The organism is Microbacterium sp. RURRCA19A (assembly GCF_900156455.1).
In the GTDB taxonomy this organism is placed as follows: domain Bacteria; phylum Actinomycetota; class Actinomycetes; order Actinomycetales; family Microbacteriaceae; genus Microbacterium.
The window spans coordinates 55872-111707 of the sequence record NZ_FTNQ01000006.1; the positions used below are offsets into that span (position 1 = coordinate 55872).

The window sequence follows — 55836 nt, forward strand, 5'->3', positions numbered from 1 at the left end:
CCGGACCGCGCGTCAGAGCTCGACGCCGTTGTCCGGGTCGTCGACGCCCACGTTGCGACCGCGGTTCGACTCGAACGCGATGAGCCATCCGAGCGAGATCACCGCGGCCAGCAGCAGACCCAGCCACACGTTCTGCCAGACCAGCCCGAACAGGATGCCGGCGCCCAGCAGCACCACAGTCCCGAGGAGCCAGTACGTGCGTCCGCGGGGCCAGCCGGTGCCGGAGTTCGTCATCCGGCCAGCCTAGGCGGTCCGCGATCGGGGCCCGGGATCAGCGGTCGCGGTGGTCTTCGGGCGCGAGCCGCGGGCCGCGCCGCGGTTCGAGCCCGGCCCCGGCGTAGATGAGACGGATGACGCGCTGGCGGTGCCCGGCGAAGGGCTCGAGCAGCTCGAGCATGCCGTCGTCGTCGGTGCGGTGCCCGGTCAGGGCGTAGCCGACCTGGTGGGCCAGGTGGTAGTCACCGATGCTCACGGCATCCGGATCGCCGAATGCGCGGATACGCGTCTCGGCGCTCGTCCAGACGCCGACTCCGCGGAGGCTGATGAAGACCCGGTCGCGGGACTCGCCGTCGGCGGCGTCGGCCGTGGCCCGTGCGATCGACGCGCCTCGGCGAGCGGCCTCGACGATCGTGCGGGACTGCGGCGGCTCGAGCCCCGCGCGGTGCCAGGCCCACGACGGGACGTGCCGCCAGCCTTCGATGTCGGGCGGGGCGAACATCGGGCGCGGTGTCGGACCGGGGGCGCGTTCGCCGTACCAGGTGACGATGCTGCGCCAGGCCGAGAACGCCTGGAGGCCCGTGACCTTCTGCTCCATGATCGCGCTCACGAGCGCGTCGAACACCAGGTCGGTGCGCCCGATGCGGAGGTCGGGGAACCGTCGATGCCACTCCGCGACCGAGGGGTGCCGCGTCGCGTCGAAATCGTCCGGCTCGTCACGCGCGCCGCACAGGGCGGGTAACTGATTCAGCGCCCACCCGGCGCCCGGGCCCCACGCCGCGGCGTGGACCGCGCCGTCGGCGGTGCGGCGGAGCGCGAGCGTCGCGACGCCCGAGGGGGTGCGACTCGCCCGCCAGATCACGCCCCCCGAGCGGAGCGGGCCGGTAGCCGTGAAGGTCGGGTCGTGGCGTCCGTGGCGTTGCGCGCCGACCGCGCGATCCACGTCGACGGGGGACGGCGGGCGGTACTCGGTGCGGAGGGGCCCGACGTCCGGCGGGCGCGGGTCGCGCGAGGACGGACGCGCGGGCACCCGGGTCGACCTCATGCCGACACCCTACGTCGGCCCGCCGACATGACGCTCAGCGGGGCCGTCCGCTCAGAAGCGGTCGGGCGAGGGGGTGCCGTGGCCGTAGCGGATGGACACGTCGGCGTGCCGATCGAACCGGTAGCCGACGCCGCGCACGGTGCGGACGATGTCCTCGTAGACCCCGAGCTTCGCGCGCAGGCGACGAACGTGCACGTCGATCGTGCGCTCTCCGGGCGCCTCGTCGTCGGTCGCCCCCTCCCACAGCGACGAGACGAGCTCGGTGCGCTCGATCGTGCGACCCTCGCGGAGCACGAGGTACTGCAGCAGCTCGAACTCCTTGAAGGTGAAGGCGGCGGACTCGCCGTCGATGAGGACGCGCTTGCGCGAGATGTCGACCACGACGCCGCGGGGGGCGCGGTCCTCCTCGGCCGGCTCCTCCTTCGTTCGTGCGACGGCCGAGGGTTCGTGCAGCGCGAGCCGCACCACGTCGACGTCGCGGCCGCCGGCACCGGCCGGAGCGAGGGCGACCGTCGCGTAGGTCTCGGCGGCGGGGGCCAGTTCCCCGAGGGTGCGGCGCAGCGCCTCGACGAGCGTGCCGAGGCTGACGCCGGCTTCGGCGGCCTTGGCCTCGTCGATGCCGACGTAGAGGGCGAAGCCGCGGGGAGCGGTTCCGGCGGGCAGCGCCGGACGCGCGGCGGGGGCGGCGGGTGTCGCGGGGGCGGTCGGTCGCACGGCGGCGGCGCGGTGCGCGGGCCGGGGGCCGGTGGCAGTGGTCGAGGCGGTGGTGGCGGGGCGGTCGAGAACGGCGGAGATCGACATGAGGGAGGTGTCCTTCAGTGGTGAACCCGGGCGTCCGAGAGAGCGGGGTTCAGCGGGAGGTGTGTGGCCGAGGGGCCGGAGCACGGTGTCCGGGTGCGCGTGATCGACGCGGAAGGCGGACGACCGGGCGACGATGCCGGCGTTCAGAAGCGCGGGATCGTCGGAGCGAGGGTCGCTGTTAGCGGCACATTCGACAACACAGGACAACGCGGCCGGGCATCATGATGCCGGCAGTTCCGTTCGCCTCCCGGGCGGACAGAGCAAGCGCGTTGACAGTCATGGGGCCGATTATGACGCACTGCGGCGGATCGCGTCAAATCGCGACCGCCGGGGATGTGGCATCCTGCTCTGTTTTCGAGGGATCACCGCCCTTCGACCGAGCACTTTGCGTTCTCGGAGCCCGATCCCGGGAAGCGGCGTACCGTGAACGGCATGACCGACCTGCGTTTCGCCGACGATCGCGCCGCCTCGCGGTACACCCTGCACGACGGCGATGATCTGGTGTCCGTCCTCGACTATCGCGACGATGGGAAGACGATCGCGCTCACGCGCGCGTTCACCATCCCCACGTTTCGCGGGCGAGGGTACGCCGCCGTGGTCGTGGAGCGGGCGGTCGACGCCATCGCGCAGGCGGGCGATCGCGAGATCCTCCCGGTCTGCTGGTACGTCGGGGAGTGGTTCGAAGCCCACCCCGAGCGTGCGGACCTGTTGCACGCCCGCCGCTGAGCGTCCGATAACCACGCCCCCCGCGCCCGTCAACCCCCGGAGGTCGAGGGGGACCGGCGACCAAGCTGGGTGCGTCGAAAGGGGATGCCATGACCGACGACCGCGACCTTCCCGAGGGCGTCATCGATGCCAACCCTCCCGGTGGCTGGGTGAGCGGCGATGTCGCCGACGGCGAGACCGCCGAGCAGAACGACCGGGCGAAGGGCTCGCCGCGTCTGAACGACGCCGAGCCGTCGGACCCGATCGAGGGCGACGCGGCCGGTCAGGGCATCGATCCCGACCTGAGCACGGAGGACTGACATGACCGACCACTCCCATACCCCGGAGCCCGCGGACGCCCCGCAGACCGGTGCGGACCCGGCCGATTCCGTCGGTGGTTCGCTGCACCCCGAGGGTAAGGTCCCGCGTCCGGACGAGCAGTCCACCCCCGCGATGGACACTCACCCCACGGACGACGCGGCGCGCATCGCGGGTGTCGTGGCGCAGACGCGCGCCGACGTGGGGGATGCCTCGTTGGAGCGCATCGCCGACGTGCTGCGCCAGCGCTTCTCCGATGTCGGCCTCGACCTCGGCGACGACCGCATCCGTGCCCTCGCCGCGGAGGTGGCCGCCGGCTGACCCGCCGGGATGTGCCGGCGCGGGCGACCCGCGCGCGGGCTGAACGCCGATGTCGGAGGCCCCACGTACCGTGTGAACATGCGGATCCTGCACACCTCCGACTGGCACATCGGGCGCTCGTTCCACGGTCACTCGACGCTCGGCGCCCTGGCCGACGTGCTCGCCGCGCTCGTCGATCAGGTGCGCACGCACGAGGTCGATGTCGTCGTCGTCGCGGGTGACGTGTTCGACTCGGCGGCTCCCGCCGCAGCCTGCTATCCGATCCTGAGCGACACGTTGGCCGCGCTCGCCGACACGGGGGCACGGGTGATCGTGACCTCCGGCAATCACGACTCCGCGGCGCGCCTGGGCTTCCAGTCGGCGCTCCTTCGCGAAGACATCACCATCGTCACCGACCCGCTGACCGTCGGTACGCCCGTGACCGTCACGGACGCGCACGGACCCGTCCACTTCTACGGCATCCCGTACCTCGAGCCCACGATCGTGCGTCACCTGTGGGAGGGGGCCGAACTGCGCAGCCAGGCGCAGACCATCGGCCACGCCATGAACCTGGTGCGTCGCGATCTCTCGGCGCGCGGCGGCCGCTCGGTCGCGATCGCGCATTGCTTCGCCGCCGGCGTCGAGGCCACGCCCGGTGTGGAGCGCGAGATCCGGCAGGGCGGCCTCGACAACGTGCCCCTCCCGGTCTTCGACGGTCCCGACTACGTCGCGCTCGGGCACATCCACGGGCGCCAGCAGCTCTCCGACCGCGTGCGCTACGCGGGGGCGCCGCTGCACTACAGCTTCGGCGAGGCCGGCAAGCCGCGCGGATCGTGGCTCGTCGAGCTGGATGCCATGGGCCTGGCCTCCGTCGAGTGGCTCGCGCTGCCGGTGCCCCGCCCGCTGGTCACGCTCCGGGCCTCCTTCGACGACCTGCTCGGCGATCCCGCGTACGACGCCCACGTCGACCAGTGGGTGCGGGCCGAGTACACCGACGCCACGCCCCAGATCGACCCGATGCGCCGTTTGCAGGCCCGGTTCCCGTGGTGCGCGACGGTCGCGCACACGCCTGCCGAGTCGCGCATCGACGACGGTCTCGGCTACGCCCGACGCGTGCGCGCCGCGCGTGACGAGACCGAGATCATCGACGCGTTCCTCACGCACGTCCGCGAGGGCGAAGGCGCCTCCGACGCCGAGCGCGCCCTGATCCGCGAGGTGCTCGACGCCCGCGCGGTGGCGGAGGCGCACTCGTGAAGCTCCATCGCCTGGAACTGGAGGGCTTCGGGCCCTTCCTCGAGCGGCAGATCGTCGATTTCGACGCCTTCGCCGACGACGGCATCTTCCTCATCACCGGCCGCACGGGCGCGGGGAAGTCGAGCGTGCTCGACGGAGTCTGCTACGCGCTCTACGGCGGAGTCCCCCGGTACGACGGGGCCGAGCGGCGTCTGCGCAGCGATCACTGCGGACTCGACGACCCCACGACCGTGACGGTCGAGTTCAGCGCCGAGGGGCGTCGGTGGCGGGTCACCCGATCGCCCGAGTACGAGCGCCCCAAGCGCTCCGGCACGGGGACGACGAAAGAGCCCCACCGCGCCGCTCTCGAGGTGCTCGAAGCCGAAGGCTGGACGGGGGTCGCGGCACGACCGGTCGACGTGGCCGCCCACCTGGACGAGATCCTCGGACTCACCCAGCAGCAGTTCCTCCAGGTGATCCTGCTGGCCCAGAATCGGTTCGCGCGGTTCCTCCTCGCCAAGAACGACGAGCGACAGGCGCTCCTGCGCACGCTCTTCGGCACCCGCTCGTTCGAGCAGTACGCGGCGGCGCTCGACGATCGCCGCAAGCGCGCGGCCGAACGTCTCGCTGCCGAGGGCACCGAGGTGTCGACGCTGGTGGACGAGGCCGAGCGCATGGTCGCGGCGTTCGACGCGGCGCGGGCGGCCGACGACGCCGGCGACGACACGCCACCGCCCGCCGTCGCCGCGGGCGCGCCCTCCCACGGACCCGCCCCGACGATTCACGATCGACTCGCGCACGTCGTGCGCGGCGTCGAGCGCATGGAGTACCGGGTCGAGGCAGCCGCCCACGAACGCGAGACGGCGAAGCGCGGACTGGATGCCGCACTCGCGGCCGAACGTGAGGCGACGGCGCTCCACGGCCGTCAGGTCGAGCGTCGCGCCACCCGCGAGCGACTCGCGGTCCTCGAGTCCGACACCGAACGGATCGACGCCGCGCGTGCCGAGCTCGGGACGGCGACCGCGGCGGAAGCGCTGCGCGCGCCGCTCGAGGCGGTCGCGCGGGCGGAGCGGTCGCTCCCTCCCGCGGAGGCGGCGCGCGACGACGCGGTGGCCGCGGCCGAGCGACTCGGCGAGACGGGTCTCGATTCGACGCTCACTCTCTCCGCACGCGATGACGCTCTCACGACCCTGCTCGCCCACGTCGACGAAGCGCTCGCGCTCGAGGACGACCTCGCGGCGATCGACGCGGACATCCGCGCGCGCCAGGTGCAGCTCGACGATGCGGTTCGTCGGGCGGACGACGTCGCCGCCCGGCTCGCCGACGTTCCCGCAGCGCGCGTCGCCCTCGACGAACGACTCGCCGAGCTGGCCGACGCGACGGCGCGGCGCGACCTCGCCACCGCCGAACGGGCGGAGGTCGATCGACGCCTCGAGGCGGCGCTCGAGGCGGAGCGTCTTGCCGAGGAGCGCGACACGGCCGATCTGGCGGCCGTCGTCCGGGCCGATGAGCTGCAGCGTGCGGTCGAGGCGTGGAGCGGACTGCTCCGACGCCGGTTGGCCGGAGCCGCGGGCGAACTCGCGCACGCGCTCGTCGAGGGCGAACCGTGCGCGGTGTGCGGATCGACGGAACACCCCGCCCCGGCCGTCGGCGCGGACGACCCCGTCACCGACGCCGAGATCGCGGCGGCGGAGGACCGCAAGAACGCCGCGACCGAGCAGGACCGCCTCGCGTCCGATGCCGCGCGCATCACGCGGGACGCGCACGCGCTGGCTGCGGCGCGCGCCGGGGGCGAGACCGTCGTCGAGCTGCGCCGGCGCCGCGATCGGATCGACGCCGATCTCGCCCGAGCGCAGGCCGATGCGGCCGAACGCGACCGCCGCGCCGCAGAACGGGTCGCCCTCCTCGAGCGAGAGGCGACGGATGCCGCGGAGAGCGAGCGTCTCGGCCGCGAACTCGCCGATGCCCGCCAAGAACTCGCCCTGCGTCGGCAGAGCGCCGAGACAGCGCGGGCCGCGGTGACCGAGGCCCGCGCGGAGTTCCCGACGGTCCGCGATCGTCGCCGCGACCTGCGCGCGCGGCGCGACGGCGTGCGGGCGGTCATCGTCGCGCGCTCCGAGCACGAGACGCGCGTGCGTGCCGTCGTCGAGGCGCGCGCCGCGCTCGACGAGGTGCTGGCCGACAGCACCTTCGCGGACGCATCCGAGGTCCGCGCGGCCCTGCGCGAACCCGGGGAACGGCGACGGCTGGAAGCCGCGGTCGCCGATCACGACGCCACCCTGGCCGCCACCCGCCGTCGTCTGCTGGAGCTCGAACTCCACCTCGTCGACGCCCCCGACGAGCCGATCGATCTCGCCCCCGTGGCGACCGCGGTCCTCGAAGCGCGGGGCGCCGTCGAGTCCGCGGCGGCCACGCACGCTGCGGCAGCCGCGGCCGCGACACACGTGCGCGCCCTCGCCGAGCGCGCCGACGCGGGCAGCGCGGCGGTCGCGGAGCTGGCCGACGCGCACGCCGTCGTCGCGCGTCTGGCCGACACGATGGCCGGGCGCGCCCCGAACACCCGTCGCATGACGCTCGAGACCTTCGTCCTCGCGGCCGAGCTGGAGGAGATCGTGGATGCCGCGAACCTCCGTCTCGACCACATGTCCGCCGGGCGCTACCGCCTGCAGCACACCGACGCCCTGGCGGCCCGCGGAGCGGCCAGCGGACTCGGTCTCGAGATCATGGACGCCTTCACCGGCCAGTGCCGGCCGCCGCAGTCGCTGTCGGGCGGCGAGACGTTCCTCGCCTCGCTGGCCCTGGCGCTCGGGCTCGCCGAGGTCGTGACGGCGCGAGCGGGTGGCATCCGGCTCGACACCCTGTTCATCGACGAGGGGTTCGGTTCCCTCGACGACGAGACCCTCGACCTGGCGATGCGCACCCTCGACGAGCTGCGTCAGGGCGGCCGCACCGTCGGTGTCATCAGTCACGTCGCGTCGATGAAGGATCAGCTGCCGGCCCAGGTACGGGTGACGGCGACCCCGCGCGGGCCGAGCGTGATCCGTCAGGACTCCGCGGCCGTGGGCGCCCTCGCCTAGGCTGGAGCCATGCGTACGAGCACCCTGTGGACCGTTCTCGGCGTGATCGCGGCCGTGATCATCGCCTGGCTGCTGGTCAACGTGCTCCTGTGGTTCATCGGGTTCGTCTTCCGGCTGCTTCTCATCGCCGTGGTGGCGGTCGTCGTGTTCTTCGTGCTCCGTGCAGTCTTCGCCCGGCGCGACGCGGACTGAGCGGCAGACGCCGCGCCGCGGATCGGTCCGCCGGCGCAAGCCCGCCCGCGGTGTCCGCGTCCGCGAGTAGCGTGAGCCGCGATGCCTGACGAACGCACGTCCCCCCACCCGCCCACGCGCGACATCCAGCTGTCCCCGCGCCATCGCTGGCGCGCCTACTGGATCGCCGTCTCGGTCGCAGCCCTCACCATCCTCGACCTCACCAAGGTCAATGTCGCGTTGCCCTCCATCGAGGCCGCGCTGAACGCCGGACCCACCGAGCTGCAGCTGGTGGTGTCGGGGTACATCCTGACGTTCGGTCTGGTTCTGGTCCCGGCGGGCCGTCTGGGCGATCTGCGGTCGCGGCGGGTGCTCTTCCTCGTCGGGCTCTCGCTGTTCCTCGTCACCAGTCTGGCGTGTGCGCTCGCGCCCAACACCGCCGTGCTCCTGACCGCCCGCCTCCTGCAGGGCGTGGCAGCCGGCATCCAGATGCCCCAGGTCCTCGGTCTCGTGCAGCAGTTGTTCCAGGGCAAGGAGCGCGGCCGCGCGTTCGGTCTGTTCGGTGCGACCATCGGCATCGCGACGGCGTTCGGACCGACGCTCGGCGGACTGCTCATCGCGCTCGGCGGTCAGACCGACGGGTGGCGGCTCATCTTCTGGATCAACATCCCGCTGGTCGCGATCGTGATCGTGCTGGCCGCGTGGCTCCTCCCGAGCACGCGGACGAAGTCGCATCGTGCCCTCGACCTCGATCCGATCGGTGTGCTGCTCTTCGGACTCACGATCGTCGCGCTGATGTGGCCGTTCCTCTTCACGACCGGTTCGCCCGACGACGACCCGCGGCGCTGGTGGCTCCTCGTGGCATCGGTGGTCTTCGCCGCCGGCTTCGTCTTCTGGGAACGTCGCTACGCCGATCGCGGGCGGATGCCGCTCATGCCGTTCGCGATCTTCGCCCTCGGTTCGTACCGCAACGGTGTGCTGATCTCGACCGCCTACTTCGCGGCGGTTCCGGCCATGTTCCTCCTCGGAACGCTCTACCTGCAGGGCGGCCTCGGCCTTCCGCCGGTGTTCGCGGGCATGGTGACGATCGGCTTCGCGGTGGCCTCGGCCTGCAGTGCGTGGATCGGTGGCAACCTGGTCACCCGGCTCGGACGCCCGCTCGTCGTGGGCGGGATCCTCGGAATGGTCGCCGCTGCGGGAGCCCTGGCGCTGGTCGCCGTCGTGACGCCGCCCGAATGGACGCCGTGGGCGATGGCCGCGGTCATGGCCGTGGGAGGATTCGCCGGGGGACTGGTCGTCTCTCCGAACCAGACGCTCACCCTCGCCGACATCCCCGTCTCGCGCGGCGGCGTCGCGGGATCGATCGGTCAGCTGGGGCAGCGCATCGGAACGGCGGTGGGGACCGCGATCGCGCTCGCGCTCTTCTATGCCACCGTCTACCGCGAGCAGGGCGACCGCGAGCAACTCGCGGTGTTCCACGACGCCTACGCCAGCGGGATGATCGCCGTGGGCGTCTTCCTCGGGCTCGCCCTCATCGTGGGCGTCGCCGATCTCGCCGGACGCGCACGTCACGGGTCGCAGACCCCCTGACGCCCGCGGCCGGGCGGGCCGACGCGGCGGTGGTCAGACGCCGTAGAGTTCGCGGATCTTCGCGCGCAGTTCGTGGCTGCAGCGCTCGACGACGTCGTCCCAGAGCTCGGTCGCACCGTCCTGGGCGCGGTCGGAGACGGCCCGCAGGATGCGGATCGGCACGTCGAACTGCTGCGCGACCCACGCCAGCGCATACGACTCCATGTCGACCATGCGCGCGTCGAGACCACGGATGAGGGCGACCGCGTCGGCGTCGTCCACGAAGTGGTCGCCGGTGGCGATGACCACCCCCTCGGTGGCGATGTCGACCCGCGCGGGCAGCCACACGTGCTGGCCGAACGCGCCGTCCAGGCCCTTCACGTCGTGCTGGATCGTCGCGGAGATGTCGTAGATGCCGCCCTCGAGGTCGGGATCGATGGCGCCGGCGGTCCCCACGACGACGATCTCGTCGTAGGTGCCCTCGCAGAGGGCGCGCGTCAGCGCGTAGGCCGCGGGGATCTTGCCGACGCCCGTCAGCAGCCGGTCGAAACCGGGGATGTCGGGCTCGAAGGCGACGAATTCGGACGCGTGGGCGGCGACGAGGAGCTTCACCTCCCCATTCTGACCGACCGAGGGGCCGCGCGACGACGCGCGACCCCGGGTCGGGTGGAGCGATCAGTCCTGCGCGGCCGCGGAGACCTCGTCGAGTCGTGCACGCTCGTCGGCCGACAGCTCCAACGACATGCTGGCGATCAGGTCGGGGACCTGCTCCAGACGCGACGCGCTCGCCAACGGAGCGACCACGGTCGGCTGCGTGCGCAGCCACGCGAGGGCGGTGCTGGCGATCGACGCGTCGTGGGCGCGGCCGATGTCCTCCAGCGCGTCGATGACCGCGAGACCCGCGGGGGTCGCGAGCTTCGCGGCGCCGCCCGCGCGGGGGGAGTCGCCCGCGGCATCCGTCGTCCGGTACTTGCCGGTGAGGAAGCCGCTCGCGAGGGCATAGTACGGCACGAGCGAGAGGCCGTACTGCTCGGCGACGGGCACGATCTCGCTCTCGACGGCGGTGCGGTGGACGAGGTTGTAGTGCGGCTGAACGGCGACCGGGAGGTCGGCTCCGGCGGCCTCGGCGAGGGAGATCCACTCGCGGATGCGGTCCGCGCTGTAGTTCGAGACGCCGACGTAGCGCACGAGACCGTCCGAGACGAGGTCGGCGAAGGCGCCGACGGTCTCTTCGAGCGGAGTCTCGGGGTCGTCGAAGTGGGCGTAGTACAGGTCGATCGCGTCGACGCCCAGCCGGGCCAGCGACGCTTCGGCCGCGGCCCGCACGTTGGCGGCGGCGAGACCTCGGAAATCAGGGTGGGTGCTGACCTTCGTGGCGACCACCACGTTCTCCGGCTTGCGGCTCGCGAGCCACTCGCCGATGATCGTCTCGCTCTCGCCGCCGGAGTTGCCCGGCGCCCACGCGCTGTACCCGTCGGCGGTGTCGATGAAGTCGCCGCCGCCGGCGTGGAAGGCATCCAGCACGGCGAACGAGGTGTCCCGGTCGGCGGTCCAGCCGAAGACGTTGCCGCCCAGGGAGAGGGGACGGATGTCGAGGTCGCTGCGTCCGATGCGCGCCATGATGCCCTTTCGTTCGGTGATCGATGCCCTCAGGACAACGGCACGGACCGTGGGGAATTCCCGGCGGGCGTCAGTTTCCGGAGCCTCCGGTGAGGATGCCGATGAGGCCGCTGCCGAGCAGCCAGAGTCCCACCGCCGAGACGGCGATCCAGATGACGACCTGACCGCGCGGATACTTGCGGGGTTTCTCGCCCTGACCGCCCTCGTCGGGGGCGGTCATGAGCGCACCATCATCACGATCGACACGATGATCACGGACAGGCCTCCGATTCCGGCGATGGCGGCGATCACGGGGCCGCCACCCGCGAGGAGCGCGGCGATGCCGAGCCCGAGGAACAGCATGCCGAGGACGATCCCGCCCACCTGGTAGACGCGGAACCGTCGACCGGTACCGGTGCCGTGTTCGCCGCTCACTCGTGCCCCTCCTCCGCCCAGGCTATCGAACCGTCGCGCACCCCCGTGCCACGCTTCGATCACGGCCGACCCTCGCGGTGCCGGCGCGGCGTACCGTTGATCCATGGCGCGCCCCGTACCCGACCCCGTCCGTCCCGGCCAGGAATCCGTGTGGGACTACCCCCGGCCGCCGCGCGTGGAGCACGTTCCGAAGCGCGTGCAGATCGACTTCGGCGGCGTCCGGATCGTCGACACCGACGACGTCGTGCGCGTGCTCGAGACGAGCCACCCGCCGGTGTACTACCTGCCGATCGCCGCGTTCGGCGACGCGCTGACCCCGGGGCAGGGCGCCTCGTTCTGCGAGTTCAAGGGCGGTGCGCGGTACTTCGACGTGCACGGCGGCGGTGTCGTCGCCGAACGTGCGGCGTGGAACTACCCGAACCCGATGCCCGGCTACGAGGTGCTCGCCGATCGGGTCGCCGTGTACGCGGCGCCCATGGACCGGTGCGTCGTCGCCGGCGAGACCGTCGCGCCGCAGCCGGGCGGCTTCTACGGCGGCTGGGTGACGCGCGATCTCGCGGGGCCGTTCAAGGGCGTCCTCGGCTCGATGGGGTGGTGACGGTGCCGCACCGCGCCTGCGCGCGCGCCTCAGTCCCCGACGAACGCCTCCGGGACGGCGGCGTGCAGCTCGGCCAGCCAGGCGCGGGCGTTGCCGTCCGACGGTGCGCGCCAGTCTCCGCGCGGTGACAGCGACCCGGCGGGCGACACCTTCGGTCCGTTCGGGATGGCGGTGCGCTTGAACTGCGCGAAGCCGAAGAAGCGCTGGAGGAAGACCTCCATCCACCGGGCGACGGTGATGAGGTCGTACGACGGTCGCGCGCCCTCGGGGTAGCCCGCGGGCCAGGATCCGGCATCCGGGTCTCCCCATGCCTTCGCGGCGAGGAACGCGATCTTCGACGGCCGGAAGCCGAAGCGCAGGACGTGGTACAGCGTGAAGTCGTGCAGGTTGTACGGGCCGATGCGGTCCTCGGTGGACTGCATCCTGCCGTCTTGCCCTGCCGGAACCAGCTCGGGGCTGATCTCGGTGTCGAGGACGGCCTGCAGCACCTCGATCGTCGCCGCGCTGAGCTCGCCCGACGAGATCACCCACCGGATGACGTGCTGGATCAGGGTCTTCGGCACTCCCGGGTTCACCGAGTAGTGGCTCATCTGATCGCCGACACCGTATGTCGACCAGCCCAGCGCGATCTCGGACAGATCGCCCGTGCCGATCACGATCCCGTTGTTCTGGTTCGCCAGGCGGAAGAGGTAGTCGGTGCGGAGCCCCGCCTGGACGTTCTCGAACGTGACGTCGTGCACGGGCTCGCCCGAGGCGAACGGGTGGTCCATCCGGGAGAGCATCTCGGATGCCGCCGGGCGGATGTCGATCTCCTGGATCGTCGCACCGACCGCTTCGGCCAGGGCGATCGCGTTGCGCTTGGTCTTCTCGCTCGTCGCGAACCCGGGCAGCGTGTACGCCAGGATGTCGCTGCGCGGGCGTCCCATCCGGTCCATCGCGCGGGCGATCACGAGGAGGGCGTGCGTCGAGTCGAGTCCGCCGCTCACACCGAGGACCGGTCGCGGTCCGCCGATCGCCTCGAGCCGCTGCACGAGCCCCGACACCTGGATGTTGAACGCTTCGTAGCAGTCCTGCGCCAGACGCGCCGGGTCGTCGGGGACGAAGGGGAACCGGTCGAGCGCGCGCCGCAGGCCCAGGTCGACGGCCGGGGGCGCGAGTTCGAACGGCACCGTGCGGAACGGCGTCCCGGCCGTGCGGCGGTTGTCCTCGAACGTGCCCTGGCGCAGGCGGTCCTGGCGCAGGCGGTCGAGGTCGACGTCGGCGACGCTGCGGCGCGGACCGTCGGGGAACCGTTCGGTCGTGGCGAGGAGCTGACCGCCCTCGTAGATCATCGTCTGGCCGTCCCACGACACGTCGTTGGTCGACTCGCCCTGTCCCGCGGCGGCGTAGACGTAGGCCGCGAGACAGCGGAGCGACTGCGACTGGCACAGGAGGCTGCGGTCGTCGGCGCGTCCGATGGTGATGGGGCTGCCCGAGAGGTTCGCGAGCACCGTGGCGCCGGCCAAGGCCGCGGGGGAGGAGGGAGGGATCGGCACCCACACGTCCTCGCAGACCTCGGTGTGCAGCGTCAGCCCGGGCACGTCGACGGCGTCGAACAGCAGGTCGGCGCCGAACGGCACGGTCTCGCCGGCCACGGTGATGTGCTGACCGGCGGTGTCGTCGCCGCGGGCGTACCAGCGCTGTTCGTAGAACTCGCGGTAGGTCGGCAGGTACGACTTCGGCGCGACGCCCAGGATGCGCCCCCGGTGTACGACGACGGCGCAGTTGTACAGGCGGTTCCCGTGGCGCAGCGGCGCCCCGACGAGCAGCACGGGCAGGAGATCGACGGATGCCGCGACCACGCGCGCGACGGCGGCCTCCACGGCATCCAGCAGGGGGTCCTGCATCACGAGATCGTCGATCGCGTATCCCGACAGGCACAGCTCGGGGAAGACGGCGACCGCGACCCCCTCGGCGTCGCACTCGCGCGCCGCGACCAGCACCGCTTCGGCGTTGGTCGCGGGGTCGGCCACGGCGACGGGGATCGTGCACGCCGCCACGCGCGCGAAGCCGTGCCGGTAGACGTTCTCGAACGGCAGCTCGGTGATCACCGCTCCAGTCTGTCAGGTGGCGTCGACACTGCGGGGGACGGCTGTGGGACGCGGAGTCCTGTGGACGAGCGACCGGCGATGTCGGCGGCCCCGGTTAGCGTTGACCATCATGCGGTACATCGAGCAAGACGCCCGGATCGTCTGGAGCGCCAGCGACCTCAAAGCGGCAGCCGAGTGCGAGTTCGCCTGGCTGCGGGCGATCGACGCGAAGATCGGCCGCATCGAGGCCGTGCCCGATCCCGAGGATGCCACGCTCGAGCGCGCCGCAGCCCTCGGTACCGCGCATGAGCTGCGCGTGCTCGACGACTACCGCCGCGATCTCGGTGCGGCCGTCCGCGAGATCCCCGCCGCCCGATCCTCGGACGCCGCGGCGCTCGCCGAGGCCGTTCGCCTCACCGACGAGGCGCTGGCTGACCCGACCGCCGAGGTCGTCTACCAGGCGGCCTTCGCGACCGATGAGTTCGTCGGTTTCGCCGACTTCCTCGTGCGCGAGCCCGACAGGGGCGACGGCGGCCCGCGGCCGTGGATCGTGCAGGACACCAAGCTCGCACGCCGTGCCCGCGTCACGGCCCTCATGCAGCTCGCGGCCTACGTCGACCAGCTCGACCGCCTCGGCGTCGCGCGTTCCGACGAGGTCCAGCTGCTGCTCGGCGACGGCGGCACCAGCACCCATCGCGTCGACGATCTGCTGCCGGTGTTCGCCCTCCGGCGTGCGCGCCTGCGCGCCCTCATCGCCGATCGCCGGGTCGGGCTCGGCGTCGCCGGACCCGTGATCCCGTGGGGCGACCCGCGCGGCGAGCTCGCCGTCCTCGCGTGCGGTCGCTGCCCGACCTGCGAGATCGAGGTCGTCGCCCACCGCGACCTGCTCCTGGTGGCCGGCATGCGCCCCGTCCAGCGCGACCGTCTGCGGGCCGGAGGGATCGACACGATCGACGCTCTGGCATCCTCGCCCGTCGCCCCCGCGGGCATGAGCGCCGACACCTTCGCGTCGCTCCGGACGCAGGCCCGCCTGCAGCTCGAGAGCCCGGCCGGAGACGGGGCGGCGGGCGATCACGTCGTGCCGACGTTCGAAGTCGTCGAACCCCGCGCCCTGGGTGTGCTCCCGCGCCCCGACCACGGCGATCTGTTCTTCGACTTCGAGGGCGACCCGCTGTACACCGAGGGCGAGCGGGAGCAGTGGGGCATCGACTACCTGTTCGGCTGGGTCGACACGCGCGAGCGCTATGGAGCCCTGTGGGCACACTCGTTCGACGAGGAACGCGCCGCATTGGAGCGCTTCCTCGATCTGGTGGCCGTGCGCCGTGAGCAGTTCCCCGACATGCACATCTACCACTACGCACCGTACGAGCCGACGCACCTGCTGACGATGGCGGCGCGGTACGGCGTGCGCGAGGCCGACGTCGATCGGCTGCTGCGCGACGGCGTCTTCGTCGACCTGTACCCCGTGGTGCGCCGCGCTCTGCGGGTGGGGTCGCGGTCCTACTCGATCAAGAAGCTCGAGCCGTTGTACATGGGCGACGAGGTGCGCACCAGCGACGTCCAGCGCGGAGACGACTCGATCGTGAAGTACGTCGAGGCCCGTGCGCTCGCCGCTGACGGCGAGGTCGAGGCCGCTCAGCGGGTGCTCGACGACCTGGCCGACTACAACCGGTACGACTGCGTCTCCACCCGGCGTCTGCGCGACTGGCTCGTCGACCGCGCGCGCGAGGGCGGGGCGATGCCCGCCCGCGGTGCCGAGCCCGACGAGCAGGCCTACGAGCCGTCCCCCCGTGCGACCGCGCTGCAGCGCTGGGCGGTCGACGCCGACGAGCCCGACGCGACGGCCCTGCGTCTCGCGGCGGCCGCGATCGACTACTACCCGCGCGAAGAGAAGACGTACTGGGCGACGCACTTCCTGCGTCTGCGCGAGCCGGTCTCGATCTGGGAGGACACGCGCGACGTCATCGTCGTCGACGCGGCACGCTCGCGGGTGGTCGCCGACTGGCACATCGCGGAGTCGGGCCGCGGCGCCGAGCGGCGTCTCGTCGAGGTGCGGGGCGAGGTCGCTCCCGGCAGTCGGTTGTCGGTGGATGCCGAGCCCTTCGCCGTCTACGACCTGCCGGCGCCGTTCCCCCTCGACGTCCGTCCCCGCTGGATCCACGGTGCGCGTCGCGTGACGGTGCGCGACGCGCTCGATGACGGTGCCGTGATCGAAGAGATCGCGGTCGACGGGGTCACGTGGGACACGCTCCCGCTCGCTTTGACGCCGCCGGCGCCACCGCGTGCCGGCAACCAGCAGAAGGCGATCGACGCGTGGGCCGACGCGTTGCTGGCCGCGGCTCCCGCCCTTCCCGACGGCCCGGCGGCCGACATCCTCCGGCGGCGCCCGCCGCGCACCCGCTCCGGTGCGCTGGTTCCGGTGACCTCGATCGACGGGGGCGCCGGAGACGACGAGGTGGCCGCGATCGCCCGCAGCGTCGCCGACCTCGACCGCAGCTATCTCGCGGTGCAGGGCCCCCCGGGCACGGGCAAGACCTACGTCGGTTCGCACGTCATCGCTCGATTGGTGGCGGAGCGGGGCTACCGCGTCGGAGTCGTGGCGCAGTCGCACGCGACGGTCGAGCACATGCTCGACCGCGTCATCGCCGCTGGCGTCCCCGCGGGGCGGGTCGGCAAGGCTCCGAAAGACCCGGGTGCCGACCATTCGTTCACCGTGCTGCCGAAGAACGGCGTTCCGGCCTTCGCGGCCGAGAACGCCGCTCACGGGTACGTGGTCGGCGGGACGGCGTGGGACTTCAGCCACGAGGGGCGGATTCCGCGCGGAAGCCTCGACCTCCTCGTGATCGACGAGGCCGGGCAGTTCTCGCTGGCATCCACGATCGCGGTGTCCCTCTCCTCTCCGCGCCTGCTCCTGCTCGGCGATCCGCAGCAGTTGCCGCAGGTCAGCCAGGGAACCCACCCCGAGCCGGTCGACACGTCGGCGCTGGGGTGGGTGATCGACGGTGCCGAGGTGGTCCCGCCCGAGTTCGGTTACTTCCTCGCCCGGACGCGCCGCATGCACCCGGCGGTCGCGGGCCCGGTGTCGCGGCTCTCGTACGAGGGGCGCCTCGCCGCCCATCCGTCGACGGCGCTGCGATCGCTGGGTGGAGTCGAGCCCGGGCTCCGGGCCGTTCCGGTCCGGCACCACGGCAACACGACGTCCTCGCCCGAGGAGGCTGCGGCCGTGGTCGCGCTGGTGGCCGACCTCGTCGGTCGCGAGTGGACGGGTGCCGAGGGCGGCGTCGGCGACGCCGCCGTGATCCACCCACCGCGTCCGCTCCACGCCGACGACATCATCGTGATCACGCCGTACAACGCGCAGCAGGTCGCGGTGGAGGAAGCCCTCGCCGCGGCGGGGTTCGCCGATGTCCCGGTCGGGACGGTCGACCGTTTCCAGGGCAAGGAGGCGGTGGTCGCGATCCTCACGCTCGCGGCATCATCCGGGCGCGAGGCCCCGCGAGGCCTGGAGTTCCTGCTCCTGCGCAACCGCATCAATGTCGCGATCTCGCGGGCCATGCAGGCGGCGTTCGTCCTGTTCTCTCCCGCGCTGCTCGACGACCTGCCCCGCACTCCCGAAGGCGTCGCACGTCTCAGCGCTTTCGCGCGACTGGTCGGTGCCGACGCCTGAGAGCCCGGCGAAGACTCGGCCTCAGGCGGTGCCGTACAGGCGGTCGCCCGCGTCGCCGAGCCCGGGCACGATGTAGCCCTTCTCGTTCAGACGCTCGTCGAGGGCACCGAGCACGAGGGTGACGTCGTGTCCCTCGACCTGCTTCTCGATCGCGGCGACGCCCTCCGGCGCGCCGAGCAGGCAGATCGCGGTCACATCCTGCGCGCCGCGGTTGAAGAGGAAGGTGATCGCCGCGCCGAGCGAGCCGCCGGTCGCGAGCATCGGGTCGAGCACGAAGCACTGGCGGTCGCTGAGGTCGTCGGGCAGCCGCTCGGCGTACGTGGTCGGCTGGAAGGTCTCCTCGTCGCGGACCATGCCGAGGAATCCGACCTCGGCGGTGGGGAGGAGCTTCACCATCCCCTCCAGCATGCCGAGACCCGCGCGCAGGATCGGCACGACGATCGGTCGCGGCTCGCTGATCTTCACGCCCTGGGTGGTCGTCACCGGGGTCTGGATCTCGATGGGGTCCACCCGCACGTTGCGGGTGGCCTCGTACGCGAGCAGCGTCACCAGTTCCTCGGTGAGCTGACGGAAGACCGGCGACGACGTCTGCCGGTCGCGCAGCACCGTGAGCTTGTGGGTGATGAGGGGGTGGTCGGCGACGTGGACACGCATAGGCTCAAGGCTAGCCGCTCGACCCCGAGACTCCGCCCCCGTCTTTTCGGAGCACCGTGACCCCCACCGCCGCCGACCTCGCCGCGATGCGCCGCGCGCTCGTGCTCGCCGGCGACGCGTCCGCGCACGAGGACGTGCCCGTCGGGGCGGTCGTTCTCGGTCCGACCGGCGAGGTCATCGGCGAGGGCCGCAACCTCCGCGAGATCACGAACGACCCGACGGCGCACGCTGAGGTCGTCGCCCTGCGCGAAGCCGCCGCGTACCTCGGCACATGGCACCTCGCCGGGTGCACGCTCGTGGTCACCCTCGAACCGTGCGTCATGTGCGCGGGGGCGATCCTGCAGGCGCGTGTGCCGCGCGTGGTGTTCGGATCATGGGATGCCAAGGCGGGTGCCGCGGGCTCTCTCTACGACGTTCTGCGCGATCGGCGTCTGCCGCACCGCGTCGAGGTGGTCGGCGGGGTCGCCGAGGCGGAGGCATCCGCCCTGCTGCGGGACTTCTTCGAGAGCCGTCGCGACTGACCCGGGTCAGCGGGGGAGGAGCGGCAGCAGCTCGGCGCCGACCTCGTCCGCGTGGTCGATGTCGCGCAGGTCGAGGAGTTGGAAGTACACCCGCTCGGCGCCGAGATCCCGCAGCCGCTCGACCTTCGCCGCGATCTCCTCGGGGCGCCCGATGAGATTGGCGCCGTTGTCGAACTGCGCGCGCGTCTGGCCGATCGCGGCCGCACGACGTTCGATCGCGGCGTCGTCGGCGCCGACGATCGTGGGAAGCGCGACCGAGAACTTCAACGTCGCGGGGTCGCGACCGATGTCCTCGCACGCCGCGCGCACGACGGCGAACTTCTCGGCGACGACATGCTCCGGGACGAACCCGATGTTGAACTCGGTCGCGAAGCGCGCGGCGAGGGCGGGCGTCCGCTTCGGGCCACCGCCGCCGACGATGACCGGCAGCGGCGACTGGACGGGTTTCGGCAGCGCCGGTGCGGCATCCAGGCGGTAGTTCGCGCCCTCGAACGAGAACGTCTCACCCGCCGGCGTCGACCACAGTCCGGTGACGATCGCGAGTTGCTCCTCGAGCAGGTCGAACCGCTTCGGCGGGAACGGGATGCCGTAGGCGGCGTGCTCCGCCTCGAACCAGCCCGTGCCGAGACCGAGTTCCGCGCGGCCGCCCGACATCGCGTCGACCTGCGCGACCTGGATCGCGAGGATGCCGGGGACGCGATAGGTCACCGACGAGACCAGCGTGCCGAGACGGATGCGCGAGGTCTCGCGGGCCAGGCCCGCGAGCGTCGTCCAGGCGTCGGTGGGTCCGGGGAGCGCGTCGCCGTCGCCCATCCGCAGGTAGTGGTCGGAACGGAAGAAGCCGTCCAGACCGTGTTCCTCGGCCGATCGCGCGAACGCGAGCTGGTCGTCGTACGAGAATCCCTGCTGGGGCTCGGTGAAGAGGCAGTACTCCATGGCGTACCCCTCAGTCGGCCGAACGCAGGATGATCGCCTCGGTGGGCGGGGCCGGATCGGCGGGGCGACCGACGTAGCCGATCACCGTCAGCAGCGCCTGGCGGAACTGCGCGGGTCGTTCGAGGTGCGGGGCGTGCCCGGCGCCCTCCACGGCGATCTCGGTGACCTCGCCCCCCGCGGCGGCGTAGGCCTCCAGAACGTCGCGCGTCTGCGACACCATGGGCTGTGCGGGGGCGAGCTCTTCACCCGGCCAGCCCGGCACGATGCCGAGCGCGCCGAGGTGGTTGAAGTCGTAGAACGAGGCGTCGGAGACGATGGCGTCGGCCGTCCCGTGGATCCACAGGATCGGGGGCTTGTCGGCGAGGTCGACGATCCCGGAGACGTCGAAGTGCTTCGGCGCCATGGTGTTGAGCACGCCCAGGTTCCCGGCGGCGAACCCCGGCCAGTTCGGCGAGGCGACGGAATCCCCGGGGTAGTTCCCGCCGGCAGTGGAGGTCGTCAGCATCGACTCGACCCAGACGTCCTCGTGCTCGCTCGTGTAGCCGGGGGCGACGTAGCCGGACCGGAAGACCGAGCGCGGAGAGGTGGGGGCCTCGTCGGTCGTGTCGTGGTCGATGAGGCGCTGCACGAAGTCGGGGTTCGCGCCGCCGGCCCCGGCTCCGGCGTCGTCGTCGGTGAGGCGCGACCCGTCGCGGCGTGTTCCGCCGAATCCGTAGGGCGAGACCGGCGCCTGCAGGGTCAGCGAGAGGACGGGGTGGTCGAGGGCGTACTGCAGGACGACGCCGCCGCCCATCGACCAGCCCACGAGGTGTGCGGTGGGGATGCCGAGGGCCTCGAGAGTCGCGTGGAGGTCGTCGCTGAAGTCGCGTACGCCGCGGGTCGCGTCGATCGGGGCGTGCTCGGTGCCGCCGAAGCCGCGGAGGTCGACCGCGAGGACCCGCAGGTCGCTCGGGAGGTCCTGCATGATCTCCTGCCAGAACAGCGACGACGAGACGTTGCCGTGGACGAAGACCACGGTCTGCTCGGGTCCGGTGGCGGGGTCGTCGGCCGCGCGTTGGAGCACGTTGACGCTCAGCCGACCGGTTTCGATCAGGCGCGAGGTGATGCCGTCGAAGAGAGTCATGGGGGTCCTCCGTGTCACTCGCATCCGCTCCGGTACGGACGCGCTCCGACTCTAACGCGCGCCCCTATCGGCCGCACTCAGGGTTCGTAGACTTGCCTGCATGACGGATGCCACCCCCTCCCTGCCCCCGCTCGCGTTCCTCGGCGCCGGTTCCATGGGGGGCGCGATCCTGCGGGGGCTCGTCGCCGCCGGCCTCACCGGCGGGGGAGTGACCGCCACCAACCGCTCGGCGGCCAAGGCGGCTGAACTCGCCGAGCTCGAGGGCGTCACCAGCGTCGCGCTGGAGACCGCGCCGGACGCCAACGTCGCGGCCGCGGCATCCGCCGATGTCGTCCTCATCGGCGTCAAGCCCGCCATGGTGCCCGACCTGCTCGACGAGATCGCGCCGCACCTGCGCCCGGGCGCGGTGGTGGTGAGTCTCGCGGCCGGCGTGACCCTGGCGACGTTCGCGAAGCACCTGGGCGAGGGCGTCGCGACGCTGCGCTCGATGCCGAACACCCCTTCCCTCGTCGGCAAGGGCGTCACGGGGCTCGCGGCCGGGGCCGCCGCGACCGCGGACGACGTCGCGCTCGTGCGCGCGCTCTTCGAAACGGTCGGTCAGGTCGTCGAGGTTCCGGAGTCCCGGATCGACGCACTCTCCACCATCTCGGGCTCGGGCCCCGCGTACGTCTTCCTCCTCATCGAGGAGTTCACGAAGGCCGCCGTCCGCATGGGCTTCGACGTCGACGCCGCGCGCCTGCTGGCGGAACAGACGTTCATCGGGGCGACGGCGCTCCTGGCATCCGCGGACGTCGACCCGGCCGAACTCCGTCGCCGCGTCACGAGCCCGAAGGGCACGACCGAGCGTGCGGTCGCGGTGCTGCAGGCCGCCCGCCTCGACGACACGTTCACCGCGGCGGCCGAAGCCGCCCTCGCCCGCGCGAAGGAACTCGCCGCCGGGGCCTGACATGCGGCTGCGGTTCGAGGGGCCGATCTGGTACTGGCGCGGACCCGCGCCGTACCACTTCGTCACCGTGCCGCCCGCTGAGGCCGCGGCCATCGCCGAGGTGGCTCCGGTCGTCACCTACGGCTGGGGCATGATCCCGGCGGCCGTCACGATCGGCGCGACGCGGGTGACCACGGCCCTCTGGCCGAAGGAAGGCGCCTACGTCGTGCCGATCAAGAAGGCGCTCCAGGATGCCGAGCACCTCGGCGTCGACGACGTCGTCACGGTCGAGCTGGAGATCGAGGTCTGACGGCATCCCTCGCGCTCCTCCCCGCGATAAACGCGATCGGCGGCGAGAAACGTGCTGTGCAGCCGTGTCTCGTCGTGGATCGCGTTTATCGGCTGAGAGTGGATGCCGAGCGGCCGGGGGACGCGCAACGGACCCGGGGGCGGCGCGGGCATCAGCGATCCAGCGCCGCGAACCGTTCGATGTCGCTGTTCGTGCCCGACACGATGATGAGGTCGTGGTTGGTGACCACGGTGTTCGCCTCCGCGTAGCGGAACGGGCGGCCCGGGCTCTTCACCCCGACCACGGTGACGTTGTACTTCGTGCGCACGCCCGACTCGTTCAGGCCGACCCCCCGCACCAGCTTCGGCGGGTACATCTTGGCGAGCACGAAGTCGTCGTCGAAGCGGATGAAGTCGAGCATGCGTCCGCTCACCAGGTGCGCGACGCGCTCGCCGGCCTCGGCCTCGGGGTAGATGACGTGGTTCGCGCCGACGCGGGCGAGGATCTTCCCGTGCGACTGCGACACCGCCTTCGCCCAGATCTGCGGCACCTTCAGGTCGACGAGGTTCGCGGTGATGAGGACGGATGCCTCGATGAGCGAGCCGACCGCCACGACCGCGACCTGGAAGTCCTGCGCGCCGATCTGGCGCAGGGCGTCGATGTTGCGGGCGTCGGCCTGCACCGCGTGGGTCACGCGCTCGGACCACTTCTGGACGAGGTCGAGGTTGCCGTCGACGGCGAGCACTTCGCGGTCGAGTCGGTCCAGCTCGCCGGCGCACGCCGCGCCGAAACGCCCGAGGCCGATGACGAGGACGGGCGCGTCGCTGCGGATCCGTTCAACCAACGATCGGCCTTTCGACGGGCAGCGCGTAGAGCTGCGAACGGGAGGACGCCGCGACGGCCGCGGCGAGTGTCACAGTACCAATGCGCCCCATGAACATCGTGAGAGCCAGCACGTAGACGGCGGGGTCGGGCAGCTCGGCGGTGAGCCCCGTGGACAGACCCACCGTGGCGAAACCCGAGATGACGTCGAACAGCACGTGCTCGATCGGTGCGTCGGTGATCCGGCTGATGGTCACGGTCGACAGCGCGACGATCGTGGCGCCCCACGCCACCACGGAGAGCGCCACACGCTGCACGTCGCTCGGGATGCGGCGGCCGAACGCCTGCACCGAGGGACGACCCTTCGCCTCGGACCACACGGCGAGAGCGAGGACCGCCAGGGTCGTGACCTTGATTCCGCCGGCGGTGGATGCCGAGCCCCCGCCGACGAACATGAGCATCGACCCGACGACGAGCGTGGCGCCGTTGAGGTCACCGATGTTCACGACCGAGAACCCGCCCGATCGCGTCATCGCCGACAGGAAGAACGCCTGGAACGTGGTGTCCCACGCGTCCATGCTCCCGAAGGTCAGGGGGTTGTCGTATTCCAGCAGCAGAATGACGCCGGCGCCGGCGAAGAACAGGACGACGGTCGTGATGATCGTCAGCTTGGCGTGCAGCGACCACAGCCGGAACCGCCACCAGTGCCGCCACAGCGTGAAGATCACGGGGAACCCGATCGAGCCGAGGAACACGCCGATCATGAGCACCGTCAGCAAGTAGTAGTCCTGGGCGAACGGCAGCAACCCGTCGGCGTTGGGGACGAACCCGGTGTTCGTGAATGACATCGCCGCGTAGTACGGCGCCTCCCAGAGGGCCACCACCGGGTCGATCCCGCCGATGATCAGCGACGGGTAGATCAGCACCGCGAGCGCCGCCTCGATCACCAGGGTCGACAGGGCAACGGTGCGCAGCAGCTGGCCGACTTCGCCCAGTCGGATCGTCTGGCCCTCGTTGACGGGGCCGCCGTGCGCGCGGAGCGGGTTGCTGTCGCCCGCGGCGATGAGCTTGGCCCGCAGGCCCAGGCGCTTGGAGATCACGAGACCGAGGATCGAGGCGAGGGTCAGGACCCCGAGGGCGCCGACGTTCACACCGACGTACGTGATCACCCGGCCCAGCGGCGACCAGTCGCTGTACATGTTCACCGTCGACAGGCCCGTCACGCAGATCGTCGACACCGCAGTGAAGAGCGCGTCCGCGAGGGGCGTGCGCTGGCCGTTCGCGGCGGCCGCCGGGAGGGAGAAGAGGGCGGTGAACAGCAGGATGAGGATCACGAACACCAGGACCGCGAACCGGGCGGGGGATGCCGTCGTCAGATCGCGCATGGCGTCCCATGCCCGGAACGCGATGCGGCGTACGCGCACCGACATACGCGCCTCGTCGGGAGTCGCGGCCATGCGTGACTCCCTTCGCCGACGAACCCGAATCATGGTACTCGGGCGGGCTCGCGGCTAACCTAATGCCATGGCGGACATCTTCGACGTGATCGCTGACGGCACGCGTCGCGACATCCTTCAGCTGCTCCTGGACCGTGCGACCGGCGGTGAGCGGGGCACGAGCGTCTCGCAGATCGTGCACGCGCTCGGAGTCAGCCAGCCCACCGTCTCCAAGCACCTGAAGGTCCTGAGGGAGGCGGAACTGGTCTCGGTGCGGGAAGAGGGGCAGCACCGCTACTACAGCCTCGCCGTCGCCCCGCTCGACCAGGTCGACGACTGGCTCGTGCCCTTCTTCTCGGTGGACGTCGACAACGAGCCGGCACTGCCCGAATCCGCCGTCCACGCGGCCGAGGTCGTCGGACGCGCGGCCGCTTCGGTGAAGCACTCGGTCACGTCGGCATTCCGCAAACTCCCCGGCCGCTGAGCGGCCCTCCAGCCCGGTGAACACCGCTCTCTCATCTCACTTTCGTCACAGAAGCCCCACAGGTTTACACGCGTCGCGGGCAGACCCTAGAGTGTGTCCACATCAATGGGTGGCGGACACCCGCGGCGAAGGGTGATCGATGGCAGAGCTGCCCGACGTGCGTTTCCTGACGGTCGCCGAGGTCGCCGAGCTGATGCGGGTCTCGAAGATGACCGTCTACCGTCTCGTGCACGCGGGCGAGCTGCCCGCCGTGCGGTTCGGTCGCAGCTATCGGGTGCCCGAATCGGCCGTCGCCGAGGCCGTGCAGCGGCCGGTGTCCGACGTCGGCTAGACTGGTCCGAGGCCTTTTTCCAACGCCTGCCCGTTCCCGGGAGCCGACATCGGCACCCAGACCCCGACTTAGTGAGGTTTTCCGTGGGTTCTGTCATCAAGAAGCGCCGTAAGCGCATGGCGAAGAAGAAGCACCGCAAGCTGCTTCGCAAGACTCGTCACCAGCGTCGCAACAAGAAGTAACGCGACCACCACACCGAGCGCCTGTCATCCGACGGGCGCTTCGTGTATGCGGCCCCCGATCACCGACGCCCTCTCGAGGAGCACACATGCAGTCCATCTCGGTCCACGACCTGCACGCCGGACGCGATCGTCCGCTGATCGACGTGCGCGAGGTCGACGAGTTCGCCGGAGGACACGTCCCCGGCGCCGTCAACCTGCCGATGTCGACGATCGGCGAGAACCTGGACCAGCTGCCCGAGGGGGCGTTCGACGTGATCTGCCAGGCCGGCGGTCGCTCGGCGCGCGTCGTCGAGGCGCTCACGGCCCGCGGTCACGACGCGACCAACGTCGAGGGTGGCACCGGCGAGTGGATCGCCTCGGGCTACGACGTCGAGTCCTGACGCCCCGACGCGCCCTCCTAGGATGGGTGAGGTGACGACCCTCACGCTCATCGGCAAGCCCGACTGCCATCTCTGCGACGTCGCCGAGCAGATCGTCGATGCCGTCGTCGCCGAGCTTCCGGCCGAGGTCGCCGACCGCCTCGTCATCGAGCAGGCGTCGATCGCCGAGGACACCGGCCTGTACGAGCGGTGGTGGGAGAAGATCCCGGTCGTCCTGATCGACGGCGAACTGCACGCGCACTGGCGCGTCTCCGCCGATCGCCTCCGCGCCGCACTTCTCGCGGCCGACCCCGAAGGAGCCTCCGCGTGAGCATCCGTCACATCGTCCTGTGGAAGCTCGCGGCGGACGACGCCGACACCCGCGCGCTGCACGCCGAGCAGATCGCCGAGCGGCTGCTCTCGCTCCGCGGCCGGATCCCCGAGATCGAGCACCTCGAAGTGGGGCGCAACGTCGCCTACCCGCAGACCAACTGGGATGTGGCGCTCGTCAGCGAGTTCGCCGACGTGGAGGCCCTCGAGCGGTACCAGGTGCACCCGGCGCATCAGGAGGTCGCGGCGTTCGTCCGCTCGGTCGTCACCGATCGGGCCGGAATCGACTTCCCCGCCTGACCCGCTCCACCCGCCTCGGCCACCGACGCCATCCGCGGCGTTGTCACGCGGGAGCCGCGGCTCAGCCGAGCGGCCGCACCGTCACGGCGGACGTGGCCAGGGCGATGCGCACCGGCGCCTGCGGGGCGACGCGGTCCTCGACCGAGTGCTCGATCTGGACCACGCTGCCGTCCTGCGCGCGCACCTGCGTGAGACGCATATTGCCCAGGAACGTGGTCTCCTGCACCACGGCGTCGACGCCGGGTTCCGTCGGGCCGACCAGCACGACCTGATCGGGGCGCACGATCACCTCGCAATGCCCGTCGGGACCGGCCTCCGCGAGGGGGACGTCCTGGCCCCAGACGTCGACCGTGACGTCCTCGACGATCCCGGGCACGGTGCTGACCGGACCGAGCACCGCGGCGACGGCCGGATCGCCCATGTGCCGGAACAGGTCCTCGGGGCTCCCCGAGGCGGCGATCCGCCCCCGCACCATGATGGCGATGCGATCGGCGACGGCCGCGGCCTCGCTGGTCTCCCGGGTCACCCAGACCGCGGTGATCCGCCGATCGCGCAGGTGCTCGACGAGCCGATCGCGCAGGACCGCGCGCTCGTAGTTCTGGAGTCCGTCGAGAGGATCGTCGAGCAGGAGGATGCGCGCTTCCGACGCCAGAGCCCGCGCGAGGAGGACTCGGCGGCGATCGCCCCGGGCCAGGCGATGGGTTGCGGCATCCGGGTCCGACAGCCCCAGGAGCCCGCACAGCTCGCGTGCGCGTGCGTCGGGATCGGGGTGGCCGGCGCGGCGGGAGACGGTGGCCACGGCCTCACCGACCCGGCCGAATCGCGGCACCGCCGTGTGGGCGAAGACCGCCGCCGTGGACAGACCGTCGGCGATGCTCACGGTTCCCGTGTCCGCGCGTTCCAGCCCGGCGATCACGCGGAGGGCCGTCGTCGCACCACACCCCGACGGTCCGACGATCGCGACGATCTCCCCGACGGCGACCGTGAGATCGAACCCGTCGAGCACACGCTCCCCGGCGCGGGTACGGCCGACGGCGGCGACCCGGACGCTCCACCCCGCGCTCGACCGGCCGTCCGCAGGGACGGTCACCGCGACGCTGCCTTCGACCATGACGACACGCTAGAGGTCACGGATGACCTCGCCCGGCCCGGTGAGTGAACCTCGGGGGTCGGGCGGGGGAACTCAGGGAGCCAGGCGCGTGGGGCCGCGGAAGAGGTAGGTGACCTCGCGGATCGACGACTCGCCGAGGAGCAGCATCAGCACGCGCGCGAGGCCCATGCCGAAGCCGCCGTGGGGCGGAGCGCCGAAGCGGAAGAAGTCCAGATAGAAGTCGAGGTGAGCGGGGTCGAGCCCCTTCTCCTTCGCCTGCTCGACCAGGACGTCGACGCGGTGCTCGCGCTGCGCGCCGGTGGTGATCTCGACGCCGTTGAACAGCAGATCGTACGACTTCGTGAGCCCGGTCTCGGGGTCGCGCATGTGGTAGAACGCGCGGATCTCGGGGTGGTAATCGGTCACGAAGACGAACTGGTGGCCGAACGCCTCGCGCACGTGCGCGGCGATCTGGCGCTCTCCCTCGGGGTCGAGGTCGCCGTCGGTGCGGGGGATGTCGTAGCCGCGGGCCGCGACGATCTCGCGGGCCTCCGCGAGCGGGATGCGGGGGAAGGGCACCGCGGGCACCTGCACCTCGACGCCGAACAGCTCCTGGATCTCGTCGCCGTGCTTGTCCTTGACCGCCTGGAACGCGGTCTGCAGAAGTTCCTCCTGCATGCGGGCGACGTCTTCGTGCGAGTCGATCCAGCTGATCTCGGCGTCGATCGAGGTGAACTCGGTCGCGTGGCGGCTGGTGAAGGAGGGGTCGGCGCGGAACGCGGGGGCGATCTCGAAGATCTTGCCGAACCCGGCGACCTGCGCCATCTGCTTGAAGAACTGCGGGCTCTGCGCGAGGTAGGCGGTCTTGTCCTCGAAGTAGGGCACCTCGAACAGCTCGGCGTTGGACTCCGAGGGGGATGCCATGAGCTTGGGGGAGTGCACCTCGATGTAGTCGCGCTCGACCCAGTAGGTGCGCATGGCGTGCTCGAGGGTGGTCTGCACGCGGAAGATGAGGTTGTTGCGACGCTGGCGGAGGTCGAGGAAGCGCCAGTCCATGCGCTTGTCCAGACCGCTGTCGGCGGCGATCGGGGTCTCGGGGTTCGCCGCCGCGGCGATCTCGAGCTCGCCGATCTTGATCTCTACGCCGCCGAGCTTGACGCGCTCGTCGTGCTTGAGCTCACCGCGGACGGTGAGGAAAGTGCCGTTGGCCAGGCCGCCGATCGTCTCGGTGAGGGCCAGGGCCGCGGCATCCTGGTCGCCCGCCTCTTCGGAGGGGCGCGTCGCGGGGTTCACCAGCTGTACGGCACCGGTCTCGTCGCGCAGGACGACGAACTGGACCTTCTTCTGATCGCGGACGGTCTCGACCCACCCCGACACCGAGACGGGGCCGGCGGGAAGGGACTTCAACTGCTGTACGAGGACGCGTTCGCTCACGAGGAACCAGTCTACGTGCGGGGCGGGCGCCGCCCGCGCGTCAGCGTCCGGCGCCGGCGCTGAGCCCCGCCTTGACGTGCCGCTGCGCGGCGAGGATCACCACGAGTGCCGGAACGCTGGCGATGAGGGATGCCGCCATGGTCGCGGCCCAGGTGTTCAGGTTCGAGTTCGCCAGGGCCAGGATCAGCACCGACATGGGGTACATCTCGTTGCGGTTGACGAGCGTCAGCCCGAACAGCAGATCGCCCCAGCTGAACAGGAACGCGAAGACCCCGGCCGTGACGATCGCGTTGCGCGAGAGCGGGACGACGATGCGCCACAGCGTGCCGATCGGCCCGAGTCCGTCGACCGTCGCCGCCTCGATGACCTCGGGGTCCAGGCGCAGCATGAACGCCCGCATCACGATCACCGCGAAGGGGACTCCCGCGGTCGCGTTCGCCAGGATCAGTCCGATGAACGTGTTCAGCAGCCCCCACGAGTTGAACATCGCGTAGAACGAGGTGGCGAGGACGACGCTGGGGATCATCTGGGCCAGCAGCAGGAGGATGAGCGCGATGCTCACCGCGCGCGAGCGGAGCCGGCTGAGGGCGTACGCGGCGGGGACGGCCACGAGGAGCGTCACGAGCACCGATCCGAGCGATACCAGGATCGAGACGCGCAAGCCGCCGATGCCGGCGTCGTCGAGCGCTTGCTCGAAGCCCCCGAGCCCGGGGGAGACGGGGAACCAGGCGGTGTCCGCGGAGTTGGCGGACGGCTGCAGCGAGGCCGAGATCATCCAGTAGACGGGGAAGAGGTACACCGCGAGCACGACGACCGTCACCATCGTCCAGGTCCAGCCGCGGCGGCGGCGGCGTTCGGCGATCGGCGCGATCACCGGTTCGGCGGTCACGGTCGCCGAGGCGGCGGGCAGGGTCGCGGTCATTCGTCACGCTCCTGACGCATCGACATCACGGTGTACACGATCGCGAACAGGATGCTGATTCCCAGCAGCAGCATTCCGTAGGCGCCGCCGAGTCCGAATTGGAACTGTTGGAAGGCCTGGCGGTACGACAGCAAGCCCAGGGTCACGGTGCTGTTGGCGGGGCCGCCGGCGGTGAGCACCAGCACGAGGTCGACGATGAGGAGCGTGTAGACGACGCTCATCACGACGAGCACCGAGATCACCGGCCAGATCGTCGGGATCACGATCGAGACGAGGCGGCGCCAGGCCCCGGCGCCGTCGAGCTGTGCGGCTTCGAGCTGTTCCGCGGGAACCTGCTTGAGGGCTGCGCCGAGGATCGTGGCCCAGTACGGCAGGCTCGCCCAGACCGCGACGACGATGACGGCGGGAAGGGCGGTCGCGGGATTGGCGAGCCACGCCTCGACGGGGAGGCCGATCGCCCCGAGGACGTCGTTGATGGGGCCGTCGCCGGCGAGGAGCGACTTCCAGACGGTGGCCACGACGACCGCGGGGAGCAGCCACGGCAGGAGGATCAGGGTCGGGAGCCAGCGGCTGCCGGGGAACCGTTTGGCGAAGAGGAGCGCGAGGAGGAGCCCGAGCACGAGCTCGACGACGACCGAGACGACGGTGATCGTGACCGTGTTCGCGAGGGCGCGGAAGGTGATCGGCTCGGAGAGGATCGCCTCGAAGTTCGCCGTCCCGACGAAGGGTGCCCGGCCCGTGATGAAGGTCCCCGTGGTGAAGTTCGTCGTGCTCATGTACACGCCGTACCCGAGGGGGAAGAGGAAGAAGACGACGAAGAACACGATGGCCGGGGTCAGGAAGCCCCACAGCTCGCCGCGTTGGCGCGCCGCCAGAGAACGCCGGAACCGGCCGGGGGTGCGTGCCCCCGGCCGGCCGGTCGTCGTCAGCGTGTCCGCCGTCACTTGCCGCTGGCCTGCTCCAGCGCGGCCTGTGCCGTCTGCCCACCGACCGTCGCACCCTGGATGGCGTCGACGTACTGCTGCTGCAACGTGTTCCACTCGGTGCCCAGCTGAGCGGAGTTGTACGCACCGTCGACGGCGTCGACGAACGGGGCCGCGGCGGGCACCTTCTCGACGAAGGCCGCCTGCGCGCTCTTCAGCGCGGGGATGTACCCGCCCTGGACCGCGGTGTCGACCTGGTTCTCCTCCGAGGCGCGGCACTTGATGAGGGCGGCGGCGGCCGCTTCCTTCTTGGCATCCGCGTTCGCGGCGGCGCCGTAGGCGTACCCGAGCAGGTTCACCTTGGGCGACTCGCCCGACGTCGCGGTCGGGAAGGGGAACGTGCCCCATTCGAACGGGATCGAGGTGTCGACGAGGTTCCACGGGCCCGACACCGTCAGCGCGGCCTTCTGGGAGGTCCACTGGTCGATCGACTCCCAGCCCCAGTTGACGAACTCGGGCGAGAGCGAACCGTTGTCGACGAGCTTCTTGTAGAGGTCGACCGCCTCGACGGCGCCGGTGCCGGTCGGGTCGGCGGGGTCGCCCCCGGCCGAGAGGAGGAAGGGCAGGAAGTACACGGGCGTCGATCCGTCGCCGCCGATGCCGGGGAGCACGATGCCCTTCTGGTCGGCGGTCGTGAGAGACGCGGCGAGCTTCACGAGGTCGTCGAAGGTCTTCGGCGCGGTCTCGGACACCCCGGCGGCGGCGAACGCGGCCTTGTTGTAGAAGATCGCGTAGTCCTCGACCTGCACGGGCAGACCGTAGAGCGTGCCGTCGTAGCGGCCGAGGTCGGCGGCGCTGTCGGCGAGTCCGTCCGTGGTGACGTCGTACTGGCTGAGGTCGGCGAGCACACCCTGCGAGGCGAGCTGCGGCAGCTGGGTGTCGGTGGACAGCAGCGCCACGTCGGGAAGCGCCTTGGCGCCCGCGGCCTGCAGGAGCTTGGTGGTGTAGTCGCCCGACTGGGTCTGGACGTCGACGGTGATGCCGAGGTCGGCGGCGCAGGACTCGAAGTACTGCTTCTGCAGACCCTGGTAGGGCTCGAAGTCGATGTTGTTCCACACGGTCAGGCTGACGCCGTCGAACCCGTCGGTCTGGGCGGGGGCCGCCTGGCCGCCGGCGCAGGCGGTGAGGGCGAGGGCGGCGGTGAGGCCGACCGCGGGGAGTGCGACGCGTCGGAGCCGCTGAGCTGTGGATGCCATGGGGTGTGTCCGTTCCCGACGGCGCCGACGGCGCCGATCGACATGTGCTGTGAGGACACGGGTCGGGGCCGCCCGTGTCATCCCTCACTCTGGGGTCTCCTCGTGACGAACAGGGAACGAACGCGTCACGCGGTGTAACACCGCGCCGTGTCGCGGCGCCCCACCGGGCAGGGTGAGTGCATGGCATCCCCTTCTTCTTCCGCCGTCCGCCGTGTCCTCGTGGACACCGACACCGGACTGGACGACGCGCACTCCCTGATGTACCTGCTGGCCCAGCCCGACGTCGAGATCGAGGCCATCACGACGATCTACGGCAACACCCCCGTGGAGGACTCGGCCCGCAACGTCCGGACGGTCCTGCGGCTCGCCGGCCGCGAGGACATCCCGGTGCACCTGGGCGAGGCGGCGCCGATCGAGGGCGAGGCCTCCATCGCGGACTTCGTGCACGGCACCGACGGTCTCGGTGACCGGTTCGACCGCGCGGAGCTGCGCGTGGAGGACGAGGGAGCGGTGGATGCCATCCTGCGCATCGCCGCGCAGCACCCGGGCGAGGTGGACCTGCACCCGCTCGGACCGCTCACCAACATCGCCCGTGCGCTCGAGCGCGACCCCGACCTGTTCCTGAAGTTCCGGTCGGTGGTCATCATGGGCGGGGCGGGGCCGTACCCGGCGCCGGGCGGCGCGACGCTGACGGATGCCAACACCGCCAACGACCGCCGCGCCGCCGAGATCGTCTTCGGCGCGCGCAACAGCGGCAACGTCGTCATGGTCGGCGTGAACGTCACCGCCACCGCGATCCTCGACGAGCACGTGCTCGCCGTGCTGCGCGGAGCAGGGACCCCGTGGGCGACGTTCGCGGGCGAGGTGCTCGACGCGTACAACGACTTCTACCAGTACAAGTGGGGCCGCCGGATCTCGTCCGCCCACGACGGCCTGGCGACCGTCATCCTCCACCGGCCCGAGATCGTCACCGGCTGGATCGAGGGGCCCGTGGACTACACGCCGTACGCGGACTCCCTCGCGACCCGCATCGCGCTCACGCACGACGGCCTGCCGCTGGTGTGGGGGACGCCCGAGGGCCCGACGATCCGCGCGGTCACGTCGTTCGACAAGACCGAGTTCCTCCGCCGGTTCGTGCAGGCTCTGTCCACGGGACCGGCGCCGCGGGACTGACCGCGGCGCCCCGGGTCAGCGCGCGCCGGCGCGCGCCGGGTGGTCGTCGCCGAGACGGTCGCGGCGGTCGCTGCGCAGGCGCGAGCGGAACGTGCCGTCCTGCGGGAAACCGCCGTACAGCCCGCGCTCGCGCAGCGCCGGGACGAGGAGCTCGGCGAAGTCGTCGACGGAGCCGGGCGACAGGAACGGGTGCAGCAGGAAGCCGTCCACCCCCGATTCCTCGACGAAGGCGCCGATGGCATCGGCCACGGTGTCGGGGGTGCCGAGGAAACGGTCGTCCGCGAACGCGGTCACCTTCGAGAACTGGCGGCGCACGTCCCCGGCGGTCAGCACGGGCGCGTCGCTCCGGGTCTCCTTCGTCTGGGTGGCGTTCGTCGCACGCTTGACGAGCGGCTCGTCGTCGGCGTACTGCGAGAAGTCGATCCCGCCCCACCCGGCGTAGGCGGCCAGCTGGGCCTCCGCGGCGTAATGCGCCTGGAGGGAGTCGATCTTCTCCTGCACGGCGATGTCGGTCGGGGCCACGACGAGGTTCATCCCGACGACGGCGCGGATCTGCGAGGCATCCCGTCCGAGCTCCTCGGCGCGGCGACGGATGCCGGCCAGCCCCTCGCGCACGGCGACCGGGTCGGAGTCGCCCACGAAGATCAGCTCGGCGTGCCGGGCGGCGAACTCCCGGCCGCGCGGCGACCATCCGGCCTGGATGATGACCGGGGTGCGCTGCGGCGACGGCGTCACCAGGTGGGGCCCCGCCACGCGGAAGTGCTCGCCGACGTGATCGATGCGATGCACCTTCGCGGGGTCGGCGAAGACCCCGGATGCCTTGTCGCCGAGGAACGCGTCGTCCTCCCAGCTGCGCTCCCACAGGGCGTAGGCGACCTCGAGGAACTCGTCGGCGCGGTCGTAGCGGCTGTCGTGCGCCATCACGTCGAGGCCGAAGTTGGCCGCCGCGCCCGGCAGGTACGACGTCACCACGTTCCAGCCGATGCGACCCGCCGTGAGGTGGTCGAGCGTCGAGAAGCGGCGCGCGTGGGCGAACGGGTGCTCGTAGGTGGTCGACACGGTCGTGCCGAACGCGATCCGGTCGGTGACGGCGGCGAGCGCGGGGATGTGCAGCATCGGGTCGAGCGCCGGGATCTCCACGCCGTGTCGGATCGCCGTCTCGGCTCCACCCCGGTACGTGTCGTAGAGGCCGAGGACGTCGCCGAAGAAGAACAGGTCCATCCCGGCGTCCTCGACGCGGCGCGCCTGGTCGGTCCAGTAGCGCAGCGACGTCGCCGACAATCGGTCGTCGGCGGGGTGGGTCCACAGGCTCGCGGCCGAGGAGCCGTTGCCGACGCAGGCCTGCTCGTAGAGGCCGAAGAGCAGCGGGCGGGGGTCAGACATGGGCGGTGATCCGTTCGTGGTCGGGAGCGGTCGTCCAGCGGACGCGTCCGCCGACGACGGTGAGGGATGCCTCGGCGGGGCCGTTCTCGACGAGCTCGGCGAGCGCGTCGCGGGGCGTGGCCGAGGCGACGGGGAAGACGACGAGGTCGGCGCGGCTGCCCGCGCGGAGCGCACCGGTGTCGGCCTCCAGACCCAGCGCGCGGGCGCCCCCGACCGTGGCGGCCGCGAACAGGCGGGCGTGCAGATCCTCGTCGGCGTATCCCTGTGCGCGGGCGATGCCGAAGAGCGCGGCGACGTCACGCCAGGGGGAGAGGCTCGGCGACGACGAGAGCGAGTCCGTGCCGACGGCGATCGCGTTGCCCTCGCGCAGGTACGCCGCCACGGGCGGCGGGTCCAGGCCGATCACGGCGTTGGACCGCGGGCACAGCGCCACGCTCACGCCCCGGGTGCGCAGGAGCGCCCGGTCGTCGGCATCCACGTAGATCCCGTGCGCGAGATGCGTCGTCGGGGTGAGGGCGCCGAGGTCGTCGAGGTACCGGATGACACCCGTGCCCGCTCCGCCGTCGCGCAGCAGCGCGAACTCGCCGCGGCCGTTCGCCCGCCACCGCTCGGCGAGATCGCCCGTGCCGGAGCGCACGTACGCGTCCTCCCACGCCGATTCGGCCGCGTGGATGTGCTGGCGGACGCCCAGGGTCCGCGCGAGGCGCGAGAGCGCGCGGAGCACGGCCGTGTCGAGCGAGTAGACCGCGTGGGGCGACAGCCCGGTCGTGGGCGGTCCGGGGAGCGCGGCGAGCTCGGCGCGCACGGTGCGCTCGCCGTCCTGAGCCCACGCGCGCTCGGTCCACCCGAGCACCTCCCAGAACGTGATGCCGTGCAGGCCCGCCTCGTGGACGGCGGAACCTGCGGCGGCGTCCGTGACGATCTCGGCGACGGCCGTCGTGCCCGAGCGCAGGGCCAGCGCGGCGCCCGCCGCGGCCGACGCGCCCCAGTCGCGGGGCAGGGGGTAGAGCTCCATGAAGGCGCTCATCCACGCCTCGAAGCCGGTGTGCTCGGCGAGCCCGACGGCGGCCATGTCGCTGTACTGCAGGTGGGTGTGCGCGTTGACGAGGCCGGGGGTCAGCGCACCGTCCCACTCGTGCAGCTCGGCGCCGGTGCCGGCGGTGGCCAGGACCTCGTCGGCGGGACCCACCGCGCGGATGCGGCCCTCCGCGATCGCCACGGCTCCGTCGGTCAGGGGCGCGGAACCGGGGGAGAGGAGGATCGGGGCGCGGTGCACGACGACGGTCACTCCTCGCCCTCCTCGGGATTCCACGCCGCGAGGAACGCCTGCTGCGCCGCCGACGGGGCGTCCAACGACCCGCCGAACGACGACAGGGCGATGGCGGCGACCTCGTCGTCGGCGGCGCGGGGCAGCTCGTGCACCCCGGGCGCGAGATCGGGCCTCGACAGGACGTGGGCGACGGAGGCGAGCTGCACACCGAAGGAGAGGTCCATGATCTCCACCGGGTTCCCCTCGGCGGCGCTGACGTTGAGGCAGTTGCCGTCGTCGAGCACGCGGACCTCCGCACCGCTCGGCATCCTGAGGACCGAGACGGAGCCGGTGCGGGCGATCTCGACGGCCCCGGCCGCGCGGGCGGCGTCGAGGGCGATCTCCTGCCCCACGCCGCCGCCGACCGCGACGACCGCCCCGCTGCGGAGCGCGTCGAGGTGCCCGACGTCGATCGTGTGGCGGATGCCGGTGGCCGAGATGACGATGTCGGCGAACCGCACGGCCTCGGCGAGGGTGCGCACCTCGAACCCCGCGAAGGCCGCCTGGAGCGCGGCGACCGGATCGGTCTCGGTCACGACGACCCGTGCGCCGAGGGCGGCGGCGTGCTGCGCGATGCCGGTGCCGACCCGGCCGAACCCGACGACGGCGACGGTCGCGCCGCGGAAGGAGCGGTCCGCGACGTCGGCGACGGCGAACACGACCGACTGCCCGGTGCCGTGCATGTTGTCGAACAGCGACTTCGACCGCGCGTCGTTGGCCGCGACGACCGGGATCCGCAGCGCCCCCTCGGCCTCCATGCGGCGCAGCGGCCGCACTCCCGAGGTCGTCTGCTCGGTGGCCCCGCGCATCCCGGCGACCACGTCGGGGCGCTCGAGGTGGGCCAGGCGGATCGTGGAGGCCCCGTCGTCGACGATCACGTGCGGGCGGTGGTCGAGGAGGGCGAGGGCGTTCGCGCGGTCCTCCGCGCGGTCGGCGGCCGCGCGGGCGTAGGTCGGGATGCCGGCATGGGCCAGCGCCGCGGCCACGGCGTCGTCGGTGTTGCGTCCGGCGGAGGTGACCGTCACCTCGGCCCCGGCCTCGGCGAGGGCCAGCGCGACCGTCGCGGTCTTGGGCTCGAGCACGTCGGAGACGCCGATGCGGACGCCGGCGACGGTGCCCTCGCGGGACAGCAGAGCGGCCAGTGCCGTGGTCACGGGCATGTGGGCCCGTGCCCACTCGATCCGGTCGTGCCCCGCACGCCACAGCCCGGGGTCGGCGATCCGGCCGGTCACGGGGTCACCGCCGAGGCGAACGCGGCGTCGTCACCGCTGATCAGGGCCGCGACTAGGGCGTCGGCGAGCCGCAGCTGTGCCGCGGTGGGCGGTTGCCCCTCGACCGGGAGGGGCGGGGGGATCTCCACGAGCGATCCGTTCGGGGTCGTGCGCACGTGCGGGCGAGGGGAGGGGAGATCGGTGGCATCCACCGGTCGGGGGGAGGCGTCGGCGACGAGACCCCGCACGTCGAACGCCGTGACGCCGTCGTGGCCCACACCGGCGAGGACCGTGAGAGGCGCCGCGCCGACGGCCGCCACGGCCTCGACGCGGACGCCGTCGAGACGGGCGGCGAGCCGTTCGGTCGGATCGTCGGTCGCGCGCACGACGGCGGCTCCCAATCGGCGCAGGACCGTCGTCAGCGCGGCGGCGAGGGGGCCGTCGCCGACGATCCGCACGGTTCCGCCGGCGAGCGTCAGGTTCGTGCGGGCGGACAGCGCCAGGACGACCTGCTCGGCGCGCAGGTGGCCGTAGAGGATGCCGAACGCCCGCGACGCGAGCGGGTCCGGCGCTGCGGGGTCGTGGACGACGTCGAGGTTCCAGGCCGAACGGAGATCGGCGCGGAGGGCGGCGGACACGGGGGGAAGAGCGCCGCCGTAGGCGAGCGCGACGGGGTCGGCCGGGCGCGCGTCGAGGAACCCCCGCGCGATCGGGAACACGGCGTCGAGCCCGACGGGGGCGGCGGACGAGGAGGACGACACGGCTCGAACGTAGGGCGCGACGGCCGTTCGACGCGAATCGATGACGCCGCATCTCTAGGATGGCGCGCGTGACCTATTCCCTCTCCCCGGACTCGTACCGGACGCTGCGGCCCGAACAGCCGCCGCGTCCCGCGCGCCGGGGCTGGGACCTCGTGATCACGGTCGTGTTGCTCGTGCTGCTGCCCCTCGCCGCGCTCGCCGGCTCGTACGCCGGTTTCTTCCTCGCGTTCGCGTCGGACGCGTGCGGCTCGGTGACCTGCGACTACGGCGTGATGAACTTCGGCCTCTGGTTCGCCGTCGTGGCCCCCTGGGTCGTCCTGTTGCTGACCGTCGTGGTCGCCATCATCCGGTTGGTGCGGCACCGCCTCGCCTTCTGGGTGCCGCTGGCGGGCATCGTGCTCATGGGCGCGATGTGGTTCGTCGCCGCGGCGATCGTCAGCGCCGGGGTCTCGGCATCCTGACCTCTCTCTCACAGGTGCTGCCGAGGCGGCGGCCCTAGGCTTCGGGCGGGCGTCCGGACGGGCGGCCGATCACCGAGCGCGAAGGCACCCGATGACCGACAGCACCCTGACCCTCCGCGGCGCGTCCGCGGGCTCCTCCTCCGGCGACGAGTCCTGGCTCACGTCCCTGGCCGACTGGACGGTCTCCCTGATGGAGATCATCGGACCGGTCGGCGCGGGCATCGCCATCGCCCTGGAGAACCTCTTCCCGCCGCTCCCGAGCGAGGTCGTGCTGCCGATGGCGGGACTCACCGCCAGCCGCGGCTCGTTCACGCTCTTCGAAGCGCTGCTGTGGACCACCCTCGGCTCCGTCGTGGGCGCGTTCGCGCTGTACGGGCTCGGCCGGTGGCTCGGCGCCGCCCGGCTGCGTGCGATCGCGGCGAAGGTGCCGCTCCTGCACCCCGAGGACGTCGACCGCACCGTCGCGTGGTTCGAGCGGCACGGCGGCAAAGCCGTGTTCTTCGGACGCATGGTGCCGATCTTCCGGAGTCTCATCTCCATCCCCGCCGGCGTGGCGAAGATGCCGCTGTGGCGCTTCGGTCTGCTGACCGCCGCCGGCAGTCTCATCTGGAACACGATCTTCGTGCTGGCCGGGTATCTGCTCGGTGAGAACTGGCACGTGATCGAGCAGTACGCCGACATCCTGCAGTACGTCGTGATCGCCGGCGTCGCCGCGGGGATCGCGTGGTTCCTGTACGCCCGCGTGCGGTCGCTGCTGGCGTCGCGTCGCCTGAGCGAGGCCGGCGAATAGGTCGCCGTCGAACCAACGGGGTCCTTCGCTCAGCGCGCCCACAAGACCCGACCGTAGACTGGAGACCGTGCCCGCCGACCGCCTCCATCTCGTGCGCCACGGGGAAGTCCACAACCCGCGCCGCGTGCTCTACGGTCGGCTCCCCGGATTCGGTCTGAGCGTCGACGGTCGCCGCATGGCGCGGCAGGCCGCGGAGTACGTGCACGGGCTCGACCGCCCGGTCGGAGCGCTCGTCGTCTCGCCGCTGCAGCGCACGCGCGAGTCCGCCGAACCGTTCGTCGGGCTCTTCGGCATCGACCCGTTCATCGACGATCGGGTCATCGAGCCGACCAACGTGTTCGAGGGCCGACGCATGAAGAAGGCCCTCGCCAACCCGCTGAACTGGCGGCATCTCTCGCGCCCCGCGGTGCCGAGCTGGGGCGAACCGTACGAACGCATCATCGCGCGCATGACCGAGGCGATGACCGACGCCTGGGACCGCGTGCCCTCGGGCGATGTCGTCGTCGTCTCCCACCAGCTTCCCATCTGGGTGACGCACCTCGCGCTCTCCCAGCAGCCCACCCGCCACGACCCCCGCAAGCGCCGGTGCGCATTGTCGAGCGTGACGAGCTTCGAGCGGCGAGACGGCGCCGCCGGGTCGTCGCGCTGGGTCGAGGTGGCGTACGCCGAGCCGGCCGCGACCGCCGGAGCCGTCGACGTAGGAGCCGTGTGATGCGCCGAATCCTCTCCGCCGCCGCCGCCCTCGCGCTGGTCGTGGGCCTGGCCTCGTGCAGTGCCGACCCGCTCGCCGAGCAGTACCGCGCGGGAGACAACAAGGGGTACATCGCCGCCAACGGGTTCCAGACGCAGGAGATCGCTCCGGAGAACCGCGGCGAACCCGTCGACTTCGCGGGAACGCTCGACAACGGCTCCGCCGTCTCCAGCGCCGACTACGCCGGCAAGGTGCTCGTGGTGAACTTCTGGTACGCCACCTGCGGCCCCTGCATCATCGAGGCGCCGCGCCTGGAGCAGGCCTCCCAGGCGTTCGAGGGCCAGGACGTGTCGTTCCTCGGCGTCAACACCTACGACCAGCCGGCCACCGCGCTGTCGTTCGCGCGCGACAACGGCGTCTCCTACTCGTCGGTCATGGCGGTCGACGATGCCGAGCTCAAGCTCGCGTTCGCCGACAAGACGCCCATCAACGCCACCCCCACCACGCTCGTGCTCGACCGGCAGGGCCGCGTCGCCGCGCGCGTCATCGGCGAGCTGCCCGAGGCATCCATCCTCGAGGCCATGGTGCGCACCGTGGTCGCGGAGAGCGCGTGAACCCGGGCGCCCTCGTCTTCGACGGCGCGCTCTGGCTCGCGATCCCCATCGCCCTGGCCGCGGGGCTGATCTCGTTCCTCTCCCCGTGCGTGCTGCCGCTGGTCCCGGGCTATCTCGGCTATATCGGCGGCGCCGTATCGCCGCGCGGGGGATCGGCATCCGCTCCCGGGCGTTCGCGGCTGGTGTTCGGCACGCTGCTGTTCATCGCCGGATTCACGCTCGTGTTCATGGCGGTCAACGTCTTCAGCGGCACCGTGGGGATGTTCTTCCTGCGCTACGCCGACGTGATCACGCGCGTCATGGGCGTGGTCATCATCCTGCTGGGTCTGGTCTTCATCGGGCTGTTCGGCCTCGCCCAGCGCTCGGTGCGCCTTCAGGCCCGGGGCAACCTGGGCCTGATCGGCGCCCCGCTGCTGGGCATCGCGCTGGGCGTCGGATGGACCCCGTGCATCGGCCCGACCCTCGCCGCGATCCTCTCGGTGTCCTACAACCTGGGAGACCCCGGTCGAGCCGCCCTCCTGGGCCTGGCGTACTCGCTGGGCCTCGGCATCCCCTTCCTGCTCCTCGCCCTCGGCTTCGGATGGGCGACGCGTTCCGTGGCGTTCGTGCGGCGACACATCCGCGTCGTCAACCTCGTCGGCGGCGCCCTGCTGATCGTGCTGGGCCTGCTGATGGTCACCGGGCTCTGGGGATCGTGGATGTCCACCCTGCAGGGGGTGATGCAGGGTGTCCAACTCCCGCTCTGACCTCTCGCCCGACCGGAAGAAGATCGTGACCGACCCGCTGCGCCCGTCCGACCACGCCGACTCGGCACCCGCCGCGGACGAGGGTCGAGACGACATCACCTCGCCCCGTCTCGGACCCGTCGAGTGGCTGCGATGGGGATGGCGTCAGCTCACGAGCATGCGCACCGCGCTCGTGCTGCTGCTCCTCCTCGCGATCGCCGCCGTCCCGGGATCGCTCGTCCCGCAGCGCGGAGCCGACCCCAACGGCGTCACGCAGTACTTCACCGACAATCCCGACCTGGCTCCCGTGCTCGACAAGCTGAGCCTGTTCGACGTGTACTCCTCGCCCTGGTTCTCGGCGATCTACATCCTGCTGTTCGTCTCGCTGATCGGGTGCGTCCTGCCGCGCACCCAGCACCACTGGAAGGCCCTTCGGGCGCAGCCGCCGCGGACGCCCGCGCGCCTCACGCGCCTGGACGACCACCGCGACGTGACGGTGTCGGTCCCCGGGGGACAGGATGCCTCCGCGGTCGCGGCATCCGCCGTCGAGACCGCCGCCGCGCAGCTGCGCAGGAGCGGCTACCGCGTCGCCCGGTACGACGGACGCGGCGCGTTCTCGGTCTCGGCCGAGCGCGGATACCTCCGCGAGACCGGCAACCTCGTCTTCCACATCGCGCTCGTCGGCGTGCTCATCGCCGTCGGCGTGGGCGGCGGCTTCACCTACACCGGACAGCGCGTCCTCGTGGAGGGGCAGGCGTTCACCAACAGCCTGCTCGACTACTCCTCGTTCAACCCCGGGCGTTTCGTGAACACCGACACGCTCGCGCCGTACTCGATGACGCTCGACCGCTTCGACGTCAGCTACGTCCCGCCCGGTCAGCCCGGCTCGGGGCAGGCGGGCGACTTCGCCGCGAACGTCACCACCCTCACCCCCGACGGGCAGCGCCAGGACGGGCAGGTGCGCGTCAACCACCCCCTCGACGTGCAGGGCGATCGCGTCTACCTGCTCGGCAACGGCTATGCGCCCACGGTCACCATCCGCAACGCCGAAGGCGTGGAGGTGTTCCACGACTCCGTCGCCTTCCTCCCGCAGGATGCCAACATGACCTCGCTCGGCGTCATCAAGGTCGCCGACGGCATGCCCGAGCAGTTGGGCCTCATCGGGTTCTTCTACCCGACGATGGACACGCTCACCTCGGGGGCGCTCACGTCCACCTACGGCGACCTCGAATACCCCGTGCTGACCCTGCGCGTCTACGCGGGCGACCTGGGAATCGACGACGGTACGCCCCGCTCGGTCTACACCCTCGACCCCACGGGCATGACCCAGATCGCCGGCGGCGACAGCGGCACCCCGGCCCTCCGCCTGATGCCCGGCGAGACGCAGGACCTGCCGAACGGTCTCGGCACGATCACGTTCGAGAACGAAGCACCCGCCGGGACGACCGGATACGCGGGGTCGGTCAAGCGGTTCGCCTCCCTGTCGATCCACCGCGACCTCGCCGGCCCGTGGGTGCTCGGCTTCGCCACGCTCGCGACCCTCGGTCTGCTCGCCGCGCTGTTCGTGCCCCGTCGGCGTATGTGGGTGAAGGCGACGCCGCACGGCGACACCGTCCGCGTCGAGTACGCCGGACTCGCTCGAGGTGAGGACCCCACACTCGCCGCCGCGCTCGACCAGATCGTCGAACGCCACCGTCCCGCGCTGCCGGCCCCGACCGACCAGAGCCCTCCCTCCCGCCCGGCTTCCGATGACCAGAGCCGCCCCGACACCGGAAAAGTAGACTGACACCATGCCCGGAACCGATCCGCTCCTCCTCGACGAGATCTCCCTCCTCCTCGTGTGGACGGCCGTCGCGATCTACGTCCTGGCCTTCATCGCGTACGCGATCGACCTGGCCCGACGTTCGGACCTCGCGATCAAGGCCAAAGACGAGGTCGTCGCACGCGAACTCGTCACGGCCGGTGGGGGCGGTGTCATCGACGCATCGCCGCGGCCCGCGGCATCCGGAACCTCCTCCGCGACACCCCGCTACCTGTGGGCGCGCATGGGGACGGCCCTCGTCGCGCTGGGCTTCCTCTTCCACCTCGCCGGCGACGTGCTGCGCGGCGTCGCCGCGGGACGCGTGCCGTGGTCGAACATGTACGAGTTCGCGCTGACCGGCACGCTGCTGGTCGTCGCGGTGTACCTCGTCGTGCTGACGCGCTTCGACCTGCGCTTCCTCGGCGCGCTGATCACCGGCCTCGCCGTCGTGCTGCTCGGGGGTGCCACGCTCGCGTTCCACGTCGAGGTCGTGCCGCTGGCGGATCCGCTGAAGTCCGTGTGGCTCGTCATCCACGTCTTCGTCGCATCGCTGGCCACGGCGCTGTTCGCCCTCGCCTTCGGGCTGTCGGTGATGCAGCTGCTGCAGACCCGTCGGGAGCGCAAGCTCGCCCTCGCGGCATCCTCGGACGCCCCCGCTCCGCGCCGCAACTTCCTGCAGACCCTGCCGAACGCCGACGCGCTGGAGTCGCTCGCCTACCGCTTCGCGATCGTCGGCTTCATCTTCTGGACCTTCACCCTCATCGCCGGATCCATCTGGGCCAACGACGCGTGGGGCCGGTTCTGGGGCTTCGACACCAAGGAAGTCTGGACCTTCGTCATCTGGGTGCTCTACGCCGGATACATCCACGCCCGTGCCACCCGCGGCTGGCGCGGCACCCGCTCGGCTTGGCTGTCGATCATCGGCTTCGCCGCCGTGCTGTTCAACTTCACCATCGTCAACGTCTTCTTCAAGGGCCTGCACGCCTACTCCGGCCTGACGACCTGAGGCCCCGCGCGCTCGGCGCGGGGTCGAGTGTCCGAGACACGCGGATGCTTTCCTGCGGTATCCGCGTGTTCTGGACACTGAGCCACAAGCCCTCGTTCTGGATCGCAGCCCGTGGTGTGAGTGTCCACGACACGCGGATGTGCCGTCTGCGCGTCCGCGTGTTCTGGACACCGGACCGTCGGCGAACGCCGAGGAAGCGCGCGGGAACTCACGCGTCGGGGCGCCAACCCCGAGAGAGCAGCGCGACGCGAACGGGTGCGACGACGTCTCGTTCGGGGTTCCGCATGTGGTGGTCCAGCACGCGGACCAGGATCCACCCCGCGCTCGCGATGGCCGGCCACCGGTCGGCGTCCCGCCGGAACTGCTCCATCGAGGCGTGCTGACGCCCGTCGTACTCGACCGCAACCCGGTACCGGCGGTAGGCGAGGTCGAGGCGCGCGATGAAGCGGCCGCCGTCGATGAGGTCGCCGTTGAGTTCTGGTTCGGGAAACCCCGCCCGCTGCAGAACAAGACGCAGGTCGGTCTCGCGCGGAGACTCCGACCCGGGACGAGCGAGCCCGAGGGCCGCGTCGAGGTCGGCGGCGCCTCGTCGACGCAGCCGCTCGATGGCCGTTCGAAGGTCTTCCGCGTCCGCGTCGCCGCGTGTCAGGATCGCGTCGGCTGCGGTCACGAGCGCGCCGACCGGAACCATCCCGCCGAGCTGCGCCCAGGTCTCGGCGGCAGTGGGAACCGGGAGCCCCGAGCGGAGCGTGAGTCCCGCGGCATCCATCCGTATCCGGTGGCCGATGACTCCGGACGTGCGCGGCTCCCTCGCGGGCGGGCTGGCCGAGACGTGGAGATCACGCGTCGTGTGGAGCGGCAGCGGCAGCTCCCACACGGCGGCGGCCGTGGTGTGACTGAAGAACTGCAGACCTCGCAACCGAGGCGCGTACGCACGGCATCTCTGGAGAAGGGTGGTGCACTCCTCATCGGCACGCACCCGGATGCCGTGGAAGGGTGCCGCGAGATCTCTCGCGAACAGCCGGCCCGAGGTCACCCCCGCTCGCCGGGCGCTCGCGACGTCGAAGGCGACCCCGAGGTCGGAGGGAAGCGGTGAGCGGCGCACCGCCCCAGGGAACCCCATTCACGCGGCGCCGCGCGAGTATCGGTGACCGTTCAGAGGAGAACTGCGCCGATCTGGCCCTTGGGGAGGACATGTCTTGCGGCGCCCACCGGCCCCGCCTCCCCAAGTTCACTGTCCACGACACGCGGATGGAGTCGCCGCTCCTCCGCGTGTCTTGGACACTCGACCGGGGCAGCGCCGCGCCCGCTACGCGGGCAGGGCGGCGGCGCGGACCGACGCCGTGCGGCGACGCACCACGATGAGCGTCGTGACCACGAGCGCCAGCACGGCCCACACCGCCAGCGCCACGACCCCGGCCCCGACGCCGCCCGACGAGGCGAGGGCGCCCAGCATGGCGGAGTACGCCGGAGACGTCGGCAGCAGCGAGGCGAATCCGGCGAGCACGGGCGGCACCGTCGAGACGATGTTGGCCGCGACGGCCAGCGCCCCCACGATCGCGGCGATCCAGCGGCCGGCCCCGCCGAACACCGCGACGAGCGCCTGGTTCACGGCGGCGAACGCGACCCCGGCGGCGATGCACACCAGTGCGAACAGCGCCCAGTCGCTCCAGTCGTACTGGGATGCCACCTGCACGACGCCGGCGACGAGCAGCCCCTGCACGGCGCCGATGATCGCCGCCGGAGCGAAGCCGCGGAGGGCGACGAGCCCCGACGCGCGCCGACTGGTCAGCGCCCGCGCCGACACGGCCTGGAACACCACGAACGAGGCGAGACCGCCGAACCACAGCACCGCCATCGCCAGCAGCGGGACCGCCGCGATGCCGAACAGCGAGTCGCTCACCCCGGTGGCCGACACCGGGTCGGCGACGACGTTCGCGAGACTCGTGGCCTCGGCGTCGGTGTAGGTGGGCAGCTGGGCGACCGCGGTGTCGAGTCCGTCCGCGAGCGACGAGGTTCCGGATGCCACCTGCTGTACGCCGTCGGCGAGTTGTCCGGCGCCGTCCTCGGACTGGGACACCCCGGATGCCACTTGCGCGGCGCCCGAGCTGAGCGTCGCGGCCCCAGCCCCCAGCTTGCGCGTGCCGTCGGCGACCTGGCTCGCACCACTGCTGAGGCCGTCGATGCCACCGGCGATCGTGTCGATGCCGTTCGCGGCCTTGAAGCCGCCGTCGGCCAGCTTCTGGTTCGCGGCAGCGATCGCGCGGACCCCGGCGGGAAGCTGCGCCGCTTGACCGGCGAGCGTGCCGATCTTGGTCACGGTCTCGGTGGCCTGCGGGAGGGCCGCCTTCGCATCGGCCGCGGCCGTACGCAGCGCGTCGCACTGCTCAGGCGTGCCGGTGCACTCGTCCGCGGCCTTCTTCAACGCCGCGGCGGCTTCCACCAGCGCGTCGTTGACTTTCGGCGCCGCGTTGGAGAGGTCGGTGGCCACCTGTGAGAAGTTCGGCGGGATCTGGTCGGCCAGGCCGTTGATCTGGGTCGCGAGAGCCTGGTTGCCGTTCGCGAGATCGCGGACGCCGGACGCGGCTTCCCGCGTGCCACCGGCCAGCGCCGTCGCGCCGCCGGCGACCTGCGCGGCGCCGTCGGCGAGCGGAGTCGTCCCCGCGGCGAGCTGCTGCGCGCCCGTGGCCACCTGCGAGGCCCCGTCCGAGAGCTGGCCCAGGCCGTCGGTGAGCGTGGTCGCGCCGGTCGCCGCCTGTCCTGCGCCGTCGGCGAGCTGGTGTGCGCCGCTGGCCGCGTCGCCGAGGTTCTTGCTGAGCGTCGTGAAGCCGAGGAACACGTTGGTCAGGTACTGCGACGACAGCTCGGTGCCGAACACGGACGACGCGGTGGATGCCAGCTGCGCGGTGATCGCGCCGTCGACCACGCGCGCGTCGGGTGCCGTCTGCACGCCGATCGTCGCGCGTTCGGGGGTTTCGCCGGGGCGGGTGGACAACGCCGCCGACGTGAAGTTCTCGGGGATCGTGACGACGGCGGTGTAGGTGCCGTCCTTGAGGCCCGCCGCGGCATCCTCGTCGTTGGAGATGACCCAGGCGATGTTGCTCGGCTGATCGTCCGCGCCCTTGACGAGGCCGCCGGTGAGCTGGCGGCCGAGGGGGACGAGCTGACCGTTCAGTTCGACGGCCTTGTCGTCGTTGACGATCGCGGCGGTGATGTTGTCGAGACGGTCGGTCGGGTTGTAGAGCGCTCCGACCAGGATGCCGCCGATGACGGCCGGCAGCAGGAGCACGCCGATGAGGGTCAGCCAGGTCACGGGGCGGCGCGAGCGGGAGCGCTCGACGGGGACGGTCATGCGAACACCTCGGAGAGATCGGTGGAGGACTCGGGGGCCGGGCGGTGCCGGTGGGGGGCGGGCAGCGCCAGCGAGGTCACGTCGGGGCGGTGGGCGTCGGCGAGGAGGGCGAGCGCGCGGCGTTCGTCCCGGGCCGACACCACGAGGGTGAACGCCGACCCGGCGTCGCCGTCGCGCTCGCGCGCCGCGACGGCGACGCGCCGCAGCTCTTCGGCGACGTCGGCGCGCGCGTCGGCGTCGAGCCGGTCGACGTCGCAGAGCACGGCGAGACGCGTGGGGCCTGCGAGAGCCCGGGCGACCTCGTCGGCCGCGCTGTCGGGGTCGTCCAGGAGCGCCAGTCCCACGCGGGAGCGGACGGCGCCGGCCCGCTCGGGGAGCAGGAGGCCGTCGACGCGGAGGCGCCCCTCGACCGCGGAGAGTCGGCCGGCCAGGGCCAGCAGCAGGGGGCGGGTGACCCGCGTCTCACCGGTCACGAGCAGCGTTCCGCCGTAGCCGACCCGCAGCCGCACATCGGCGAACGCCGGATCATCGTCGTCCGAGGGCGTGGCGGCACGCAGGTCGTCGGCGGCCACGGCGATGGCGGGCTCCGTCGGCCAGTCGCGCAGGCCGATCTCGCGTTCGACGGCTTCCCCCTCGACGTCGAGCTTGGGCAGCAGACGGTCGAGCCATCGTGGCATCCACCAGGCCTTGTCTCCGAGGAGCGCCAGGATCGCGGGGACCAGGGTCATGCGCACGAGGAACGCGTCGACGGCGACACCGACGGCGAGACCCAGGGCGATGGGTTTGAGGCTCGAGTCGCCTTCCGGCACGAAGGCGACGAAGACCGAGAACATGATGACCGCGGCGGCCACGACGACGCGGGCCGAGCCCATGAAGCCGCTGCGCACGGCCCCGAGCGCGACCTCGCGGGGTGTGCGCCCCTGGCGGTCGGCGTGCACGTAGTCCTCGCGCATGCGCGACACGAGGAACACCTGGTAGTCCATCGCGAGGCCGAACAGCACGCCCATCAGCACGATCGGCATGAAGCTGATGATCGGTCCGACCTTCGCCACGTGGAGGGCGTCGGCGAACCAGCCCCACTCGAACACGGCGGCGACGACACCGAAGGAGGCGGCAACCGACAGCAGATACCCGCCCGCGGCGGTGAGCGGCACCCAGATCGAGCGGAACACGATCATCAGGAGGATCAGCGACAGCCCGACGACGAACAGACCGAACGGCAGCAGGGCGGCGCCGAGCTGATCGGAGATGTCGATGGTGACGGCGGTGTACCCGGTGACGAGCAGACGGACGCCGAACTGGTCGTACAGGCGGTCCTCGGCGGCACGGAGCTCGCGCACGAGGTCGGCGGTGCGGGGGTCTTCGGGACCCGTCTCCGGCACGATCTGCACGATCCCGGTGTCGGCGGTCTCGTTCGGGGTCGCGAGCGCGACCTCCGCGACGCCGGGGATCTTGGCGACCTCGTCACCGATGTCGGTCATGAGGGTGAGCGGATCGTTGGAGGTGACGATCGTGCCGGTCATGATGAGTGGGCCGTTGGCTCCGGGGCCGAAGTACTCGTCGGTCAGCTCGTACGCGGTGCGCGCCTCGTTGCCCGGGGGAAGCTGGCCCGCGGTGGGGAGCGTGAGGGCGAGGCTCCCGGCGGGGATGGCGGTGACGCCGAGCAGGCCGATCACGGCGACGGAGGTGATCACGGGATGCCGGGTCACCAGGCCCACCCACCGTTTGGCGGGGCCGCTGCGTTCGGTGCGGGCCTTGCGGGCGGCCGCCTTCCCGGCGCGGGCGGCCTCGGCCGCGGCGTCGGCCTCGGCACCCTGCTCCGCCGTCATCGCGCGGCGGCGGCGTGCGGACGTCCGCTTGCGGCCGAAGCCCCAGCCCACCACGCGCCCCTTCGCGAATCCGAGGAGAGCGGGGGTGAGGGTCAGCCCGATGCACACCGCGATGGCGACGGCGACGGACGCGGCGACCCCCATGGTGGTCAGGAACGGGATGCCGGCGAAACCGAGTCCGATCAGGGCGATGAGCACCGTGATGCCGGCGAACACGACCGCGGAGCCGGCCGTGCCGGTGGCGCGGGCGGCGGATTCCTCGGGGTCCATGCCGCCGCGCACCTGGTCTTGATGTCGGGACACGATGAACAGGGCGTAGTCGATGCCCACGGCGAGTCCGAGCATGACCGCCAGCAGCGGGGTCGTCGTCGACACCGTCGCGAAACCGGTGGCGATGAAGATGAGGGCGACCGAGAGCGCCACACCGAGGAGCGCGGTCGCCAGCGGCATCCCGGCCACGAGGAACGACCGGAACGTGAGCATGAGGACGATCGCCGCGATCACCACGCCGAGCGCTTCGGTGATGCTCGCGCCGGGGATCTCGGTGGCGAAGAGCTGACCGCCGAGGACCGCCTGGGACCCGGCGGGGAGGGCGGAGCCGAGCGCGGTGGTGTCTTCCCGGAGTGCGTCCTCGGTGGCGGTGGGCACTTCGGTGGCCTCGCCCGAGAACTGGATGCGGATGATGGCCGCCCTGTCGTCGTCGGAGACACCGCCCGAGATGCGTTCGTCGAAGGGGTCGGTCACCGCCTCGACGAAGTCGAGCTTGCCGATGTCGGTGACGGTGGTCTGGATGGTGTCCTGGTAGTCCTGGTCGCGCACGGTCGCGCCGTCGGCGGCGACCACGACGATGTCGGCGCTCGCCCCGCTGACCTGCGGGAAGGTGCGCCCGAGCATCTCGAGCCCGGCCTGGGACTCGGTGCCGGGGATCGCGAAGGTGTTGTCGGTGCCCTTCGCGAAGAGCGCGACCCCGCCTCCGGCGAGCACGAGGATGAGGATCCACGCCGAGAGGACGCGCCACGGGTGGCGGAACGACCAACGGCCCAGGGTGTACAGGAAAGTGGACACGGTGGCTGCTCCCGAGGTCGGCGGTGGGTCGATACAGCACCGTATCGGATACAACAATGTATCGTAGTTGTCCGGGGGAGGCGCCAACCTGAGTCTCGCCCGTGAAGCCAGAGGAGCGCCGCATGACCGACACGGCACCGGCGCCGTCACGACGACGCGAGAACACCCGCACCCGACTGATGGATGCCGCGGCCCAGCTGTTCGCGGAGGAGGGCATCGACGCGACGTCCGTGGAGGCCGTGTGCGAGCGCGCCGGGTTCACCCGCGGCGCGTTCTACTCGAACTTCGCCTCGAAGGAGGAGCTGTTCCTCGCGCTGTGCGAGCGTTCCGCGAACACGACGCTCGCGGCGCTGCGCGAGCGCATCGCCTCTCTCGAGGCGCACGATCTCGACGCGCACACGGAACTGCACGATCTCGTTCAGCAGGTGCTGGAGATCGCGGCGCAGGACCGGCTCGACGTGCTGCTCAACGCGGAGATCCGGACGCAGGCCCTCCGCAACGCGGACTTCGCGGTGGCGTATCGCGCGCTGGACCGGGGGCTGTCCGAGAGCGTCACGCACCTGGTCAGCGACATCGCCGCGGCGCGGGGACTGCGTCTGCGGATCCCCCCCGAGGCGGCCACCGAGCTCCTGCTGTCGATGTGGGTGTCGGCGACCGAGCACGCGCTCATCGCCGGCCACGACCCGCGTGCGGCTCAGCCCGAGCTGGCCGCGCGGCTCTCGCACATCCTGACGCTCATCCTCGAGTGAGGTCGGCCTCCAGCAACCGGTAGCACCGGGTCAGGCGCTGAAGCCACCAGTCGCACCGGTCTTCGGCGGCCTCGACGCGGTCGAGCGACGCCGTGGTCGGCGACACGCGCGTCGGCGTCAGCGCGCCGTCGCGGGGGCGCAGGGGTGCGGCGACGACGTCCGCGGTGAACAGCGCCGCGGTGCCGAGACCGCAGTCGAACTCCAGCTCCGGCAGAGCGGACGCGAGAGCGAGACCCATCGACAGCCCCACCGACGTGTCGAGGGCGCTGGACACCACCGCCGGGAGTCCCGCTTCCGCGACGATCGCCAGGGCGGCGCGCACGCCCCCGAGCGGCTGCGCCTTGATCACGAGCAGGTCGGCCGCTCCCGCGCGTGCGACGCGGAGCGGGTCGCTCGCCTTGCGGACGCTCTCGTCCGCGCCGACGGGGATGTCGAGGTAGCCGATGCGCTCCCGGAGCTCGGCGAGCTCCTCGACCTCGGCGCAGGGCTGCTCGATGTACTCGAGGTCGAACTCGGCGAGGGCGTGGACGGCGCGCTCGGCCTCGTCGACGTTCCATCCGCCGTTGGCGTCGATGCGCACGCGCCCCTCGGGCCCCATCGCCCCCCGCACGGCGCGCACCCTCGCCACGTCGTCCGCGAGCACCTGTCCCGCCTCGGCGACCTTCACCTTGGCCGTCCGGCATCCGTCGTAGCGGGCGAGCACGCCCTCGACCTCGGATGCCGGCACCGCGGGGACGGTCGCGTTGACCGCGACGCGCGAGCGCACGGGAGCGGGGGTGGGATGCCAGCCGAACTCGAGCGCGGCAGCGAGCCACGTCGCGGCCTCGGCGTCGCCGTACTCGGTGAACGGCGAGAACTCCGTCCATCCCTCGGGCCCCTCGAACACGACCGCCTCGCGCGTCCGGATGCCGCGGAACCGGGTGGCGAGGGGGAGGGCGACGACGCGGGCCGTGGCGAGGACGTCGGTGAGGGGCGGGAGGGGACTCATCCCCCCATCCTGGCCTCGGTGTCGGACGTCGGGAATAGGCTGGCCGCATGCTCTTCGACACCCCGGTGCGTCTCGGCGTCCAGATCCAGCCGCAGCACGTGCAGTACTCCGACATCCGCGACGCCGTCTTCCGTCTGGAAGAGATGGGCGTCGACGTCCTGTTCAACTGGGACCACTTCTTCCCCCTCTACGGCGACCCTGACGGCGAGCACTTCGAGTCGTGGACCATGCTCGCCGCCTGGGCCGAGCAGACCGAGCGCGTCGAGTTCGGCGCTCTGGTCAACTGCAACAGCTACCGAGGTGCCGACCTGCAGGCGGACATGGCCCGGACGATCGACCACATCAGCAAGAAGGGCGGCGACACCGGGCGCTTCATCTTCGGCACCGGATCGGGCTGGTTCCAGCGCGATTACGACGAGTACGGCTACGAATTCGGAACGGCCGGTTCGCGACTGAACGCCCTCGCGAGCGACCTCGACCGCATCGTCGACCGCTGGGGCAAGCTCAACCCCGCGCCCACCCGCAAGATCCCGGTGATGATCGGCGGCAAGGGCGAGCAGAAGACGCTGCGCATCGTCGCCCGTCACGCCGACATCTGGCACAGCTTCGTCACGCCCGACGAGCTGCCGCACAAGTTCGAGGTCATCGAGCGCTGGGCCGAGACCGAGGGGCGCGACCTCTCGGGCCTCATCGTCTCCAACGAGCTGAAGGACCGCGACGAGACCGTCGCCGACGCGCTGTACGACGCCGGCACCCGCCTGTTCACGCTCGGATTCTCGGGCCCGGACTGGGACTACTCGATCATCGAGCGGTGGCTCGCCTGGCGGGACAGCAAGAACGCCTGAGTCCCGTGAACGTCTCGGGCTTCGGTCAGTCGTCCGACAGCATGCGCGGGAGGTAGCCGAGCGCGTCGAGGCGGCGGATGAGTCGTGGAGCGAGCGGACCTCGTGACAGAGACAGGCGGTAGAAGCGCGGTCCTTCTTCCGCCTGCTGGAGCAGATTGCGTTCGCGCAATGCCCGGATGAATCGAGACCGTTGGGCGGCGGTTCCCGGCGCGACGTGTTCCAGGTCGCCGGCCTTCACCACGCCGCGTTCCAGCGTGGCGCGGAGGGCGGCGTGGGCCTCGCGCGAGATCAGCCCGTCATGCAGGAGGCCGTCGAGAGCGGGCCCGACGACCCGATCTATGACGAAATCGTGGTGTTGCAGGTCGATCAGCCGAGCGACGTCGTCGCGGATGCCGGTGACGAAGAACTCGGCCCACGAGATCGTGCCCTCCGCGGTCAGGTCGTCGGCCCGCTCGAGAGCCGAGATATAGGCGTCACGGTCGTTGCCGAAGACCGCCGTGGGATTCAGGGCGCTGTAGCCCCGCGTCGCGAAGATCGTCTTGCGCAGCATGGCGTAGGTGAACAGGCGGGATACCCGTCCGTTCCCGTTGCGGAACGGGTGGATCCACACGAACCGGTGGTGCGCGATCGCGATCTGGAGCATCTGTTCGTGGAGGGGGCGCTCAGCGTTCGCGAATTCCAGGAGCTCGGACATCTCGGCGTGCACGGTGACCCAGCTCGGCGGAGTGTGTGCGGAATCGGTGATCGCGACGTCGACCTCGCGGTACGACCCCGGCGTCGGGTCTCCTTCGCGCACGAGTCCGTCGACGGTTCGGCGATGGATCTCGCGGACCAGCGTGTGGGTCAGGGGAGCGTCCGGCGGCAGTCCGTCGATGAAGCGGGCCGTCGTCGCGATGTTCTGGATCTCGCTGATCTGGTCCGCGCTCGTCGATCCGCCGGCCTCGATCTGGTCGAGCGCGTCGTAGACGGTTGTGTGATTGCCCTCGATACGGGCGGACACGACGCTCATCACGAAGTCGAAGAGATGATGAAGTTCGAGATAGGTGTCACGCGGTGTGTCGCCGGTGCCGATGTCCGACCGGAAGCGCTCGATCTCGAACAGCGTCGCCACCAGCTGCGACTCGAAGTCGAGGCGAGGGATCACGTACTTGTCGGTCATACGGTTCTCATTTGCGCATCGGGGATCGTGCTACTTGCGAGGAATGGGTGGTTTTCGCCGTGATTACGGCACCTATGGCAGCTTTCCTCGTCCGATTAATTGCACCTACCGTACGCTAGAACTTGCCCTGATCTCCGTCGAGACTTGCGCAGAGAGGCTTCGATGACCGTCTCCGACATCTTCGATCCGGCCGAGTGGACCCTCGCTCCCGGCGCCGAGGACTACACCGACATCACCGCCCACGTCACCCATGACGGCCGAGTGGCCCGCATCGCGTTCGATCGGCCGGAGGTGCGCAACGCGTTCCGCCCCCACACCGTCGACGAGCTGTACCGCGCGCTCGACATCGCCCGGCAGGACCACCGCATCGGCGTGGTGCTGCTCACCGGCAACGGGCCGAGCCCGAAGGACGGCGGCTGGGCGTTCTGCTCGGGCGGCGACCAACGCATCCGGGGACGCGACGGGTACAAGTACTCCGACGACGAGACGGCGGTCGCCGACCACGGCCGGGCGGGGCGCCTGCACATCCTCGAGGTGCAGCGTCTGATCCGGTTCATGCCGAAGGTCGTCATCGCGGTGGTGCCCGGGTGGGCGGCCGGCGGCGGGCATTCGCTCAACGTCGTGTGCGATCTCTCGATCGCGAGCGCCGAGAACGGCCGTTTCAAGCAGACGGATGCCGACGTGGGCTCGTTCGACGCCGGTTACGGGTCGGCGTACTTCGCGCGGCAGATCGGGCAGAAGTTCGCGCGCGAGGTCTTCTTCCTCGCCGAGGAGTACTCGGCCCAGCGCGCGTACGAGATGGGTGCGGTCAACCGCGTCGTCCCGCACGCCGAGCTCGAGCGCGAGGCGCTGGCCATGGCGCGGACGATCCTGACGAAATCGCCGACGGCGATCCGCATGCTGAAGTTCGCGTTCAACGCGGTCGACGACGGACTCGTCGGCCAGCAGCTGTTCGCGGGCGAGGCGACGCGTCTCGCGTACGGCACCGACGAGGCGGCCGAGGGGCGCGATTCGTTCCTCCAGAAGCGCGACCCCGACTGGTCGGGCGTCCCGTGGCACTACTGATCCCCGGATGCACCCCCTCGGGCGACGCCCCGGTGCGGCCGTGAAGCTGGAGGCGGTGGCATCCGACGATCCCCGCGATGTGCTGCGCGCGCTGCGGCACGCCGTCCTGGGGGCGGGACCCGCGGTCGCCCTGGGCGGCGACGGGCTGCCGGACGAGGTGCCGGTCGGGACGGGCGTGGTGATCACGACGTCGGGGTCGACGGGGGTGCCGAAGTCGGTGGCGCTCGGCCGCAACGCGTTGATCGCGAGCGCCTTCGCCACCTCGGCGCGGATCGGGGAGGGGGCGTGGCTGCTCGCCGTGCCCGCGACGTACGTCGCCGGGGCGCAGGTGCTCGTCCGCGCGCTGGTGAACGGCCGGGAACCGGCGATCCTCGCGGGACCCTTCCGCCCCGAACCCTTCGCGGCGGCGGCCCTGGGGATGGCGTCGCACGAGAACGGCGAGCGGATTCCCACGTACACGTCCCTCGTTCCCGCACAGCTGCACCGTCTGCTCGACGCCTCCGAGAGCGACTCCGAGGTGCGGCGGGCACTGCGTTCGTTCGAGCGCATCCTCATCGGCGGGCAGTCCCTTCCCGTCTCCCTGCGGGAACGCGCGGCGGCCGTCGGCGCGCGGATCGTCCGCACGTACGGCTCGACCGAGACCAGCGGCGGCTGCGTGTACGACGGGGTCCCGCTCGACGGAGTGACGCTCTCGATCGTCGACGGCGAAGTGCGCATCTCGGGCCCGACCCTCGCCGAC

General features: G+C 71.5%; 57 protein-coding genes (1 of these 57 cut by a window edge). 30 read left to right on the plus strand and 27 right to left on the minus strand.

The features are described 5' to 3' along the window. Positions 1 to 12: 12 nt before the first annotated feature. The 3 genes from BW982_RS16545 to BW982_RS16555 are packed head-to-tail and all read right to left on the minus strand — an operon-like array spanning position 13 to position 2062. Entirely contained in the window at positions 13 to 234 is a 222-nt protein-coding gene (locus BW982_RS16545) for a hypothetical protein (RefSeq protein WP_076495202.1), read from the minus strand. Positions 235 to 271: 37 nt separating this feature from the next. Further along, on the minus strand, positions 272 to 1261 hold the full coding sequence (locus BW982_RS16550) for a DNA-3-methyladenine glycosylase family protein (RefSeq protein WP_076495204.1): 990 nt from the start codon (positions 1259 to 1261) through the stop codon (positions 272 to 274). A 51-nt stretch (positions 1262 to 1312) separates the two neighbouring features. Continuing rightward, entirely contained in the window at positions 1313 to 2062 is a 750-nt protein-coding gene (locus tag BW982_RS16555) for a winged helix-turn-helix domain-containing protein (RefSeq protein ID WP_076495206.1), read from the minus strand. A 432-nt stretch (positions 2063 to 2494) separates the two neighbouring features. Between BW982_RS16555 and BW982_RS16560 the strand changes: the two genes are divergently transcribed. The 7 genes from BW982_RS16560 to BW982_RS16590 all read left to right on the plus strand — a co-directional run bounded on the left by BW982_RS16560 (position 2495) and on the right by BW982_RS16590 (position 9456). Then, on the plus strand, positions 2495 to 2788 hold the full coding sequence (locus tag BW982_RS16560) for a GNAT family N-acetyltransferase (RefSeq protein ID WP_076495208.1): 294 nt from the start codon (positions 2495 to 2497) through the stop codon (positions 2786 to 2788). An 89-nt stretch (positions 2789 to 2877) separates the two neighbouring features. Continuing rightward, positions 2878 to 3087 carry a hypothetical protein gene (locus tag BW982_RS16565; protein ID WP_076495210.1) on the plus strand — a complete coding sequence of 70 codons (210 nt, stop codon included), beginning with the start codon at positions 2878 to 2880 and terminating at the stop codon, positions 3085 to 3087. 1 nt (position 3088) lies between these two features. Then, positions 3089 to 3406 carry a hypothetical protein gene (locus BW982_RS16570; RefSeq protein ID WP_076495212.1) on the plus strand — a complete coding sequence of 106 codons (318 nt, stop codon included), beginning with the start codon at positions 3089 to 3091 and terminating at the stop codon, positions 3404 to 3406. Positions 3407 to 3484: 78 nt separating this feature from the next. Beyond that, positions 3485 to 4639 (plus strand): exonuclease SbcCD subunit D, encoded by a 1155-nt coding sequence (locus tag BW982_RS16575; RefSeq protein WP_076495358.1) that lies wholly within the window; start codon positions 3485 to 3487, stop codon positions 4637 to 4639. After that, positions 4636 to 7695: an AAA family ATPase gene (locus BW982_RS16580; RefSeq protein ID WP_076495214.1), complete on the plus strand. Its 3060-nt coding sequence runs from the start codon at positions 4636 to 4638 to the stop codon at positions 7693 to 7695. The genes BW982_RS16575 and BW982_RS16580 overlap by 4 nt, the downstream gene beginning before the upstream one ends. A gap of 9 nt (positions 7696 to 7704) precedes the next feature. Next, complete coding sequence (locus BW982_RS16585; protein WP_076495216.1) at positions 7705 to 7887, plus strand: hypothetical protein; 183 nt, start codon at positions 7705 to 7707, stop codon at positions 7885 to 7887. 81 nt (positions 7888 to 7968) lie between these two features. Then, the gene (locus tag BW982_RS16590) at positions 7969 to 9456 is read left to right on the plus strand and encodes an MFS transporter (RefSeq protein WP_076495217.1); all 1488 of its coding nucleotides are present in this window, start codon (positions 7969 to 7971) and stop codon (positions 9454 to 9456) included. Positions 9457 to 9489: 33 nt separating this feature from the next. Here BW982_RS16590 and BW982_RS16595 read toward each other — a convergent pair whose 3' ends face one another. From BW982_RS16595 to BW982_RS16605, 4 genes are all read right to left on the minus strand, one after another. Continuing rightward, positions 9490 to 10047, minus strand: coding sequence for a phosphorylase family protein (locus BW982_RS16595; protein ID WP_076495219.1), 558 nt, complete (start codon positions 10045 to 10047; stop codon positions 9490 to 9492). Between the two features lie 63 nt (positions 10048 to 10110). After that, the gene (locus tag BW982_RS16600; RefSeq protein ID WP_076495221.1) at positions 10111 to 11055 is read right to left on the minus strand and encodes an aldo/keto reductase; all 945 of its coding nucleotides are present in this window, start codon (positions 11053 to 11055) and stop codon (positions 10111 to 10113) included. A 70-nt stretch (positions 11056 to 11125) separates the two neighbouring features. Beyond that, entirely contained in the window at positions 11126 to 11275 is a 150-nt protein-coding gene (locus BW982_RS18345) for a hypothetical protein (protein WP_175611137.1), read from the minus strand. Then, a complete protein-coding gene (locus tag BW982_RS16605) occupies positions 11272 to 11469 on the minus strand; it encodes a hypothetical protein (protein WP_076495223.1) in 198 nt (65 codons plus the stop codon). The genes BW982_RS18345 and BW982_RS16605 overlap by 4 nt, the downstream gene beginning before the upstream one ends. A gap of 103 nt (positions 11470 to 11572) precedes the next feature. On the opposite strand from BW982_RS16605, the gene BW982_RS16610 reads away from it, so the two are divergent. Then, positions 11573 to 12067 carry a DUF427 domain-containing protein gene (locus tag BW982_RS16610; RefSeq protein WP_076495225.1) on the plus strand — a complete coding sequence of 165 codons (495 nt, stop codon included), beginning with the start codon at positions 11573 to 11575 and terminating at the stop codon, positions 12065 to 12067. Positions 12068 to 12096: 29 nt separating this feature from the next. Here the strand turns inward: BW982_RS16610 and BW982_RS16615 are convergent, their stop codons facing one another. Continuing rightward, positions 12097 to 14157 carry an NAD(+) synthase gene (locus BW982_RS16615; RefSeq protein WP_076495227.1) on the minus strand — a complete coding sequence of 687 codons (2061 nt, stop codon included), beginning with the start codon at positions 14155 to 14157 and terminating at the stop codon, positions 12097 to 12099. Positions 14158 to 14266: 109 nt separating this feature from the next. On the opposite strand from BW982_RS16615, the gene BW982_RS16620 reads away from it, so the two are divergent. Continuing rightward, positions 14267 to 17803, plus strand: a complete 3537-nt coding sequence (locus BW982_RS16620; RefSeq protein WP_076495363.1) for a TM0106 family RecB-like putative nuclease — start codon at positions 14267 to 14269, stop codon at positions 17801 to 17803. 21 nt (positions 17804 to 17824) lie between these two features. Here the strand turns inward: BW982_RS16620 and upp are convergent, their stop codons facing one another. Continuing rightward, a complete protein-coding gene (upp, locus tag BW982_RS16625; protein ID WP_076495229.1) occupies positions 17825 to 18457 on the minus strand; it encodes a uracil phosphoribosyltransferase in 633 nt (210 codons plus the stop codon). An 86-nt stretch (positions 18458 to 18543) separates the two neighbouring features. On the opposite strand from upp, the gene tadA reads away from it, so the two are divergent. Continuing rightward, the gene (gene tadA / locus BW982_RS16630; RefSeq protein WP_076495360.1) at positions 18544 to 18978 is read left to right on the plus strand and encodes a tRNA adenosine(34) deaminase TadA; all 435 of its coding nucleotides are present in this window, start codon (positions 18544 to 18546) and stop codon (positions 18976 to 18978) included. Positions 18979 to 18984: 6 nt separating this feature from the next. Here tadA and BW982_RS16635 read toward each other — a convergent pair whose 3' ends face one another. Both BW982_RS16635 and BW982_RS16640 read right to left on the minus strand, forming a co-directional pair. After that, positions 18985 to 19914: an LLM class F420-dependent oxidoreductase gene (locus BW982_RS16635; RefSeq protein ID WP_076495231.1), complete on the minus strand. Its 930-nt coding sequence runs from the start codon at positions 19912 to 19914 to the stop codon at positions 18985 to 18987. Positions 19915 to 19924: 10 nt separating this feature from the next. Further along, a complete protein-coding gene (locus tag BW982_RS16640) occupies positions 19925 to 21037 on the minus strand; it encodes an alpha/beta hydrolase (RefSeq protein WP_076495233.1) in 1113 nt (370 codons plus the stop codon). 100 nt (positions 21038 to 21137) lie between these two features. Here BW982_RS16640 and proC point away from each other — a divergent pair, with 100 nt between their 5' ends. Both proC and BW982_RS16650 read left to right on the plus strand, forming a co-directional pair. After that, positions 21138 to 21983 carry a pyrroline-5-carboxylate reductase gene (gene proC / locus BW982_RS16645; RefSeq protein WP_076495235.1) on the plus strand — a complete coding sequence of 282 codons (846 nt, stop codon included), beginning with the start codon at positions 21138 to 21140 and terminating at the stop codon, positions 21981 to 21983. Position 21984: 1 nt separating this feature from the next. Then, complete coding sequence (locus BW982_RS16650; RefSeq protein ID WP_076495237.1) at positions 21985 to 22272, plus strand: DUF1905 domain-containing protein; 288 nt, start codon at positions 21985 to 21987, stop codon at positions 22270 to 22272. 151 nt (positions 22273 to 22423) lie between these two features. Here the strand turns inward: BW982_RS16650 and BW982_RS16655 are convergent, their stop codons facing one another. Further along, positions 22424 to 23095, minus strand: coding sequence for a potassium channel family protein (locus BW982_RS16655; protein ID WP_022877902.1), 672 nt, complete (start codon positions 23093 to 23095; stop codon positions 22424 to 22426). Next, a complete protein-coding gene (locus BW982_RS16660) occupies positions 23088 to 24530 on the minus strand; it encodes a TrkH family potassium uptake protein (RefSeq protein WP_139327523.1) in 1443 nt (480 codons plus the stop codon). Before BW982_RS16660 ends, BW982_RS16655 begins: the two co-directional genes overlap by 8 nt. 67 nt (positions 24531 to 24597) lie before the next feature. Here BW982_RS16660 and BW982_RS16665 point away from each other — a divergent pair, with 67 nt between their 5' ends. The 6 genes from BW982_RS16665 to BW982_RS16690 all read left to right on the plus strand — a co-directional run bounded on the left by BW982_RS16665 (position 24598) and on the right by BW982_RS16690 (position 26495). Beyond that, the gene (locus BW982_RS16665; protein ID WP_076495239.1) at positions 24598 to 24993 is read left to right on the plus strand and encodes an ArsR/SmtB family transcription factor; all 396 of its coding nucleotides are present in this window, start codon (positions 24598 to 24600) and stop codon (positions 24991 to 24993) included. Positions 24994 to 25132: 139 nt separating this feature from the next. Next, complete coding sequence (locus BW982_RS16670) at positions 25133 to 25324, plus strand: helix-turn-helix domain-containing protein (RefSeq protein WP_056224003.1); 192 nt, start codon at positions 25133 to 25135, stop codon at positions 25322 to 25324. 83 nt (positions 25325 to 25407) lie between these two features. Next, positions 25408 to 25506, plus strand: a complete 99-nt coding sequence (locus BW982_RS16675) for a 30S ribosomal protein bS22 (RefSeq protein ID WP_003792170.1) — start codon at positions 25408 to 25410, stop codon at positions 25504 to 25506. Positions 25507 to 25592: 86 nt separating this feature from the next. Further along, positions 25593 to 25886: a rhodanese-like domain-containing protein gene (locus BW982_RS16680; protein WP_076495241.1), complete on the plus strand. Its 294-nt coding sequence runs from the start codon at positions 25593 to 25595 to the stop codon at positions 25884 to 25886. 31 nt (positions 25887 to 25917) lie between these two features. Further along, positions 25918 to 26196: a glutaredoxin family protein gene (locus BW982_RS16685; protein ID WP_083696778.1), complete on the plus strand. Its 279-nt coding sequence runs from the start codon at positions 25918 to 25920 to the stop codon at positions 26194 to 26196. Further along, positions 26193 to 26495: a Dabb family protein gene (locus tag BW982_RS16690; RefSeq protein WP_076495245.1), complete on the plus strand. Its 303-nt coding sequence runs from the start codon at positions 26193 to 26195 to the stop codon at positions 26493 to 26495. The genes BW982_RS16685 and BW982_RS16690 overlap by 4 nt, the downstream gene beginning before the upstream one ends. A gap of 61 nt (positions 26496 to 26556) precedes the next feature. Here the strand turns inward: BW982_RS16690 and BW982_RS16695 are convergent, their stop codons facing one another. From BW982_RS16695 to BW982_RS16715, 5 genes are all read right to left on the minus strand, one after another. Continuing rightward, positions 26557 to 27606, minus strand: coding sequence for an ATP-binding cassette domain-containing protein (locus tag BW982_RS16695; RefSeq protein ID WP_076495248.1), 1050 nt, complete (start codon positions 27604 to 27606; stop codon positions 26557 to 26559). Positions 27607 to 27678: 72 nt separating this feature from the next. Beyond that, a complete protein-coding gene (aspS, locus tag BW982_RS16700) occupies positions 27679 to 29019 on the minus strand; it encodes an aspartate--tRNA(Asn) ligase (RefSeq protein WP_076495250.1) in 1341 nt (446 codons plus the stop codon). 40 nt (positions 29020 to 29059) lie between these two features. Then, positions 29060 to 29941, minus strand: a complete 882-nt coding sequence (locus tag BW982_RS16705) for a carbohydrate ABC transporter permease (RefSeq protein ID WP_076495252.1) — start codon at positions 29939 to 29941, stop codon at positions 29060 to 29062. Further along, complete coding sequence (locus BW982_RS16710; protein WP_083696779.1) at positions 29938 to 30885, minus strand: carbohydrate ABC transporter permease; 948 nt, start codon at positions 30883 to 30885, stop codon at positions 29938 to 29940. The genes BW982_RS16705 and BW982_RS16710 overlap by 4 nt, the downstream gene beginning before the upstream one ends. Then, complete coding sequence (locus tag BW982_RS16715) at positions 30882 to 32120, minus strand: sugar ABC transporter substrate-binding protein (RefSeq protein ID WP_076495254.1); 1239 nt, start codon at positions 32118 to 32120, stop codon at positions 30882 to 30884. Before BW982_RS16715 ends, BW982_RS16710 begins: the two co-directional genes overlap by 4 nt. A gap of 180 nt (positions 32121 to 32300) precedes the next feature. Here BW982_RS16715 and BW982_RS16720 point away from each other — a divergent pair, with 180 nt between their 5' ends. Further along, positions 32301 to 33293, plus strand: a complete 993-nt coding sequence (locus BW982_RS16720) for a nucleoside hydrolase (protein WP_139327524.1) — start codon at positions 32301 to 32303, stop codon at positions 33291 to 33293. A gap of 15 nt (positions 33294 to 33308) precedes the next feature. Here BW982_RS16720 and BW982_RS16725 read toward each other — a convergent pair whose 3' ends face one another. The 4 genes from BW982_RS16725 to BW982_RS16740 are packed head-to-tail and all read right to left on the minus strand — an operon-like array spanning position 33309 to position 37957. Beyond that, entirely contained in the window at positions 33309 to 34676 is a 1368-nt protein-coding gene (locus tag BW982_RS16725; RefSeq protein ID WP_076495258.1) for an NtaA/DmoA family FMN-dependent monooxygenase, read from the minus strand. Continuing rightward, positions 34669 to 35964, minus strand: a complete 1296-nt coding sequence (locus tag BW982_RS16730) for an amidohydrolase family protein (protein WP_076495260.1) — start codon at positions 35962 to 35964, stop codon at positions 34669 to 34671. Before BW982_RS16730 ends, BW982_RS16725 begins: the two co-directional genes overlap by 8 nt. After that, positions 35961 to 37217, minus strand: a complete 1257-nt coding sequence (locus BW982_RS16735; protein ID WP_076495262.1) for an adenosylhomocysteinase — start codon at positions 37215 to 37217, stop codon at positions 35961 to 35963. The genes BW982_RS16730 and BW982_RS16735 overlap by 4 nt, the downstream gene beginning before the upstream one ends. Then, the gene (locus BW982_RS16740) at positions 37214 to 37957 is read right to left on the minus strand and encodes a hypothetical protein (protein ID WP_076495264.1); all 744 of its coding nucleotides are present in this window, start codon (positions 37955 to 37957) and stop codon (positions 37214 to 37216) included. Before BW982_RS16740 ends, BW982_RS16735 begins: the two co-directional genes overlap by 4 nt. Positions 37958 to 38025: 68 nt before the next feature. On the opposite strand from BW982_RS16740, the gene BW982_RS16745 reads away from it, so the two are divergent. The 7 genes from BW982_RS16745 (at position 38026) to ccsB (ending at position 44045) form a co-directional block, all read left to right on the plus strand. Beyond that, the gene (locus tag BW982_RS16745) at positions 38026 to 38418 is read left to right on the plus strand and encodes a DUF6264 family protein (RefSeq protein ID WP_139327525.1); all 393 of its coding nucleotides are present in this window, start codon (positions 38026 to 38028) and stop codon (positions 38416 to 38418) included. A 91-nt stretch (positions 38419 to 38509) separates the two neighbouring features. Beyond that, positions 38510 to 39208, plus strand: a complete 699-nt coding sequence (locus BW982_RS16750; RefSeq protein WP_076495266.1) for a DedA family protein — start codon at positions 38510 to 38512, stop codon at positions 39206 to 39208. 67 nt (positions 39209 to 39275) lie between these two features. Further along, the gene (locus BW982_RS16755) at positions 39276 to 39920 is read left to right on the plus strand and encodes a histidine phosphatase family protein (RefSeq protein ID WP_076495268.1); all 645 of its coding nucleotides are present in this window, start codon (positions 39276 to 39278) and stop codon (positions 39918 to 39920) included. Next, entirely contained in the window at positions 39920 to 40513 is a 594-nt protein-coding gene (locus tag BW982_RS16760; RefSeq protein ID WP_076495270.1) for a TlpA family protein disulfide reductase, read from the plus strand. The genes BW982_RS16755 and BW982_RS16760 overlap by 1 nt, the downstream gene beginning before the upstream one ends. Beyond that, the gene (locus tag BW982_RS16765) at positions 40510 to 41259 is read left to right on the plus strand and encodes a cytochrome c biogenesis CcdA family protein (RefSeq protein WP_076495272.1); all 750 of its coding nucleotides are present in this window, start codon (positions 40510 to 40512) and stop codon (positions 41257 to 41259) included. Before BW982_RS16760 ends, BW982_RS16765 begins: the two co-directional genes overlap by 4 nt. 25 nt (positions 41260 to 41284) lie before the next feature. Continuing rightward, positions 41285 to 43024: a cytochrome c biogenesis protein ResB gene (locus BW982_RS16770; protein WP_076495372.1), complete on the plus strand. Its 1740-nt coding sequence runs from the start codon at positions 41285 to 41287 to the stop codon at positions 43022 to 43024. A 4-nt stretch (positions 43025 to 43028) separates the two neighbouring features. Next, positions 43029 to 44045, plus strand: a complete 1017-nt coding sequence (gene ccsB, locus BW982_RS16775) for a c-type cytochrome biogenesis protein CcsB (protein WP_076495274.1) — start codon at positions 43029 to 43031, stop codon at positions 44043 to 44045. Positions 44046 to 44253: 208 nt separating this feature from the next. Here the strand turns inward: ccsB and BW982_RS16780 are convergent, their stop codons facing one another. From BW982_RS16780 to BW982_RS16790, 3 genes are all read right to left on the minus strand, one after another. Next, positions 44254 to 45150, minus strand: a complete 897-nt coding sequence (locus tag BW982_RS16780) for an endonuclease domain-containing protein (protein ID WP_175611139.1) — start codon at positions 45148 to 45150, stop codon at positions 44254 to 44256. A 204-nt stretch (positions 45151 to 45354) separates the two neighbouring features. Beyond that, positions 45355 to 47397, minus strand: coding sequence for a YhgE/Pip domain-containing protein (locus BW982_RS16785; RefSeq protein ID WP_076495277.1), 2043 nt, complete (start codon positions 47395 to 47397; stop codon positions 45355 to 45357). Continuing rightward, the gene (locus tag BW982_RS16790) at positions 47394 to 50291 is read right to left on the minus strand and encodes an MMPL family transporter (protein WP_076495279.1); all 2898 of its coding nucleotides are present in this window, start codon (positions 50289 to 50291) and stop codon (positions 47394 to 47396) included. Before BW982_RS16790 ends, BW982_RS16785 begins: the two co-directional genes overlap by 4 nt. Positions 50292 to 50413: 122 nt before the next feature. Here BW982_RS16790 and BW982_RS16795 point away from each other — a divergent pair, with 122 nt between their 5' ends. Continuing rightward, positions 50414 to 51040: a TetR/AcrR family transcriptional regulator gene (locus BW982_RS16795; RefSeq protein WP_076495281.1), complete on the plus strand. Its 627-nt coding sequence runs from the start codon at positions 50414 to 50416 to the stop codon at positions 51038 to 51040. Here the strand turns inward: BW982_RS16795 and BW982_RS16800 are convergent. Then, positions 51027 to 52028, minus strand: a complete 1002-nt coding sequence (locus BW982_RS16800; RefSeq protein WP_076495283.1) for an o-succinylbenzoate synthase — start codon at positions 52026 to 52028, stop codon at positions 51027 to 51029. The two genes, BW982_RS16795 and BW982_RS16800, sit on opposite strands and share 14 nt — an antisense overlap. Positions 52029 to 52075: 47 nt before the next feature. Between BW982_RS16800 and BW982_RS16805 the strand changes: the two genes are divergently transcribed. After that, the gene (locus BW982_RS16805) at positions 52076 to 52873 is read left to right on the plus strand and encodes an LLM class F420-dependent oxidoreductase (protein WP_076495285.1); all 798 of its coding nucleotides are present in this window, start codon (positions 52076 to 52078) and stop codon (positions 52871 to 52873) included. 25 nt (positions 52874 to 52898) lie between these two features. Here BW982_RS16805 and BW982_RS16810 read toward each other — a convergent pair whose 3' ends face one another. After that, positions 52899 to 54032, minus strand: a complete 1134-nt coding sequence (locus BW982_RS16810; RefSeq protein ID WP_076495287.1) for a Fic family protein — start codon at positions 54030 to 54032, stop codon at positions 52899 to 52901. A gap of 162 nt (positions 54033 to 54194) precedes the next feature. On the opposite strand from BW982_RS16810, the gene BW982_RS16815 reads away from it, so the two are divergent. Continuing rightward, complete coding sequence (locus BW982_RS16815) at positions 54195 to 55097, plus strand: 1,4-dihydroxy-2-naphthoyl-CoA synthase (RefSeq protein ID WP_076495289.1); 903 nt, start codon at positions 54195 to 54197, stop codon at positions 55095 to 55097. Positions 55098 to 55137: 40 nt separating this feature from the next. Then, positions 55138 to 55836, plus strand: the 5' portion of a protein-coding gene (locus tag BW982_RS16820) for an AMP-binding protein (protein ID WP_076495374.1). Its footprint extends 447 nt past the window's final position; 699 of the gene's 1146 nt are visible here — the first part of the coding sequence; it begins with the start codon at positions 55138 to 55140; its stop codon lies beyond the right edge, outside the window.

Excerpts from the sequence above, each read along its gene's own strand:
- BW982_RS16760 (WP_076495270.1), top strand. The coding sequence starts at position 39,920 with ATGCGCCGAATCCTCTCCGCCGCCGCCGCCCTCGCGCTGGTCGTGGGC.
- BW982_RS16670 (WP_056224003.1), top strand. The coding sequence starts at position 25,133 with ATGGCAGAGCTGCCCGACGTGCGTTTCCTGACGGTCGCCGAGGTCGCC.
- BW982_RS16795 (WP_076495281.1), top strand. The coding sequence starts at position 50,414 with ATGACCGACACGGCACCGGCGCCGTCACGACGACGCGAGAACACCCGC.
- BW982_RS16785 (WP_076495277.1), bottom strand. The coding sequence starts at position 47,397 with ATGACCGTCCCCGTCGAGCGCTCCCGCTCGCGCCGCCCCGTGACCTGG.
- BW982_RS16805 (WP_076495285.1), top strand. The coding sequence starts at position 52,076 with ATGCTCTTCGACACCCCGGTGCGTCTCGGCGTCCAGATCCAGCCGCAG.
- BW982_RS16695 (WP_076495248.1), bottom strand. The coding sequence starts at position 27,606 with ATGGTCGAAGGCAGCGTCGCGGTGACCGTCCCTGCGGACGGCCGGTCG.
- upp (WP_076495229.1), bottom strand. The coding sequence starts at position 18,457 with ATGCGTGTCCACGTCGCCGACCACCCCCTCATCACCCACAAGCTCACG.
- ccsB (WP_076495274.1), top strand. The coding sequence starts at position 43,029 with ATGCCCGGAACCGATCCGCTCCTCCTCGACGAGATCTCCCTCCTCCTC.
- BW982_RS16720 (WP_139327524.1), top strand. The coding sequence starts at position 32,301 with ATGGCATCCCCTTCTTCTTCCGCCGTCCGCCGTGTCCTCGTGGACACC.
- BW982_RS16610 (WP_076495225.1), top strand. The coding sequence starts at position 11,573 with ATGGCGCGCCCCGTACCCGACCCCGTCCGTCCCGGCCAGGAATCCGTG.
- BW982_RS16680 (WP_076495241.1), top strand. The coding sequence starts at position 25,593 with ATGCAGTCCATCTCGGTCCACGACCTGCACGCCGGACGCGATCGTCCG.
- BW982_RS16815 (WP_076495289.1), top strand. The coding sequence starts at position 54,195 with ATGACCGTCTCCGACATCTTCGATCCGGCCGAGTGGACCCTCGCTCCC.
- BW982_RS16640 (WP_076495233.1), bottom strand. The coding sequence starts at position 21,037 with ATGACTCTCTTCGACGGCATCACCTCGCGCCTGATCGAAACCGGTCGG.
- BW982_RS16545 (WP_076495202.1), bottom strand. The coding sequence starts at position 234 with ATGACGAACTCCGGCACCGGCTGGCCCCGCGGACGCACGTACTGGCTC.
- BW982_RS16810 (WP_076495287.1), bottom strand. The coding sequence starts at position 54,032 with ATGACCGACAAGTACGTGATCCCTCGCCTCGACTTCGAGTCGCAGCTG.
- BW982_RS16715 (WP_076495254.1), bottom strand. The coding sequence starts at position 32,120 with ATGGCATCCACAGCTCAGCGGCTCCGACGCGTCGCACTCCCCGCGGTC.
- BW982_RS16565 (WP_076495210.1), top strand. The coding sequence starts at position 2,878 with ATGACCGACGACCGCGACCTTCCCGAGGGCGTCATCGATGCCAACCCT.
- BW982_RS16590 (WP_076495217.1), top strand. The coding sequence starts at position 7,969 with ATGCCTGACGAACGCACGTCCCCCCACCCGCCCACGCGCGACATCCAG.
- proC (WP_076495235.1), top strand. The coding sequence starts at position 21,138 with ATGACGGATGCCACCCCCTCCCTGCCCCCGCTCGCGTTCCTCGGCGCC.
- BW982_RS16705 (WP_076495252.1), bottom strand. The coding sequence starts at position 29,941 with ATGACCGCGACCCTGCCCGCCGCCTCGGCGACCGTGACCGCCGAACCG.
- BW982_RS16725 (WP_076495258.1), bottom strand. The coding sequence starts at position 34,676 with ATGTCTGACCCCCGCCCGCTGCTCTTCGGCCTCTACGAGCAGGCCTGC.
- BW982_RS16650 (WP_076495237.1), top strand. The coding sequence starts at position 21,985 with ATGCGGCTGCGGTTCGAGGGGCCGATCTGGTACTGGCGCGGACCCGCG.
- BW982_RS16660 (WP_139327523.1), bottom strand. The coding sequence starts at position 24,530 with ATGGCCGCGACTCCCGACGAGGCGCGTATGTCGGTGCGCGTACGCCGC.
- BW982_RS16575 (WP_076495358.1), top strand. The coding sequence starts at position 3,485 with ATGCGGATCCTGCACACCTCCGACTGGCACATCGGGCGCTCGTTCCAC.
- BW982_RS16550 (WP_076495204.1), bottom strand. The coding sequence starts at position 1,261 with ATGAGGTCGACCCGGGTGCCCGCGCGTCCGTCCTCGCGCGACCCGCGC.
- BW982_RS16585 (WP_076495216.1), top strand. The coding sequence starts at position 7,705 with ATGCGTACGAGCACCCTGTGGACCGTTCTCGGCGTGATCGCGGCCGTG.
- BW982_RS16800 (WP_076495283.1), bottom strand. The coding sequence starts at position 52,028 with ATGAGTCCCCTCCCGCCCCTCACCGACGTCCTCGCCACGGCCCGCGTC.
- BW982_RS16555 (WP_076495206.1), bottom strand. The coding sequence starts at position 2,062 with ATGTCGATCTCCGCCGTTCTCGACCGCCCCGCCACCACCGCCTCGACC.
- BW982_RS16750 (WP_076495266.1), top strand. The coding sequence starts at position 38,510 with ATGACCGACAGCACCCTGACCCTCCGCGGCGCGTCCGCGGGCTCCTCC.
- BW982_RS16600 (WP_076495221.1), bottom strand. The coding sequence starts at position 11,055 with ATGGCGCGCATCGGACGCAGCGACCTCGACATCCGTCCCCTCTCCCTG.
- BW982_RS16665 (WP_076495239.1), top strand. The coding sequence starts at position 24,598 with ATGGCGGACATCTTCGACGTGATCGCTGACGGCACGCGTCGCGACATC.
- BW982_RS16620 (WP_076495363.1), top strand. The coding sequence starts at position 14,267 with ATGCGGTACATCGAGCAAGACGCCCGGATCGTCTGGAGCGCCAGCGAC.
- BW982_RS16560 (WP_076495208.1), top strand. The coding sequence starts at position 2,495 with ATGACCGACCTGCGTTTCGCCGACGATCGCGCCGCCTCGCGGTACACC.
- BW982_RS16635 (WP_076495231.1), bottom strand. The coding sequence starts at position 19,914 with ATGGAGTACTGCCTCTTCACCGAGCCCCAGCAGGGATTCTCGTACGAC.
- BW982_RS18345 (WP_175611137.1), bottom strand. The coding sequence starts at position 11,275 with ATGACCGCCCCCGACGAGGGCGGTCAGGGCGAGAAACCCCGCAAGTAT.
- tadA (WP_076495360.1), top strand. The coding sequence starts at position 18,544 with ATGCGCCGCGCGCTCGTGCTCGCCGGCGACGCGTCCGCGCACGAGGAC.
- BW982_RS16570 (WP_076495212.1), top strand. The coding sequence starts at position 3,089 with ATGACCGACCACTCCCATACCCCGGAGCCCGCGGACGCCCCGCAGACC.